The organism is Halalkalibaculum sp. DA384 (assembly GCF_043951955.1).
GTDB lineage: Bacteria > Bacteroidota > Rhodothermia > Balneolales > Balneolaceae > JAMQKA01.
In genome coordinates, this window is sequence record NZ_JBINJE010000003.1 from 1 (window position 1) to 57671 (window position 57671).

36 protein-coding genes (1 of these 36 running past the window's edge) are annotated in these 57671 nt (G+C 51.7%); 2 read left to right on the forward strand and 34 right to left on the reverse strand.

Annotated features, from left to right (window positions below):
- Positions 1-38 precede the first annotated feature (38 nt).
- From ACG2E4_RS02500 to ACG2E4_RS02620, 25 genes are all read right to left on the reverse strand, one after another.
- Positions 39-1433, reverse strand: a complete 1395-nt coding sequence (locus tag ACG2E4_RS02500) for a mandelate racemase/muconate lactonizing enzyme family protein (protein WP_395257054.1) — start codon at positions 1431-1433, stop codon at positions 39-41.
- Between the two features lie 106 nt (positions 1434-1539).
- On the reverse strand, positions 1540-2739 hold the full coding sequence (locus tag ACG2E4_RS02505; protein ID WP_395275605.1) for a mandelate racemase/muconate lactonizing enzyme family protein: 1200 nt from the start codon (positions 2737-2739) through the stop codon (positions 1540-1542).
- 244 nt (positions 2740-2983) lie between these two features.
- On the reverse strand, positions 2984-5080 hold the full coding sequence (locus ACG2E4_RS02510) for a PQQ-binding-like beta-propeller repeat protein (RefSeq protein ID WP_395275606.1): 2097 nt from the start codon (positions 5078-5080) through the stop codon (positions 2984-2986).
- A 95-nt stretch (positions 5081-5175) separates the two neighbouring features.
- Positions 5176-6369 carry a bile acid:sodium symporter family protein gene (locus ACG2E4_RS02515; RefSeq protein ID WP_395275607.1) on the reverse strand — a complete coding sequence of 398 codons (1194 nt, stop codon included), beginning with the start codon at positions 6367-6369 and terminating at the stop codon, positions 5176-5178.
- Positions 6370-6458: 89 nt separating this feature from the next.
- Positions 6459-8018, reverse strand: coding sequence for an aldehyde dehydrogenase (NADP(+)) (locus ACG2E4_RS02520; protein WP_395275608.1), 1560 nt, complete (start codon positions 8016-8018; stop codon positions 6459-6461).
- 4 nt (positions 8019-8022) lie between these two features.
- Positions 8023-8856, reverse strand: coding sequence for a fumarylacetoacetate hydrolase family protein (locus tag ACG2E4_RS02525; protein ID WP_395275609.1), 834 nt, complete (start codon positions 8854-8856; stop codon positions 8023-8025).
- A gap of 299 nt (positions 8857-9155) precedes the next feature.
- A complete protein-coding gene (locus ACG2E4_RS02530) occupies positions 9156-10457 on the reverse strand; it encodes a mandelate racemase/muconate lactonizing enzyme family protein (protein WP_395275610.1) in 1302 nt (433 codons plus the stop codon).
- Positions 10458-10503: 46 nt separating this feature from the next.
- Positions 10504-11418, reverse strand: coding sequence for an RraA family protein (locus ACG2E4_RS02535; protein ID WP_395257068.1), 915 nt, complete (start codon positions 11416-11418; stop codon positions 10504-10506).
- 274 nt (positions 11419-11692) lie between these two features.
- On the reverse strand, positions 11693-13270 hold the full coding sequence (locus ACG2E4_RS02540; protein WP_395275611.1) for a SusD/RagB family nutrient-binding outer membrane lipoprotein: 1578 nt from the start codon (positions 13268-13270) through the stop codon (positions 11693-11695).
- A gap of 49 nt (positions 13271-13319) precedes the next feature.
- Positions 13320-16820, reverse strand: a complete 3501-nt coding sequence (locus ACG2E4_RS02545; RefSeq protein ID WP_395257072.1) for a SusC/RagA family TonB-linked outer membrane protein — start codon at positions 16818-16820, stop codon at positions 13320-13322.
- Positions 16821-16998: 178 nt separating this feature from the next.
- Complete coding sequence (locus ACG2E4_RS02550) at positions 16999-17937, reverse strand: FecR family protein (protein ID WP_395275612.1); 939 nt, start codon at positions 17935-17937, stop codon at positions 16999-17001.
- Positions 17938-18192: 255 nt separating this feature from the next.
- Complete coding sequence (locus ACG2E4_RS02555) at positions 18193-18744, reverse strand: RNA polymerase sigma-70 factor (RefSeq protein WP_395257076.1); 552 nt, start codon at positions 18742-18744, stop codon at positions 18193-18195.
- A gap of 455 nt (positions 18745-19199) precedes the next feature.
- The gene (locus ACG2E4_RS02560; RefSeq protein ID WP_395275613.1) at positions 19200-20297 is read right to left on the reverse strand and encodes a carbohydrate-binding family 9-like protein; all 1098 of its coding nucleotides are present in this window, start codon (positions 20295-20297) and stop codon (positions 19200-19202) included.
- A 213-nt stretch (positions 20298-20510) separates the two neighbouring features.
- Positions 20511-22667, reverse strand: coding sequence for a PQQ-binding-like beta-propeller repeat protein (locus ACG2E4_RS02565; protein ID WP_395275614.1), 2157 nt, complete (start codon positions 22665-22667; stop codon positions 20511-20513).
- Between the two features lie 153 nt (positions 22668-22820).
- Positions 22821-24191 carry an AGE family epimerase/isomerase gene (locus tag ACG2E4_RS02570; RefSeq protein ID WP_395275615.1) on the reverse strand — a complete coding sequence of 457 codons (1371 nt, stop codon included), beginning with the start codon at positions 24189-24191 and terminating at the stop codon, positions 22821-22823.
- A gap of 281 nt (positions 24192-24472) precedes the next feature.
- On the reverse strand, positions 24473-25870 hold the full coding sequence (locus ACG2E4_RS02575; RefSeq protein ID WP_395275616.1) for a mandelate racemase/muconate lactonizing enzyme family protein: 1398 nt from the start codon (positions 25868-25870) through the stop codon (positions 24473-24475).
- 228 nt (positions 25871-26098) lie between these two features.
- Positions 26099-27256, reverse strand: coding sequence for a bile acid:sodium symporter family protein (locus tag ACG2E4_RS02580; RefSeq protein ID WP_395275617.1), 1158 nt, complete (start codon positions 27254-27256; stop codon positions 26099-26101).
- 166 nt (positions 27257-27422) lie between these two features.
- A complete protein-coding gene (locus tag ACG2E4_RS02585; protein WP_395275618.1) occupies positions 27423-28844 on the reverse strand; it encodes a mandelate racemase/muconate lactonizing enzyme family protein in 1422 nt (473 codons plus the stop codon).
- Positions 28845-28892: 48 nt separating this feature from the next.
- Positions 28893-29855, reverse strand: a complete 963-nt coding sequence (locus tag ACG2E4_RS02590) for an RraA family protein (protein ID WP_395275619.1) — start codon at positions 29853-29855, stop codon at positions 28893-28895.
- 113 nt (positions 29856-29968) lie between these two features.
- Positions 29969-33415, reverse strand: a complete 3447-nt coding sequence (locus ACG2E4_RS02595; RefSeq protein WP_395275620.1) for a SusC/RagA family TonB-linked outer membrane protein — start codon at positions 33413-33415, stop codon at positions 29969-29971.
- A gap of 321 nt (positions 33416-33736) precedes the next feature.
- Entirely contained in the window at positions 33737-34843 is a 1107-nt protein-coding gene (locus tag ACG2E4_RS02600; RefSeq protein WP_395275621.1) for a FecR family protein, read from the reverse strand.
- Between the two features lie 397 nt (positions 34844-35240).
- Positions 35241-38588, reverse strand: a complete 3348-nt coding sequence (locus ACG2E4_RS02605; RefSeq protein WP_395275622.1) for a VCBS repeat-containing protein — start codon at positions 38586-38588, stop codon at positions 35241-35243.
- Positions 38589-38733: 145 nt separating this feature from the next.
- Positions 38734-40248, reverse strand: coding sequence for a RagB/SusD family nutrient uptake outer membrane protein (locus tag ACG2E4_RS02610; RefSeq protein ID WP_395275623.1), 1515 nt, complete (start codon positions 40246-40248; stop codon positions 38734-38736).
- A gap of 51 nt (positions 40249-40299) precedes the next feature.
- Positions 40300-43437, reverse strand: a complete 3138-nt coding sequence (locus ACG2E4_RS02615; RefSeq protein WP_395275624.1) for a SusC/RagA family TonB-linked outer membrane protein — start codon at positions 43435-43437, stop codon at positions 40300-40302.
- A gap of 366 nt (positions 43438-43803) precedes the next feature.
- The gene (locus ACG2E4_RS02620) at positions 43804-44370 is read right to left on the reverse strand and encodes an RNA polymerase sigma-70 factor (protein WP_395257104.1); all 567 of its coding nucleotides are present in this window, start codon (positions 44368-44370) and stop codon (positions 43804-43806) included.
- A 563-nt stretch (positions 44371-44933) separates the two neighbouring features.
- Here ACG2E4_RS02620 and ACG2E4_RS02625 point away from each other — a divergent pair.
- Entirely contained in the window at positions 44934-46190 is a 1257-nt protein-coding gene (locus ACG2E4_RS02625; RefSeq protein WP_395257106.1) for a 4-hydroxy-3-methylbut-2-enyl diphosphate reductase, read from the forward strand.
- 526 nt (positions 46191-46716) lie between these two features.
- Here the strand turns inward: ACG2E4_RS02625 and ACG2E4_RS02630 are convergent.
- The 7 genes from ACG2E4_RS02630 to ACG2E4_RS02660 form a co-directional block, all read right to left on the reverse strand.
- The gene (locus tag ACG2E4_RS02630; RefSeq protein WP_395257108.1) at positions 46717-47724 is read right to left on the reverse strand and encodes a YbbR-like domain-containing protein; all 1008 of its coding nucleotides are present in this window, start codon (positions 47722-47724) and stop codon (positions 46717-46719) included.
- A gap of 43 nt (positions 47725-47767) precedes the next feature.
- Positions 47768-48070 (reverse strand): DUF721 domain-containing protein, encoded by a 303-nt coding sequence (locus ACG2E4_RS02635; RefSeq protein ID WP_395257110.1) that lies wholly within the window; start codon positions 48068-48070, stop codon positions 47768-47770.
- A gap of 195 nt (positions 48071-48265) precedes the next feature.
- Entirely contained in the window at positions 48266-49393 is a 1128-nt protein-coding gene (gene recF, locus ACG2E4_RS02640; RefSeq protein ID WP_395257112.1) for a DNA replication/repair protein RecF, read from the reverse strand.
- 156 nt (positions 49394-49549) lie between these two features.
- Positions 49550-50836 carry a phosphopyruvate hydratase gene (gene eno, locus ACG2E4_RS02645; RefSeq protein ID WP_395275625.1) on the reverse strand — a complete coding sequence of 429 codons (1287 nt, stop codon included), beginning with the start codon at positions 50834-50836 and terminating at the stop codon, positions 49550-49552.
- Between the two features lie 167 nt (positions 50837-51003).
- Complete coding sequence (locus ACG2E4_RS02650; protein WP_395275626.1) at positions 51004-51840, reverse strand: hypothetical protein; 837 nt, start codon at positions 51838-51840, stop codon at positions 51004-51006.
- 261 nt (positions 51841-52101) lie between these two features.
- Positions 52102-53361 carry an MFS transporter gene (locus ACG2E4_RS02655; RefSeq protein ID WP_395257118.1) on the reverse strand — a complete coding sequence of 420 codons (1260 nt, stop codon included), beginning with the start codon at positions 53359-53361 and terminating at the stop codon, positions 52102-52104.
- A 457-nt stretch (positions 53362-53818) separates the two neighbouring features.
- Positions 53819-54190, reverse strand: coding sequence for a hypothetical protein (locus ACG2E4_RS02660; RefSeq protein ID WP_395257120.1), 372 nt, complete (start codon positions 54188-54190; stop codon positions 53819-53821).
- 272 nt (positions 54191-54462) lie between these two features.
- On the opposite strand from ACG2E4_RS02660, the gene ACG2E4_RS02665 reads away from it, so the two are divergent.
- Entirely contained in the window at positions 54463-54927 is a 465-nt protein-coding gene (locus ACG2E4_RS02665) for a CHRD domain-containing protein (RefSeq protein ID WP_395257122.1), read from the forward strand.
- A gap of 55 nt (positions 54928-54982) precedes the next feature.
- Here the strand turns inward: ACG2E4_RS02665 and ACG2E4_RS02670 are convergent, their stop codons facing one another.
- Entirely contained in the window at positions 54983-55948 is a 966-nt protein-coding gene (locus tag ACG2E4_RS02670) for a methylenetetrahydrofolate reductase (protein ID WP_395275627.1), read from the reverse strand.
- A gap of 109 nt (positions 55949-56057) precedes the next feature.
- A protein-coding gene (locus ACG2E4_RS02675) for an ATP-binding protein (RefSeq protein WP_395275628.1) crosses the window boundary here: on the reverse strand, positions 56058-57671 show its 3' portion. It continues 576 nt past the right edge of the window; 1614 of the gene's 2190 nt are visible here — the last part of the coding sequence; the start codon falls outside the window, past its right edge — the gene reads right to left on this strand; it ends in the stop codon at positions 56058-56060.

Genomic DNA, 57671 nt, shown 5'->3' on the forward strand with positions numbered 1-57671 from the left:
AACCCTGCAAAGGGTTGCGTTGGTCCAACTATTCTATCTCAGCTCCAAAGCCGATCCCAGGAGCGCACCTCGTCCCACTCGGGGGTCGGGGCAAACAGCTCTTCTCCTTCAATGAGATATTTTTCCACTACCTCTTCATTGAGTTCCACTCCCAGTCCCGGGGTCTCAGGGACTTTAACAAAGCCCTCTTCAACAATCGGCTTTTCAATACCGGTTACCAGGTCCTCCCATTCCGGGTTGTCAACAGCGTGATGCTCCAGCCACATAAAATGCTCGGTGGCTGCAGCGCTGTGCACGCATCCAAGGAAGGATACCGGTGAGGCCGCATGGTGGTGCATAAATGCAACCCCATTTTGAGCGGCATAATCACCGATTTTTTTGGTTTCCAGAATCCCACCAGAAGTATTGGGATCAGGATGAACAATGCGCACCGCTTGTTTATCAATCAACTCCTTAAACCCTCCTTCCAACATGTAAATATCTTCACCGGTTTGTGTCGGTGTGGTCGTGGAGGTGGTAATTTCACGCCACTGATCGGTATAGAACCACGGAATAAGATCTTCCATGTATGCCAGATTATAGGGTTCGGCTGCACGGGCCAGTTTTATCGCCTCATTTACCCCAACATGACCCCAGTGGTCCGTTCCCATCGGTATTTCATAGCCGATCTTCGAGCGCATCACATCCAGATATTCCATCAAGTGGTCTATTCCCTTTTCCGTTATCTGCACACGCGTAAAGGGGTGTTCGGTTAAGTTATAACCGGTATACTCATGTTGCCAGGGTTGCAGGTCCCCGCCAGGGGCATTAACCAACGCACCCGGAATCCCCTCCAGCAGATTGATCCCGATGTCCATCTTCAGGGCTGTATATCCTTTGTCAACACGGTCCTGCATGCGCCGGGCATACTCCTGCGGATCCTCAGAAACGGTAGTATCACAATATACCCGAATTCGATCGCGATACTTACCGCCTAACAACTGGTACACAGGCACCCCATAGGCCTTCCCGGCCAGGTCCCACAGGGCCATCTCCACCCCGGAAACGCCGCCACCCTGGCGACCGTGGTGCCCAAATTGCTTGATGATCTTAAAAAGCCGTTCCACGTTGCAGGGATTCTCTCCCAACAGGCGACTTTTCAGCATCAGGGCATATTTCTTACTTGCCCCATCGCGTACATCCCCATGTCCTACAATTCCCTGGTTGGTGTAGATACGGATGATGGGCGTGCGAAACACCACGTCGCTGATTTCCGCTATACGCAGATCCGTAATTTCCAGATCAGAAGGATTGGAATTGCGGTTTACCTTTTGGGTAGCATGGGCCAACTGGTCTTCGATCGGGGCCAGGGTCATCCCGGCCAGGCTGAGTCCTCCAAGACCCATCTTCTTGATAAAATCCCGGCGACCATCCTTATTCTTTTTATTTTTCATAACTTGATTATTTCTTTGAGTATATGGTTATATCCCGATATATAATGTCCGGGATGGACTTTTTTTGAGAGGGGTATAGTATTCAGGAGCGGAAAATCACAAACACTTACCCCCACCACTCTTCCCCCTCCAGCATGTACTCTTTGAGCAGATCTTCATTCAGATCAAACCCAAAGCCGGGCCGGTCGCTCAGCTGGATATATCCGTCTTTAATCAACTCCTTGTCATAGCCAAGTATTCGCGGATCACCATTCATCGACCAGTTTTCTCCAAAGGGAAATATCTCATGTGCCAGAAACTCACGAACAGAGGCGGCCCAATTCGCTGAAGCAACTGTAGCTATTGGCCCTGCAACATTATGGGTTGCCACAGGGATATAATAAATTTCGGCCAAATCAGCTATTTTTTTGGCCTCCAGCAATCCTCCAGCCATTGCCACATCTATTTCAATCTTGTTAACACCCGCATTTACGATAAAGGGTCGAAAATCTTCACGCCTGTAAAGATTTTCTCCACATAGAATGGGTACAGGTGCCTGTTCCATCAGGCGAACCCACTGTTCATTAAATCCTATTGGCATTGGATCTTCTATCCACCAGGGACGTACGGGTTCAACGGCCTTGGCAAGTTGGAGTGCACTGTCAAAATTCAGCTCCCAATGGCAATGCACGGCGATATCAATATCCGGACCCAAAGCATCTCGAAGATTTTGGTATCCCCTGGCATTCATATCTATTTCCGCATTCGACATCTGCCTGTTTTCCAAAGAGCGCAGCCAGTGCTGGTCTCGCAGTATGTCCACTTTAACGGCCGTGTATCCCCCGCCCTTAACCATTTCGGCATATTTAGCACAAGAATCTTTGTCAAGCATATCCTCTGGTCGCGAAGAAAGATAGGCCCTCACCTCATCCACATGCGAACCGCCCCCAAGTATTTTGTAAACCGGTTGTCCCGTAACTTTTCCGATGATATCCCAAAGCGCCATTTCAACACCTGTCACGGCATGTGTTGCTATACCGTGATTTCCCCCGTAGAACGATGTATTCGTACTCATCTTAAACACCAGCTGCTCAAGATCAAAGGGATCTTCCCCTTCCAACAGGGGCTTAAATACGTTCAGAATTATATCTTTGGCACCATATCCCTGAGAGTCGTGATGACACTCCCCGATTCCCGAAATACCCGCATCCGTTTCAACTTTTACCAGGGGACTTACTCTGGCCCCAAGATTTGTCAGCATGCATTTGACATCGGTGATCTTTACCTGACCGGAGTCCGATTTGACTGCCGAATCAAAAAAAGACATACTAACGGCAGGTATCGTAAGGGCTAGGCTTTTTATAAAACTACTTCTGTCCATAATAACTCCTTTTATTGTACCTTTTTGTTTGAACTATTAAGCTATATCATTCAAATCAGTGCATATCCACCTATTCGCCCCTGGATACTATAAATCCCATCCCCGGCAGAAATAAAAAGTCTTGTATTTACTGTCTTCAATAATGGCATTCTCTTTAGTAGTCAGAATGCCATTATTCTACGATCTTATTTTAATTCGGTAGCGTAAATGCCACATAGTAATCACCCGGTTTGGCTCCCCGGCCGCCTCCGGCAGAAATCACTACATATTGCCTGCCATCTATCATATAGGTGGATGGGGTAGCAAAACCGGCTGTCGGCAGGGTTGTCTCCCACAGGATTTCTCCCGTATCTTTGCCGAACGCCCGAAACTTTCCATCCTCAGTTCCCCCAATAAAAATGAGTCCACCGGCCGTGAGGATCGGGCCTCCATATGTTTCGGAACCCGTCGGCGGGATTCCTCTTTCCAAAAGCTCCGGATATGTTCCAAGTGGAACTTTCCATTCAATCTCACCGGTATTCAGATTGACAGCATTTAGTGTGGCCCAGGGAGGTTTAATTGCTGGATACCCTTCCGGATCTTCAAAGTTTTGATAGGCCGTTACATTTAAATATTGTCCGCTTTCAGCTGTTTCCATCTCTTTACCACTTCCTTCGTACACAGCCTCTCGTTCGTTATACAGAAAAGCCAAAATCGCCTCTTTTTCCTCTTCCGAAAGATGTGTAAATGCCGGCATACGTCCCCCGCCGTCTTCCATAATAGAGAGCACCTCCTCTTTGTCCATCCGCTGAGATACATCATGCAAAGCGGGATAGTCCGGATCCCGGCCTTCCAAATTAGTTCCATGACAGGTCGCACATTGTTGGTCATAAAAAGCCTTTCCCTGTTCAAAAAATGATCCATCAGCAACAATATCGTGTACCACTTTTTTAACTGTGCTGTATTCGGGAATTTCATTGGCGTTGATATATAAAATACCCGTCTCCGGATCGTGAGCCGCACCACCCCAGTTAGCACCGCCACTCGAACTCGGAAAATAGACGCTCCCCCCGGGGTCCGGAGGGGTGAAGAATCCGTCGTTTCGAAGTTTCTCAAATTCAGCCAATACTGAATCGTGGGATTCCTGAGACAAATCCGTTATTTGATCCCGGGTAAAATTTTGCCGAACAAACGGTTCGGGAGCTGTTGGATGTGGCTGGGTAGGCCAGTCGTGTTCACTTTCGATATTGGACTGCGGAACCGGTCGTTCTTCAATGTCATATAACGGCTCCCCGGTCTCACGATCAAATACAAACGTAAAACCGGTTTTGGTTACCTGTGCTACGGCGTCAATCTTTTTCCCATTCCGTTCTACCGTTACCAGGTTCGGAGGAGCCGGCAGGTCGTAGTCCCAAATATCGTGATGAATTGTCTGATAGTGCCAAATACGCTCTCCGGTGGCCGCATCAAGAGCTACAAGGGCATTTCCAAAGAGATTTTTCCCCGGGCGATCCCCGCCATAAAAATCGTATGTGGGAGACCCCAGCGGTACATAAACGATACCCCGCTCTGAATCCAAGCTCATTCCGGCCCAGTTGTTGACTCCTCCTTTGGCAATTTCTTGTTCCCCTTCGACCTGTTCCCACGTTTCATAACCGAATTGTCCGGGCTGTGGAATTGTGTGGAAGATCCACTCCAGGCTACCGGTACGAACATCATAGGCCCGAATATGCCCGGGAGCTGACCCGTAGCTTTCGCCCGTTGCCGACCCCATAATAATCAGATCCTCATAAATGATTCCCGGAGAAGGAGATTTAACCTGGATACTGGCCGGGTCACGACCCAGATTTTCGTTTAAATTAATTTTCCCCTGCGCTCCAAAATCTTCAATCAATTCTCCATTATGGGCATTCAGTCCAAAAAGATATATACCTGCCGAAAAGAAGATGCGTTTGTCGCTGCCATCTTCCCAATATGTCACCGCACGCATATACCCCCGCGGCGGATCTTCGGGGAAAGGCCTGTACATCCACAGCTCTTCACCTGTCTGGGCTTCCAGTGCAAATACATTGAGATTTGGAGTTCCCCCATAGAGTACCCCGTCGACAACGATGGGATTCGTTTCGATCGTGGCATAGCGCCCTTCCTCGAGATCATCGGATTTATAAACCCAGGCCTCTTGCAGCCGGTCTACATTATTCTTATTGACCTGATCCAGTTCTGAGTAACTGCTGCTGTACGTGTCTGCCTTATATACTGGCCAGTCACTTGTTTCTGGGTCAGATTGGCAACCTGAGAAAAGCAACAAGAGTGATCCTGTTAATTTTATCAGGTTAGAGTACAGAAATACTATGGGGAAATTTCTATTCAACTTTACCTTCGGTTAAATCGTCGGGACATTATTCAATTATCTGAGTCTGTATCAACAACTTCAGAAGCTTTGGTTCCTTCCTTTGCAGACTCGGTCGCATCGCCCTGTTCAGTTTCTTCAACCAGAGCCTTTCGCCTCCACCAGTTGGCCAGGGCAGAGCCGGAGACGTTCATCCATGACCCAAAGATCACCGAGGGGACGCCAACCGTGGCGATTTTGCCCATCTCCACGGCGATGCCGGAGGCCATCCCCGCGTTCTGCATGCCCACCTCAAAGGCGATGGTGCGGCATGATTTTTCATCCAGCCCCGAAAGCCGGCAGCCCCAGTAGCCGAAAAAGTAGCCGGCCAGGTTGTGGATCACGCCGGCCACAATAATCAGGAAACCAAGTGTCAGGATAGAATCGCGTCCGCCTGCCGTCATGATCCCCAGTATTACCACAATGCCGGTCATCGAAATCGTGGGCATAATATCGTCCAGCCACTGGGCCTTCCCGTGTAGGTAGCGATTAAACAGCACGCCCAGTACCACCGGCAGAATAATCATATTGATGATACTCCACATCATCTCCAGGAAGTCAATCGGCACAAACTGGCCGGCCAGCAGCTGCATCAGAAACGGCGTGGCCAGCGGCGCCAGCAGGGTCCCGATTGCCGTCAGCGTGACCGACAGGGCCAGGTTGGCCCCGGCGATATAGGTCATCACATTGGAGGCGACCCCGCTGGGGGAAGAGCCCACCAGCACCACACCGGCGGCAATCTCAGCCGAAAACCCGAAGCTCAGTGCCAGGGTGATCCCCAGCACCGGCATGATGGTAAACTGGCAGATCAGTCCCACGATAACGCCCTTGGGCATCTTCACCACGCCCACGAAATCCTGGATACTCAGGGAGGTCCCCATCCCAAACATAATGATCTGGATCAGCGGAACGATGAAGACACTCAGTTCCACCCCGCCCAGCTCGGTAAAGGGAGCCGGGTAGAACATGGCGGCCGCCACCGAGGCAAACACCCAGATCGAGAAGGCAAAGTCACGAAGTACCGTGTCGGTGCCCCGCACCCCAATAGCCAATGAGATGAACATCGTGACGACGGCTGCGCCTATGACATCAGCATTAAATCCAAGGCCCAGTAATACAAAAATTGAGACAAAACTTAGTGCACTTAAATATTGCAATATCGTGTACAAAATATTACCCCGACTACCATTTTCGTTCTTTTCCATCATATCAATATTTATCTATTTGCAAATATTTTTTTCCTGTGTGTACCCTTCATATACCGACTGTTTCAGCTGAAATAACTTCTCCTTTCCTGCTATTTCGTACGCTCCCCGTTGACAAGCCGCCCGATGCCCAGCGGGTTGTCCGCTTTGAGCTCATCCGGCAGCTGCTCCTCCGGGAATCCCTGGAAGCAGACCGGGCGTACAAACCGCTCAATGGCCAGGGTTCCCACCGACGTGGCCCGGGCGTCGGTGGTGGCGGGAAACGGTCCCCCATGTACCATGGCGTGGTTCACCTGCACCCCGGTCGGAAAGCCGTTGAAGATCAGGCGACCAACTTTGCGCTGCAGTACCCTCACCAGTTCGGAGTACTCTTCAAGGTCCTGTTCCGTTCCGTACAGCGTGGCCGTCAGGTGGCCCTGCAGATTCTCCGCAATAGCCACCAGGTCCTGCTTGCCGCCGGCCGTTATCGTCAGTGTGGACGGGCCAAAGACCTCTTCTTCGAGGAACCGGTTGGCCAGGAAGTCCTTTGAACTTACATTAAGCAGGTGCGGTACCCCCGGGGTGGCCGAGCCGTTGTCTTTTCCATCTGCGACAAGCCGGACGCCTTCCTGCTGCAGCAGTTTTTCGAGTCCCTGCTTGTAAGCCGACTGGATACCGGCCGTCAGCATGGTCCCGGCGCTGGCTTTTTTGAAATGCTCGGAGACCTTTTGCTGGAACGCGCGGGCCTCATCAGAATCCTGGTAGGCCACCAGCCCGGGATTGGTACAAAACTGTCCCACCCCCAGGTTGACGGAGTTGACCAACCCTTCGGCGAGCTCTTCGCCCTGCTCTTTGAGGGCGCCCGGCAGCAGGAACATGGGATTGGTACTGCCCATCTCGGCATAGACCGGAATCGGCTCCGGGCGACGGGTGGCCGCATCGTAGAGCGCTTTCCCTCCCTTGAATGAGCCGGTAAACCCGATCGCCTTTGCCAGCGGGTGTTCGACCATCGCCTGACCCACCTCGTGGGAGGTTCCCTGTACCATCGAAAAGGTTCCGTCTGGCATTCCCGTCTCTTCCACTGCTTTCCGGATCGCGCCCCCGACCATCTCGCAGGTGCCCGGGTGGGCGGGATGTGCTTTCACCACGATGGTGCATCCCGCGGCCAGGGCCGATGCGGTGTCTCCGCCGGCCACTGAAAAGGCCAGAGGGAAGTTGCTGGCCCCAAAAATGCCGACCGGGCCGAGCGCCATCTTCATGCTTCTGATGTCAGGGCCCTCCTTGGAGGTGTCGATGCGGGCATCCACCCATGAGCCCTCCCGGATCACCTTCCCGAACAGCCGCAGCTGCCCGACGGTGCGACCCCGCTCACCGTTCAGGTGTCCTTCCGTCAGGCCGGTTTCCCTGCTGCAGCGCCGGATGAGCTGGTCGCCCAGGACCTCGATCTCGTCGGCGATCGCCTCCAGCAGTTCAGCCCGCCGGGTCCCGCTTTTCTGGCGATACACCTTAAAGGCTTCCTCGGCCTTCCGGAAGGCCTGGTCGACCTCATCGCCTGTGGCCTCCACGTAGCTTGGCTGAAGGTCTTCACCCGTCGCCGGGTTGACCGCCTGAAAGGTCACACTTCCATCTGCTGATCGCGTGTTTCCTATAAAATTTTGCCCTGTCAGCTCCATCTACCTATTTAACTTTGTTGACTAATGTCCCGATGTGGGAAATTGAAATTCTGATTTCATCTCCGTGATGCAGTGTAAATTCTTTGGTGGGAACGATACCAGTGCCCGTCATCAACAAACTTCCCTGTGGAAATGAGCACTCCCGGTATAGGTAAGATACAAGCTCACTGAATGAGCGTTTAATCTGGTTGATCTCTATATCTTCGGCAAACACAATGGCCCCGTCCCGTTCAATCTCCAATGCAATAGTTGTTTCCGGGGGAAGTGAGTCTTCGGTCACATACATACACGGGCCCAGCGCCGCCGAGCCGTCGTAGCATTTGGCCTGGGGCAGGTAGAGCGGGTTTTCGCCTTCAATACTGCGGGAGCTCATGTCGTTGCCGATGGTGTATCCCACGATTTTTCCGGCAGAGGTGATCATCAGCGTGAGCTCCGGTTCGGGCACGTCCCAGGTCGAATCTTCTCTTATTCTAACATATTCACCAGGTCCAACCGTACGGTTTCTAGTAGCTTTAAAAAAAAGTTCCGGCCGGTCTGCGCTGTACATGCGATCATAAAAATCACCGCCACCGGCCTCTTTTGACTCCTCCTGCCGGCCCAGTTTGCTCTTGTAGTAGGTCACCCCGCTGGCCCAGATCTCCTGGCGGCCAATCGGGGCCTCCAGTTCGTTTTCCACCAGCTCCTGTCCATTCGCCACTGGCTCCTGGGCTGACACGATGCGTTCGATTTTACCGGCCAGCCCGTCATCATTAATAAACGAGTCCCACTCCTGGTCCAACAGGTAAAATGCATCCCTGTGCTCGATTACTATTCCCGCCGTGGTCTTGTATACTTTCATGCAAATCTACCCGTTTGGTTTTGTATGCAGAGGGCTTTGCAAAATCCTCAATTCCTCGTTTAGGGGGAGTTGTACTCCCGTTAAAAGATCACCAAGGTCGGTAACAACTACTTCCCAACAAAATGGCAGGTTCTGCAAAGGTCCCTATGTGTATTCATGAACCTGATTGCAGGATTGGGTAACCGGTTGGCAGATACTATTTGATTATTTCCCAATCTTCTCTCAGGCTGCAGTTGCCTTCTAATAAATGACCGGACCCGTCCCTGCAAGCCCGGTCAGATTTGGGATTTAGAGAAAACTCATTCAAAAAACGGATAGCCCTCGGTGGCGTACTTGCGCATGCCCTCCTCGTTGATCTCCACCCCGATGCCGGGTTGGTCCGAGACCGGCAGGTAGCCATCCTCATCGACCATCTGGTCGCCGTCCCAGCTGACGATCTCCTTGAACATCGGGTCCTCGTGGAAGTATATCTGCCATTCCATAATCATAAAGTTGGGCACCGAGGCGCACACGTGGGCCGTGGCCATCGCCCCCAGGTAGGAGCTGACCATGTGCGGGGCAAACGGTATGTAGTACAGCTGGGCCAGATTGGCGATTCGCTGGCCTTCCCCCAGGCCACCCGCTTTCTGCAGGTCCGGCATAATCATATCCACGGCCCCGATCTCAAACAGCTCCCGGAAATCATGGGCCAGGTAGAGATTCTCCCCGGTACACAGCGGTGTGGTGGTCTCTTCCTGGATATACTTGTATGCCTCGGGGTTTTCAGCCGGAATCGGGTCCTCCAGCCACATCAGGTTGACCGGTTCCATCTTGCGGGCAATCTTTTTGGCACTCGGCAGGTCGTAGCGCCCGTGCATGTCTGCGCAGATATCCACATCCGGGCCGACCTGCTCGCGTGCGGCCATCATCTGGGCGTACATTCGCTCGATCTCCCCCTGGCTGGCCGTCCAGTTGTAACGGTCCCACCGGGCCGGGTCGTTGGCCTGATCCAGGTCAAACTTGACGGCCGTCATGTTGTAGTCAACTGCCTTCTGGGCACTTTGGGCAAACTCCTCGGGAGAGGGCTGGGAGGACTGGTACAGGGCCGTGTCCATATACACCCGCACCCGGTCACGGAACTTCCCGCCCAGCAGCTGGTAGACCGGCACTCCCAGGGCTTTCCCGGCCAGGTCCCACAAGGCGGTCTCCACGGCCGCCAGGGCCGCCAGGTACATCCCCGACTGCGCCCCGCCGAACACCCCGGAACGACGGATCTCATAAAAAAGGCGATGCACATCCAGCGGGTTGCGGCCCTGCAGGCGGCGCCCCCAGCCCAGCACCAGCTGATCGGTCCCGCGCACCGCATCGGCTCCCTCCCCGTGGCCGACGATATCCTGGTTGGTGTAGATCTTGACAAACAGGTGACTGCCCCCGCGGATATACCCCACCTTCAGATCCGTAATCTCAAGATCGGACGGACGGGAATATTTCTTCGTTTTGTTTACGGCCTGCTCAAGGCCCTTGCCCGCTCCGGTGAACGGGGCCGCCGCAAACGCACCGGCGCCCAGCGCACTCTTTGATAAAAATGATCGTCGCGAATACTTATTATTTGTACTGTCCATATTGTTTCCTCTTTCTAAATTCATCTTAGTGGTTTTCCGGCCGATATTACCAGGTGCGCTCATCCAGCAGCTCCTGGATCTGCTCTTTGGGCACCGGCAGCTCATCGATGTGATCCTCCAGCCAGCGGGAGAAATCCTTCTCGATCTGCTCCGACCAGCGTGCGTCGATCTGCCCGGCGCTGTATACGCCCTCGCGAATCCGCTGCTGGCCGAACATGTCGCGCAAGCGCACAATTTCCGAGGTGGTGGCCACCTGTTCTGCCAGGTGGGGCGGGATAAATATCACCCCGCCATCGCGCCCCAGCACGACATCCCCGGGCATGACCATCACCTCACCGATACGGGTGGGGTGGTTTATGCCCACCAGGGTGGTATTCAGCTCCCCATCGGGATTGTTCAAGTGGTGCGAGGGATGATAGCTGCGAAAAAAAGCCGTAAAACCATCGATCTCCTTCAGCCCGGCCACATCGCGCAACGCCCCGTTATAGACGATCCCGTTACCCGAATTGGTATAGATGGCGTTCCCCACATTGTCACCGATGGTGGGCCCGTCCTCGTGGGCACCAAACTGATCGGCCACATACACATCGCCCGGTTGCAGCATCTCTACAGGCCAGGAGTTTTGCGAGCCCGTGCGACCTACCTTTTCTCCCTGTTTCTCAAGCACACGCTGCACGTCGGGGCGGCCCGGCATAAACGTGGCTGTCAGCGCCCGGCCCACCAGCACGCTGTCGGGGTTCAGCACCTGCCAGTTTTCCGCATACTGATGCTCGTAGTTGTTGTTGCGCAGCACCGCCCACGCCTCTTCCAGGGTCACCTGCTTCATCCGTTCCAGCAGGCTTTCCGGGACCTTCGGGCGGCCGTCAGGGTATCGATCCCCCTCCCATTCCGGGGTCAGGGCTATCAGCTCCTGTTCGGAAAATTGCACTTCCTGTGCCTCCAACGGAAAATGGAAAATCATAAAAAGTACTAACAAACAAATCGTGTAAGTCCAGCTGCTTTTTATTGTCATACCTGCATAATTAAAATTAATATTATTGCGTATCTACTAAATAAAAGCTTTACTCATAAAAGATTAGATAAAAAGAAAAACTCCTGCCTTCAAAAAAACATCTCTATTCCCTAATCAGACCCTTTGCTGGCCTATTTACAAAAAAAGATCCCAACAAAACTTGGTTCATAACAAGTTAGCCGGGATCTTTCCAGAATATTTTACCATTCATCCGGCGTACGTATCAGTTTGGGTTATACGATTCCGTATCCCACCAGACACGGGCATCCAAATTATTACCACTCCATCCCTGTCGTTCGATTGCTGATCGAACATTATCGGCATTGACTGCAATCTCACGTTCGACATATTTCCTGCGTCTGATAAAGTCACCACTAATTTCCTGGTCGGGATATGGATTAGGATCTAATTGGGGATAACCGGTGCGTCTCCAATTTGAAAAAACCTCCCGAGGATTTATGATGAAACCAGCAACCCAATATTGATTATGTATATGTTCATAGGGGTTTTCTGCAAGATAGGCCTGCTCCTGTTCTGATACATAATCATCGATCTCGCTTTGGGGAATGGCCATATCCGGATGGTGTTGTTCCATCTGTTCGAGATGTGCCCGTACTCCTTCGGTAAAGAAATCTACAGCCGGCCCCGAAATCCAGTTTCTCTCCGCTGCCTCGGCTAAAAGAAGTTGCGTCTGGGCATAGGTAATCAGAAAGTCTGGGGCTGTCTGAGAAACCATCCGGTCTCTGTCCACCTGGGAATAGTCCCACATAGATTCCAGCCCATCTGATGCGGCCTGGTCATGAATGGTAGTCTGGTCATGGCCCAGAGGCATGCCAATCTGATCTGCGGGATCCGTGCTTCTGTTCAGACGTTCGTCCTGATCGCCGATACCGGTTGCCCCGACATATCTAACGGCAATAGAACGGAGTCGCGGATCATCATTTTCTTTCATATAATCAACAAATACCTCAGTCAGGTAAAAATTATGGCGCTCTCCTCCGTTAAAAGTTCCTGACAAAGAAAAGTTATAGTTATCATTGCGGACGATAATTGCATTGTCTTCATTTGACTGAAAAACTCCGCCATTGTATGCCGCCTGTACATACTGTTGAGCGGTACCAGGAGCTATTTCACTAAGCCGCATACCATACCTTAGCAGCAAGGAATAACCGAAACGTTTCCATTTGGTGATATCTCCGGCATATAAAATATCGTTCGTTTCAATCCGGGAATTGGGATCCAGGGCCTCGGTAGCTTGCTGTATTTCTTGCAGAGCACTTTCATAGATCGATTCCTGAGTATCATAAGAGGGATTCAGTACCCCCTCGTGATATCCCAGACCCGCCTCTGAATACGGGGCATCACCGATTGTATCGGTCGCCAGCAACCCTACAAAGGCTTTCCATATCCTGGCCTTCTGATGGGCGTTATGGTAGAAATCATCATCTCGGGTATTTTCGATCACATCTACAGCATGACTAATTATAGAATAGTCATCGTCAAAATAATCGATAACCCATGGAAACTGGTTATCCTGGTTGAAATTCCCCCCGGCCAACGTCTGACCGTAGGGGGCAATCATCTGTTGTACGATGGCTGCATCGTATAACAGGTGTCCGTATATACCCGAACTGGGCGTTAACTGGATCTGATCATTAAGAATTGTCATCGGCTCAAGTTCATTTACGGCTGTTTCATCAACATTCATTGAATCGAACCCTGCATCGCAACTCGTAAAGAAACTTAATAGTCCCATGACACTGCATACTATAACAACGGATCTGATATTTAACTTTTTCATCGTATTTATGGATTTAAATATTTATAATTTTTTTCTCACAGAATTGCGGTCAGAGTTCTATTTTCAGGTTAAATCCAAAATTCCTGGTCATCGGTAAAGCGGCTCCCGAAATTCCAATATTGTTATCGCCTGTAAAGCTTACCTGTTCAGGATCGTGCTGTTCAGTCCACTTTTTAAAAACAAGCAGATGTCTTCCAACCAAACTTAACACCATATTTTCTACAGGCAGGAAATCAGACACCAGACTGGTTAAATTATAATCCAGGGTGACCTGTCGGAGCTTCCAGTATCCGGCATTATAAATCAGGTGTTCGCGCAACGATCCATAAGAACCGTATAAAGAATATACGTTCGCTTCTACCGTATTTTCTGACCCATCCGGGGCCACGCCATCTACGACGATACGTCCGGTTTCTCGGCCGGGCAGTGTACGTGGATCCAGCCCGTGGCGATACAGATTATGTCCCAGACCAGACAGGAGTTTATGGCCCAGTTTAAAATCAATCAAAAACGAAAAGCCCAGGTTTCTGTACTGGAAGGAGTTGTTAATACCTCCCACCCATTTGGGAATCGCGGTACCGAAATTAATCGGTTCTGGCGTGTGCATTGGCAAGCCATTATTCTGATTAATTATTTTTCGGCCTTGATCATCCCGCAGATACCCCGTCACCCAAATCTCTGCCATCGGGTTGCCTTCCACATGACGAATGGTGCCTCCCGGGGTTTGCCAGTCTCCGTCACCTACCGGCAGTACATCAGTTTCTTCTCCCAGATCGATAACTTTCGATTTATTGTAGGAACCGTTTACACTAAAGTTCCAGACGAAATCACGGGCCTGAACCGGTGTAACGTCAACCAGCAGCTCAACTCCACTGTTTTCACTTTCGCCGACATTGACGGGTCGTTGAGAAAATCCCGTTGACGTAGAGATAGATTGATTTAATATCTGATCAAAGCTTCGCTTATTATAATAGGTCAGATCAATGTTAATCCTGTCTAACAACTGAAGGTCAAGACCTGCCTCATACTCTTTTACCCGCATCGGTTTCAAACCGGAAACAGGCAGTGTAGCACCATCTATACTACCTATAGAACGCATTCCACCATCCCGGCTTGGATAAGGGTTGGTAGCTGTGGCATAGGTTAACTGACCCGCTGCAAAACCAACGTCAGAGTCGCTTCCCACTTCTGAGTAGGCCGCCCGCAGGGTACCCTGTGTTAACCAGTCCGGCAGGTCATTAATCACGTCTGTAAAAACAAAACTACTGGAAACAGAAGGATACAGGATACTCCGTTGATCGGGGTCAAGGGTTGAGAACCAATCATTACGGGCGGTGAAATTCAAATACAGATAGTTCTTGTAGTCAAACTCAACTTCTCCAAACAATGAATTCACCTGGCGCTCTGTATAATTGTAAGAAGCAGCAATTTGGCGGGCATTTCCCAGTGTGTACAGATCCCGAACGATAAAATCATCGGCAGACTGGGTATTTGAGTCCGTCCGCTGATTCATTATGTTACCGCCAAAAGTTCCACTTAATGCTAATTGTTCATTAAGTTGCTGCTCAATTCCCAATAGAAAATCAAAATTTATTTCGCGAAAACTGTATAGATTCTCATCGTAACTGCCATTGTAGAATCCTTCGGGCGCCGGTCCGGCAAAAGCCAGTCCGGTTGGTGTATTTACCTCCGTATCCCGGTTGAAATAATCCTGGCCGATCCGTGCCTGAAGATAGAGCCAGTCAGCAGGATCATATCGCAATGCCACGTTCCCATATAAACGATCTCTGCGAGAATTGTTAATCCGCTTGTCAGGGTCCGTGGAAATAAATGGATTGGTTCTGTGAGCAAATCTGGAATAGAAAATTTCATTCCCATTCTCATCATATGTGTTTTCTCTTAGCAAGTCCAGGGGAAGGGTATTGGCCAACGTATAAATAACCGTAGGTACGTTAAGAACCTGGTTATTCATTGTGACCGGCATATTATTTTTTTCATAACTGTAATTAATGTTACCGGTCGCATTGAGATTGTCCATTATATCCTGTGTGAAGCCAAAGCTTATATTGTTCCGATTAAAATTTGAGTTTGGCACAATACTTTCCTGGCTAAGTTGAGATACTGACAGGTTAAGTCCACTCGAGGGGCCTCCTGTTGACAGGTTAAGAGAATTATTAACTGTTACGGCATTACGCATAAAATTTTCGACATGGCTGGGCTGCACTTCATACGGCACTTCTATACCATCGAACAATATTTGGGTCATGCCGGGCTCAATTTTCTCACCAAAGCTCCAGACTCCGCTACCGGGGAAAGATGAGGTAGGACGTTGCCCGCCCTCGCCCTGTCCATATTCTGTCTGTATATTCCGGTCATCATAAGGTGCAGCCACCTGAACATTGCTGTTAAATGTCACTCCTATTCCGCGATCTCCCGCATCCCGTTTAGTAGTAATAATTATCACGCCATCCTTTGCCCGGGAACCATACAAAGCAGCCGCAGCTCCGCCTTTTAACACCGTCATTGACTCAATAGCATCAGGACTTATACTATTTAACCCGTCCCCACCGTCTATTTCACCATCTGCACCAATAGCGGCGTGATGTCCCTGATTTGATATGGGAACCCCATCCACTACAATAAGCGGGGAATTATTACTCCCGAAACTGGACAATCCACGAATACGAACACGACTGGAGCTACCGGCTCCCGAAGCAACAGATTCTATATTCACCCCGGCAACCTGTCCCTGGAGCGAGTTCATAAAATTGCCCGAGCGATTTACGGAAAATTGATCTGGTTCTACCGTAGATGTCGAATATCCTATTGAACGGGTTTCCCTGGCAATTCCAAGAGCTGTAACCACCAATTCCTCTCCAGCTACCGCCTGGGGTACTAATTGAACATCAATTTGAGTACGCCCATTAATTGGTACTTCCTGTGTCTCATAACCTATAAATGAGAAAACCAGGGTATCCTGTAATGTTGGGACTGCCAGCTCATAACTACCATCGCTATTGGCAGAGGCTCCCGTTGTCGTTCCCTTTACAGAAACGTTTGCTCCCGGCATAGGGTCGCCCGTTTGCGCATCCGTTACCAAACCACTAACAGTTTCTACCACAACAGGCTGGTCAAACTGACCTTTTTTATTACTGATTAACAGGTACCCATTTTGCGAGAACATATAGTCAAGATGAGTATCTTTCAGGATCAGATCGAGTGCGTTACTGACCCCTATACCCTTTTTCTTGATTGTAATTCTATCATTGTTCATTATATCGCCACGATATGTCAACTTAAGCCCCGTTTTTCGGGCAACCTGCTTAAGCGCTTTTTCAACGGTTGAATTAACTATATTGAGATCAATCTTTTTATCGATCTCGACCTTGTAGAACATCTGTTGAATATCGGACGCTGTCACATTTTGGACCTTGGCAAACCTCTGTTCCTCCTGAGACTGCTGGGCCGCCAGGCTCTGTAACGGAAGCCCTACAATGACGACTAAAAAGACTGAAATCCATCTGGCATGACTGTGTAATCTTGTTCCCATGATTTTCCCTTTCTTAAGTTATGATCTGCAGGATTCCCTTCCTGCATTTCTATTTTAATTCTATCCCGAAAATCACGTTATCGCCACTCCAAAAGCTAAAGAGCCGACGTTCCCTGTGTGATTTTCATCCCAATGACCAGAAAACAAGGTTCCGATCAAATTTTCGTACAGTCCTTCTTTATTCTTTAAACTTTATCATAGAACCGTTTCGCTCATATGTCATATCCAGTGAAGCAGAGAGTACGTGTATGATTTCGTTGAGCTCTGCCTGGCGAAACGTGCTGGTATATGGTACATCCAAAATCCCTTTGTCGGGTACCTGAATCTGCACATCAAATTTTCGCTCCAGGTGCCGAAATACCTGTCTGAAAGGGACATTATCGAAATGTATTCCCCCCTGGGTCCACAGCAGGTGATTTTCAATTTTTACTCGTTGGACCGGGGCAAGACCTTTTGCTTCTTCCACCCTGGTATATTCTCCTTTAGTGAGAACGGCCTTCTCGGTTTTATCGGGATTCATCGATTTTACAGATACTTTCCCCTCGCTGACGGTTACGGCCGTGTTAGTGTCTTCCTCCCATCCCTGCACATTGAATTCCGTTCCCAACACTTCAATTTCAGCCTTATCCGTATGCACGACAAAAGGACTTTCCGGGTTGTGAGCCACCTTGAAGTAAGCCTCACCATCCAGGTAGACTTCCCGTTTTGCACCATCAAACCTTTTGGGAAACCGGAGAGTGCTGGCTGCATTAAGGATAACCCGGGTCCCGTCAGAAAAACTTACACTCGCCTTTTCCCCGCTCTCTGTTACAAGATCCTGCATCACATAAAACTCCTGGGGATCTTCGATATTTGAATTGGTCAAATAGTTTTGAGCGAAATAACCCGCAAGCAGAATAACCAGTATTACGGCTGCAGCGCGGAACACATATGGTAAAACAGAAGTATGCTGATGACTCCTGTAACCGATTGAAGGGGTTTTCGGAGCATCAATTTTTTCTTCCCGAAACTTCTTCCACGCATCTTCAACATTAGTTTCAAACTCCTCTTCAGGGGTTAACTCCCAGATTTCCTGGAGCTCTCTCACCAGCTCCCTGTTCTCAGGATCTTTGCCCATCCAACGCCATAGTTCTCGCCTTTCTTTGGGCGATGCATTTCCCGTAATGTATCGCTGTATTAAATTCCAGTTTTCCAACTTTACTGTGTTATTTTAGCATGGTTTTTATCACTTCTAATACTAAGACAACCTAGATAGAGTGCACCCCGTAATTTTTTTATTTTTTCTTGACAGATATCCACACCATCCCCCAAAAGGCCCCTATAATCTTTCAAGGGGGCTTTATGGAAGAAATAATTTTAAAAGTTATGACTGTTACACGATCAGAAAGGTCAGAAAAATGGGTAACAGGTAGGAAAGTCGTTCGCGTAGCGTCTTTAATGTGCGCGTCATTTGCGATTCCACGGTTTTAACTGAGATCTCCATCACTTCAGCAATTTCATGGTATGTCAACCCGTCGTGACGATGCAGTTTGTACGTCATCTTTGCACGTCTGGGGAGCTCATCAATAGCCTTTTTCACTGCCTCTCTTATCTGCTCTTCTCTCAGCTCATAGTCAAACTCTATCGTGGGATTCTCTTTTTGATCCGTCCACTTGCCAGCATACTTCTCCTCAATTTTCTGGTGCTTTAAATGATTGAGACTCTCATTCTTGACCGTTTTATACAGGTAGGAACGTATTGAATAATCAATCCTCCAATCCTCCCGGTTGTCCCATAAATCAGCAAACACATCTTGAACAATTTCTTCTGCAATTGCTTTTGATTTCACATATCGCCAGGCAAAGCGCGTCAGCGATAGGTAGTACTCTTTAAATAATTTCTCGAACGCCTGGTGATCCCCCCTTTGGATCTTTTCAATCCACACCAACTGATCACCGTTATTTGGGGGGCCTGTCCTCAATTGCTTCTGAAAAAATCTGGTACGTTAATTGTTAATGCCCTTTCTGTATAATATTACGAACTGAAAAATTATTATTCAGCCGTCTACATAATTCTTAATTCAGTAATCCAGTTTTGGAAATTAAAAATAACAGAAGTATACACGTGAGGTGTTTAAAGGTATTCATAGTGTTAAGTAGAAGTGAGTTACATTATAAGTGTGCCCTATCCCGTTTGAATCAGCAATATAGAAGAAATCGTAAGGATCCCCAATCACACCGGTATTAACGGCATGAAAGAGCCCGCACAAGGCACATTGTGCAGACCGACCACCGCTGGCCTGTTTGTGGATTTGCGTATTTTTTTTGTGCTTCAAATAGCTTCGACATGGAAAATCAGGTATCTCCGGTTATTCTACGCCAGGAATAACCGGAGCAGTCCCTACTCGCTCCATACCCTGCCGTCCTGCCGGATGTGCCAGGTTTGTTCGCCGTCTATCCCGGGTATTGAAACCTCAAACATCCTCGTTGTCACCTCTATATCAGGATTAAACTCCATGCCTTCAATGTCGATGTCCCGTATCCCCAACACTTCCGGATCATCTGTGTATGAACCGTAATTGAGTTTGTACTCCCGCATCTCGTAGTAAAGCTGCCGCAGTGCCCATCTCACCCGCTCGCCGGGTTCTTGCCTGAACTGCTCTTCCTCTTCCCCGGCAATTTTTCCGGAAAACTGGACTACCCCCCACATCTCGGGATAATGGATATTGTTTAATCCCTGGGGCGACCACACCGCGAACTCAGGGCCGCAGGGCTCGTTGGTGGCCGGATTTTCTTCGAGTTGATACGTGCCATCCTTAACCTCCAGGCGCCGTTGAGCTCTTGCAAAGTTGACCTTCCACCGGTCGCCCTGCCGAACCTCCCTGCTGCCGGGCGCCACCTCCAGCAGGGCCTCCATCGGGAGGGCTATCTCAACACTCCATTTGTTGTCATCGTCGTCGGGATTATTGATTGATCCCTCCAACGCCACTGCCGACTGGTGATCCAGCAGGTTCCAGTTGCTGAGCGCCTGGGCGCCGTCGCGGTACGGCTTTGTCAGGAAGAGGTCCCAAATGGTTCCGAGTGCGTTGATCTCAAACTCCAGGTAATTATGGGTGTCGGCGTTGGGATCCACGAAGATTTCGAACGCATTATCCAGGTACAGCGGGGCGTTCCGCTCGGTCATCGTTGCCCAGATATCGTCCTCTTCCAACTCCGCGGCCACGTACAGGTACTTTTCATCCCACAGCAGTTTGACCCGCGTCCGGTGCTCCGGCTTTGTTTCCGTAGTCCCATCGATCGGCACAAAATCGTCGCTCCAGCGGACCTCTTCCCAGCTCGCCTCCTCCAGAACACCATCCACGTTAATCGGCTCACCGGTTTTGTACACCACATAGGTTTTGGGATTAAATTCAATCTGCGGCCTGGCGAACTCTTCATATTCGCTGCTCCCCGGGCTATTGGACTCTTCAGCGCTGCAGCCCGGTAACGTTGAAAGCATAAGCAAAAAAACCAGAGAGATATATGGTAATTTCATTCTGGCTCCAAGGACGGGTATACTTAATTCATCTATAGTGCGGCTATCTGTATATATCATCATGCCTTGTTGACTCATGTTTATCATGGACTTTGTACGGCCGTTATATTGTTCTCTTGCTATTCGCGGGGGAGGGGAGCGGTCCCATGAACGGTTGCAGCAAGGAAAAATGCCCCTTTATTCCGGCAGGGCAAAGGCCACGTAATAATCGCCCGGGGCGATTCCCCGCCCGCCGCCGGCGGCAATGACGACATACTGCTTGCCGTCCACCATATAGCTTGCCGGGGTGGCAAACCCGCCCGCCGGCAGGGTGGTCTCCCAGAGCAGCTCCCCGGTCGCCTTGTCAAAGGCCCTGAACTTCTTATCTGGTGTTCCGCCGATAAACACCAGCCCGCCGGCCGTCACCATCGGACCGCCCCAGCTCTCCAGGCCCGTGGGAGAGATGTCGCGGTCGGCCAGGTCGGGATCGGTGCCCAGCGGAATACGCCACTCAATCCTGCCGGTATTCAGGTTAATCGCATTCAGCGTACCCCAGGGCGGCTTGATGGCCGGAAACCCATCGGGGGTTTCCAGCCGGCTGTAGGCGCTCATATTCATATATCGCCCGCTCCCTTCATTTTTCTGCTGTTCCATATCCCCATCAGACGGTTCTGTGGTCGCCTGGTTCTCGTTAAAGAGGAAGGCGATGATGGACTCAATTTCCTCATCTGTGATATTGGAAAACGCGGGCATCCGGGCTCCGCCCTCCTGGATGATCGAGCGCACCTGATCCCTGGAGAGGCGCTCCCCGACATTGGCAAGGGCCGGGTAAACAGGATGCTGACCGCTCAAGTCCGCACCATGGCAGGTTGCGCAGCTCTGCTCGTAGATCGCCTTGCCCTTCTCGGACAGGGTACCATCGGCCGGGGTTTGCCGCCCGACCCGCCGCAACCTCATCAGCTCAGGTGTTTCATTGGCGTTGATATAGAGCAGGCCGGTTTCAGGATCGTGGGCCGCCCCGCCCCAGTTGGCCCCGCCCCGCGTACTTGGAAACAGGAGCGTGCCCCTGGGGTCGGGCGGGGTAAATAATCCATCGGTCCGGTACCGGTCAACCATTGCGGATACCGAATCGCAGGCCTGTTTGGAAAACTCCGGGACCTCATCCCGCGTAAAATTCTGGCGGATGAAGGGCTCCGGTGCCACCGGGTGGGGCTGGGTGGGCCAGGCCTGTTCCCCCTCCACATTCGACTGCGGAACGGGCCGCTCTTCAATCTCGAACAGCGGCTTGCCGGTCTGCCGGTTAAAGACAAACGTAAATCCTGTTTTTGTGACTTGCGCCACCGCCGGGATCTGCTCGCCCTCCCGCTGCACCGTCAGCAGGTTGGGCGGGGCCGGCAGGTCGTAGTCCCACAGATCGTGATGCACCGTCTGGTAGTGCCATTTATACTGCCCCGTGGCCGCATCCAGGGCGAGCAGGGCGTTGCCAAACAGGTTTTGCCCCGGGCGGTCGCCCCCGTAAAAGTCGTAGGTGGGGGAACCGAGCGGCACGTACACGATCCCGCGGCGGCGGTCCAGGCTCATCCCCGCCCAGTTGTTGACGCCCCCTTTGGCAATCTCCTGGTCCCCTTCCACCTGCTGCCAGGTGTCGTAACCGAGATCGCCGGGCCGGGGGATTGTGTGAAATATCCACTCCTGCCGGCCGGTACGTACGTTATAGGCGCGAATATGGCCGGGGGCCGACGCATAGCCTTCCCCCGTGGCCGACCCCATGATGATCAGATCCTCATAGATCATACCGGGAGAGGGAGATTTAACGGAGATGGTGGCGGGATCCCGCCCCAGCCCCTCATTGAGATCTATGCGGCCATTATCGCCAAATTCGTCGACCGGCCGGCCGGTCTCCGCATCCAGGGCAAACAGGTACGTGCCGGCAGAAAATAAAATCTGCTTCTCAGCCCCGTCCTGCCAGTAGGTGACCCCGCGCATATATCCCCGCGGGGGATCCTCAAAGGGAGCGTAGCTCCAGTACTCCTGGCCGGTGGCCGCATCCACGGCAAACACGGTTAACCGGGGAGAGCCCCCATACAGTACCCCATCCACGATAATGGGATTGGTTTCCATCGTGGAGTATCCCCCTTCTTCCAGGTCGCCGGTGCGGTAGGTCCAGGCCACCTGCAGCTGATCCACATTCTGCCGGTTGATCTGGGCCAGCCCGGAGTAGCTGCTGCTGTGGGCATCCGACTTGTAGATCGGCCAATCATCGTCACGAGTCTCCGGCTGACAACCGTTTGCCAGCAAAATAACAAGAAAGCAGCAGCCAACTTTTCGAAGAAATCCAGATATATCTAGTGGCATCAAATACCCGCTCACCATTGATCTTATGTTACCCAAACTGATATTGCTGTTAACTTCAGGTTTGTTGTTTGCGGGCCCTGCAGATATCCTGCTTTTTTATAAAAGCCCTCTACTCATTAGTTGTTTGTTGCAATATTCCCCGTCGTTTTTCGACTATTGTCCCATATCCTGCAGCAATTGTTTGCATCGAAGCAGTGCCCGCATGGTGTGGTAGTTCCCTTTCCAGATGGTTGCTTTGGGGGCTTCTCTCATATCGGGGTCCTCATCAAGACCTCGCTCATACCATCCGCCGTGCCGGGGATCCAGCAGATAGTTCTTGATATACTCCCACTGCCTTGCAAACAGGTCAAAATAGTTGTACTCCGGATCATCGGGAAAATGGCGGGCCATGATGAGCAGTGAATGCAGTGCCTCTGCCTGGGCCCACCAGACTTTGGATGAATCGGTGATAGTTATCTCACTATCACCCTGGAAATAATAGCCGCGGTCGTAGAAACCACCCTCCTCCTCATCCCATGCCTTGTCGATTGTGTGATCGACCATCTTTTTCGCGTGCGTCAACACTGAATCTTCGCTGAAATCAAGGGCATGAGCGGCCTCAAGGATCAGAAAAGCGGTTTCTATATCATGCCCAAATGTGATGTGGTCGGTGGCCAGATTCTGTTCCTGGACTGCCCGTGAGGAATCCGTATACACGACGGGCGTCCAGTCTTCCCGGAAGTAGAGGTTCATATATCCCCTGTCGGTGGTAAAGGTATCGCGTACCACCCGGAACATGTCGTAAAGTCGGGCCCGAACTGTTTGGTCTGGCCACACCTGGTAGAGTTCTGCCAGAGCCTCCAGGATGTGAATGCCGCTGTTGTAATCCTTGGGATAGCCCTGCTCGTACGGCTCTCCCTCTCGCGTCAGGCTGTTAAAATAGCCGCCGTGTTCATGATCGTAGGAGCCTTTGTCCAGCCACTCGAACGCCTGCCGGGCAAGCACCAGGGCGGCCGAATCCCCCGAAGCCTGGTAATAGGAGGCCAGCCCGTAGATACCAAATGCATTCCCGTAGAGTCCTTTGCGGATGACCCCGTCATCGTCGGGAGTCACCTCTCCTTCGCGCGTTACGCTGGTATAGAAACCGCCATACTCCTCATCCCACATGTGATTCCGGAGAAAATCGAACCCGTGCTTTCCATATTTGACAAAATCTTTCCTGGATGGATCGCGATAGGCAACTTTTGACGCCGTCCAGGTATGGCGCGCCTGGGTAACGATCATTTTATCCTGGGGACCAATCGACTGCCAGTCATGGGAATACCGGCTCAAAAAACCGCCATACTTATTATCAACAGTTCGCGGGTACCACAAGTTGTACTGGTCAACCAGTACGCTGTCAATTTCGGAAGCTATTTCCTGCCGTTGCTGTACCGACTGGTTTTCAGTGGTCGAAGTCTGACAGCTGGTGATTAAACAACCTGCCAGGACGATAATCAGGTAACGAACTGTGTTTGCACTAAATCCCTCATTAAATTTCAACATACCTTTATCCCCTAACTTTTAATTTTACCGTTACACAACCGTCTCACAGATTCAACTATGAGAGTAACTGAAATCCATAACCCGAACTATTCACAATCATATTAAAAATAGATGTATAAGCCATTGATATTGTTTGATATATCGAAAATCATCTATAGCTCAAATTTGAGTGCCGTAGCAAATTTCTTAGTGAATAATCCGGGATAAGCGGCTTTTCTCATGAATCTATTTCCTGGTTAAATAGTCTATGTTCTGCATCGCGAAAATTTCCACCAGCCGGATTAACTCCACAGGCGATCCCAGGAGCGCTGCTCATCCCATTCCGGGGTCGGTTCGAAGAAGCCAAGCTCCTGATCCATATGTTCTTTTACAACCTCCTCATTCAGCTCCACCCCGAGACCCGGTTTTTCCGGGACCTTGACGTAGCCATTCTGGACAATCGGCTTCTCAATACCTGTAACCAGGTCATCATACCAGGGGGTATCCACAAAGTGATGCTCCAGCCACAGGAAATTTTCAGTGGCGGCCGCGGCGTGCACGCAACCCAGGAACGAGACCGGGGATGAAGCATGGTGCATCTGCATGGGGATGCCCTTCTGTTGAGCATAGTCGCCAATTTTTTTTGTTTCCAGGAGTCCGCCGGCGCCCACGGGATCGGGATGCACAATATTCACCGCCTGCTTGTCGATCAGCTCCTTGAAGCCCCCTTCCAGCATGTAGATATCTTCGCCCGTAAGGGTGGGCGTCGTGGAGGCTTCGGTGATCTCTCGCCACTGGTCCGTGTACTGCCAGGGAATAAGGTCCTCCATGTAGGCCAGGTTATACGGCTCGGCCGCCCGGGCCAGCTTGATCGCCTCGTTTACGCCAAAATGTCCCCAGTGGTCGGTACCCATCGGTATTTCGTACCCGATCTGCGAGCGCATCACGTCCAGGTACTCCATCAGCCGGTCGATTCCCTTTTCGGTTACCTGCACACGGGTGAACGGGTGTTCGGTGTTGGCATAACTGCCGGGAATCGAATTCCAGCCACTCAGCCCGCCCGGTTTGTTTTCCCAGTGTTCGGTGTTGACAAGCGCTCCTTCGACATCCTCCAGCAGGCTGATGCCGATATCCATTTTCAGGGCGGTATATCCCCGGTCTACCCGTTCCTGCATCCGCATCGCATACTCCTGGGGATCGCTCGACATCGTGGTATCGCAGTAGATGCGCACCTTTTCACGGTACTTCCCGCCCAGCATCTGGTAGACGGGCACGCCGTACGCTTTCCCGGCCAGGTCCCACAGGGCCGTTTCCACACCCGATACGCCACCGCCCTGCCGACCGTGATGGCCAAACTGCTTTATGATTTTAAATATTTTTTCGACGTTGCAGGGATTGAGTCCCAGGATGCGGCTCTTCAACATCAGGGCATAGCGATAATCCCCGATATCGCGGACATCTCCATGACCGACAATACCCTGGTTGGTGTAGATACGGATAATGGGCGTGCGAAGAACCCGCGTGACCCGCATGTCAGTAATTTCAAGTTCCGAAGGGTTCGAATTACGGTTGACGTGTTGAGAGGCGTAAGCCACCTGGTCCTCGATCGGGGCCAGTGTCAAACCAGCCATACTGAGCCCGCCCAGTCCGACCTTTTTAAGAAAATTTCTCCGACTGTTTTTACCTGTTTTATTTTCCATACATGCCATCCTTCATTTAATTTGTTGAATCCGTTGAACTCCCGGCCGATTATATCCGCAATCGATCGTGGCACAACTTCCGGATTTTTATATGAGGAACCTTTTCAGAACCTTCTACTTTGTTGGGAAGTGGTTGTACCACCGACCGTATTGCCCTTTTAAACGAGAGTGCAACTCCCTCAAAAGAAGGTGTTATAAAACAACCCTCTTTGGTATTTTTTGACCTGTTTACTCCGCGTCACTGACTTGCTGGGTACCGGCCTCAGCCCTGGCGGTCTCGGGTTCTTCGCCGGGGAGCTCTCCCTCCTCGGCCAGTGCCCGGCGGCGCCACCAGTTGGCCAGGGTGGAACCGGAGATGTTCATCCACGGGCCAAACACGGCGGGAGCCAGTCCCACGGTCGCCAGCTTGCCCATCTCCTGGGCCAGCCCGGAGGCCATCCCCCCGTTCTGCATGCCCACCTCAAAGGCGATGGTGCGGCACGACTTCTCGTCCATCCCGAACAGCCGGCAGCCCCAGTAGCCAAAAAAGTAGCCCAGCGCATTGTGAATGACGGCCGCCAGGATCAGCAGCAGCCCGATCGAGACCAGCGAGTCGCGGCCTGCCGCCGTGATCACCGCAATGATAAAGGCGATGCCCGCCATCGAAACCAGTGGCATGATATCGTCCAGCCACTTGACCTTTCCGTGCAGAAAATGGTTAAACAGCAGCCCCAGCACAATCGGGGCGATAATCATGTTCAGAATGCTCCACATCATCCCGATCGCATCGATCGGGACAAACTGGCCGGCCAGCAGCTGCATCAGAAACGGCGTTGCCAGCGGCGAGAGCATCGTGGAGACCGCCGTCAGGGTAATCGACAGGGCCAGGTCCGCCTTGCCGATGAAGGCCATCACATTGGAGGCCACCCCGCCCGGGCAGGAACCGATCAGCACCACACCGGCGGCAATTTCAGCGGGAAAGCCGAAGCTCAGCGCCAGGCTGATCCCCACCAGCGGCATAATAGAATACTGGCAAACCAGGCCCACCGCCACGCCTTTGGGTTTTTTCAGCACGCCGGCAAAATCCTGCAGGCTCAGCTGGGTGCCCATCCCAAACATGATGAGCTGGATCAGCGGGACAATCAGGTTACTCAGGTCATACCCGCCCCAGCTTGTCATATACTGCGGGTAAAACATGGCAAAAGAGACGGAGGCAAAGATCCACAAGGAGAAGGCGAACGACTTGAAGATCGTGTCGGTGCCCCGTACTCCGATCGCCAGGGCCACGAACATGGTGGTGATCAGCGGACCGAGCAGGCTCGCACCGTAGCCCAGGGCCAGGACCACCCCGGCCGCGAGAAAACAGAGCAGGCTCAGATACAATAATAGCTTGAACGATAACTTCATCTATACAACTTTTTGTGTTTAAATTAGTGTATTCAAAACATTTGAGCGTGTAGAGCAATACGAGATTGGAAGGGAAGCGGGGAAAACCCATTCATCGGCCTTTCCCGCCTGCCCGGTTGTCAATTTAATCCCCATTTTTCACGATAGTTTTGGCAAAAAAATGCGGCTAGCTCCAGAGCCGATCCCAGGATCGCTGTTCGTCCCATTCCGGAGTGGGCTCAAAGAACCCGGCACCGTCAATAAGCAGTTCCTTGACCGCCTCCATATTGAGATCGAAGCCCAGCCCCGGTTTCTCCGGTACCGGCACGTATCCCTCGTCAAATACCACCGTATCACCGGCAATCAGGCTGTACCAGGCATCGTTTTCTACTGAATGATGCTCCAGGGCCACAAAATTTTCGGTGGCTGCCGCTGCGTGTACAGAGGCAAAAAATCCGATGGGGGAACCCGCGTAGTGCAGGTACATCGCCAGGCCGCCCTGCTGGGCGTAATCCCCAATTCTCTTGGTCTCCAGGATCCCCCCTGTAGACCCAAGATCGGGATGCACCATATTCACCGCCTGCTTGTCTATCAGCTCCTTGAAGCCTCCCTCCAGGCCAAAGATATCTTCGCCGGTCATGGTGGGAGTGGTAGTAGAGCGGGTAATTTCTTTCCATTTGTCGATCCACTTCCATGCAACCATATCTTCCATATAGGCCAGCGTATAAGGTTCGAGCCTGTGAGCCAGCTTGATCGCTTCGTCGGTGTCAAAGTGACCGGTGTGATCGATGCCGAGCGGTATTTCGTATCCGATGGTATCGCGCATAACGCTTACATATTCCTCCAGTGCGTCCAGTCCTTTTTCCGTAATCTGGATACGGGTGAACGGGTGATCGATCTGCCCGTATTCCCCGTGCGTGCCGGAGTACTGGCTCTGCAGCTCCCGGCTGCCCTGCGGTGCGTGATGGTGCGTATTCACCAAGGCCCCTTCGATATCATCCAGCAGCCCGATGCCGATATCCATCTTCAGGGCGGTGTAGCCCTTGTCGACCCGGGTCTCTTTCATCCGCCTGGCAAACACGTGGGGATCGTCGGCCCCTGCAGTATCGGCGTAAAGCCGTACCTTGTCACGGTATTTCCCGCCCAGCAGCTGATAGACGGGCACCCCGTACGCTTTCCCGGTCAGATCCCAGAGGGCCGTTTCCACCCCGGACACGCCGCCGCCCTGCCGTCCGTGATCGCCAAACTGGCGGATAATTTTAAATATTTTTTCAACATTGCATGGATTGAGCCCCAGGATACGGCTCTTCAGCATCAACGCATAGCGGGGGTCGCCCCCGTCACGAACCTCCCCGAAGCCGGAAATTCCCTGGTTGGTATCGATCCGGATGATCGGTGTCCGGAAGGGAATACCGTCAATCTCGGCAATTCGCATATCGGTAATTTCGAGGTCGGACGGGGCGGAATTCCGGTTTACCCTTGAGGTGGCCTGCTCAAGCTGCTGTTCGTACGGGGCCATCAAGACAGCCCCCAAGCCCAGTCCTCCCATTCCCGCCTGCTTAATAAAATCTCTTCGATTCACACCCTTCTTGTTGGTTTCTTTACTCATAAGACTACATTTTTTGATTTTTTTATTCAGTGCTGCAAGAATTTCACCCTACTCTTCCAAGAGTTCGTCAATGGTTGCCTGGCCTACCCCGAACTTTTCCTGCAGCTCCTCGCTGTTGGACCGCAACCAGTTTTCAAAATCCTGCCGTATTTCGTCTGTCCACTCGGTATCCATCTGCCCGGCGGTGTAGGTACCGTCCTGCACGCGCTGGTGGGCAAAACCGTCTCGCAGACGGGTTCGCTCCGAATCGATCACGACTTCTTCTGCAAGATGAGCCGGGATGAAGATAACACCGGTCTGCTTGGCCAGTACCACGTCACCGGGCATCACGGTAGCTTCTCCAATCAGCGTCGGGGTATTCAGCCCGATCAGCATCATATGCTGAATAAAGGAGGGATCCCAGTCTCTGACAAAGGCGTTGAATCCCTCAATCTCGGAGAGGCCCTCTCGGTCACGGGAAGAACCTTCGAACACCACGCCGTTTCCGGAATTGGCATAAATGGTGTTGCCCAGCCGATCACCGATCAGCGTACCGTCTTTGATTTTGCCAAATCCATTGGCCACATACAGGTCGCCCTGGTTGAGCATATCTATCGGCCAGGTGTTGGTGGGACCGGTATGTCCGGCTTTCTCCTGTTGTTCCGAAATGTGCTTCTGCACGCCCGGTCGTGCAGGATAGTACGTCGCCGTTAACGCGCGGCCAACCATTACTTCCCCCGGTTTAAGTATTTTCCAGGGGCCTCCGGCAAACTGGTTGTGGTAGTCGTGCTGCCGCAGCGTTCCCCAGGCTTCTTCAATCGATACCTCTTCCATCCGCTCCAATACGTCGGCAGGCACCTTGGGACGGCCGTCCGGGTAGCGCTCCCCCTCCCACTCAGAGGTCATGGAAATCAAGGTTTGCCTGGGAATTTTTTGTGCGTTAAGGGGAACCTGCAGGCAAAGAATAAATGCGGCCACCAGCAGTATACCCTGTTTAAATCTTCTGGTAAAAAAATGCTCTAAAGGGTTCATTGTATCCATGGTTAATATGACTTTATATTTACATGTTATGTTTTACTTGATTTATTGACGATGTATCACTCTTATTCCTTTTACTTCACTGGAACTGTTCATCCCGGTTTCAGTCAGAATCCGACTTCCAGTCCAACCAAAAACTGTTTGGGCTGGGGATATACGAATCGGTCAATCCCGGCATCGCGGGCCGTTCCCGAGCTAAGCGAACCTATTTCCGGCTCCAGTCCGCTGTAACCGGTGAGTGTCAGCAAATTTTGAGCTGCCATGTATGCCCTGAGCTGACGAATGCCCGCCCGTTCGACCAGCTGCCGGTTAAAAGTATACCCGAGTGTGAGGTTTTTTATCCTCAGATATGAGCCGTTCTCCACATAGATATCGGAAAGGCGCGACATGTTGGAGTTCGGGTCCTGTGCGGCAACCCGGTGAATGTCGCTGTCGGAATTCTCGGGCGTCCACGCGTCCAGATATTCCGTTCCCTGGTTAAAATTCTGGCGAAAGTCCCGAAGCCATTTTATAGCCCCGTTAAGAATCTGGTTCCCGTAATTTCCCTGAATAAACAGGTTGAGGTCCACATTTTTATAGGTCAGGTCCGCAACAAACCCATAGGTAAAATCAGGAATCGGATTGCCTATGACGGTCTTGTCGTCGCTGTCGACCTGTCCATCCCCGTTCAAATCCCTGAAACGAATATCTCCCGGGGCGGTATAGCGGCTGGCGGTCGCTTGATCCCGCCCTCCATTGGGGTCCTGGTTCTGGCTGGCATGGCTGTACACTTCATCCCAGCTTCGAAAAAGTCCATCCGAGACATACCCGTAAAACTGGCCGATCGGTTCTCCCACCCGCGTGACCGATACGTCGGTGATATCATTGGCGATATCACCCTCAAAAATTTCCAACTGGTTGTTGGCTCCCAGGCTTTTTACCTCATTATCGATGGTAGTGAGATTTCCGGAAAGATCAAGGGTCAGCGCTCCCAGCGACTGCCGTAAAGAAACCGCGGCTTCGATCCCCTGGTTTTCAACCGTTCCTGCATTGATAAACGGGGGATTCAGCCCCACGGATTCAGGAATTGTGGCGGGCCAGATAAGGTCTTCCGTTCGGCGATTGTAGTAATCCAGATCCACTGCAAGCCAGCCATCGAACAAGCCCAGCTCAAATCCGATATCCGTCTGAACAGAGGTCTCCCAGGTGAGTTCATCATTGGCCAGTTCCTGTGGTCCAATGCCCTGCACCACCTGGTTACCGAGCACGTAATGGTAATCGGAACTGAGCCTGGCCGCCGTCGGGTAGTTGCCGAGCACCGACTGGTTTCCCAGCTGTCCCCACCCCGCGCGAAGTTTCAGGTGGCTGATGATATCGGAATTCTCAAGGAAGCGTTCTTCGCCCGCACGCCATCCGACTGATACCGAGGGAAAGATGCCCACCGGCTGGACGGCGTTAAACAGTTTGGAAGACTCATCGCGGCGGATATTGCCGGTAAACAGGTATTTGTTGTCATACGAATAGGTGATACGGCCAAAAATTGAACGCAGGGAGCTTTCCTGGATTTCGCTGTCAACTCCAAGCTGGGAAGAAGCCGCTCCGAGCGAGCGCACGTTGCGCGGCATCTGCTGCCCTGTGGCATTGACAACACTCGCGTTAAACGATTGGGCTGAAAATCCGGCCAAAATACCCAGTTGATTCTTTCCGAACGATCGATTGAAATTCAGGGTCTGCTCAATCAGGGGATTCAACTCCTGCGTCCTGGTTCTGTTCAGGAAAGAAAAGACCTCCAGCTTCCGGATCGATTCATAAAAATCGTTGTACACGCGGTCATCTGTATACCTGAAATCCATTCCCGCCTGCAGTTTATAGGTGAAGTGGCTCAAAAAATCCACCTCCCCGTAGAATGAGCTGATAACTGAATACCGGTCGCTGGTATTGTCAATCAGGTGAGCGTTGGCCACCGGGTTCTCGGCATCCTGTCCGTCTCCGGTCACCGGCCACCCAAATCCGCCGACGAAAGTGTCATCATACACCGGAACTGTGGGGGCCTGCTTTACGGCATGTTCAATAGTGCGGCGCCCCCCACTTGTGTCGTTCTGATCGATATCGCTTTTACTCAGCAGGACCGACCCCCCGAAAGTAACGTGATCACCCGCATCAAACCGGGCATTGGCACGAAGTGAATAGCGCTGGAAGCCAGATCCAACCATCGTACCCTGCTCATCGTAATATCCCAGTCCCAGGCTGTAGGTTGACCGGCTCCCCCCGCCGGAGATATCCAGGTTATAGTTTTTCAGCGGTGCGGCCCTGAACAGCTCATCCTGCCAGTCCGTGTTGTGCGGCGGGCGCTCTCCATTCTGAAAATTTGCCGGCAAACCCGAACTGTTCGGATCCGAATGGACGTCGCGGAGATAGGCGGCGTACTGCCGGGCATTCAGCACATCGTACCGCTTTGGCTGCACCTGGACGCCATACGATGACTCTGCGGAGACCTGCACCTGACCGTTTTTTGATCCACTTTTCGTGGTAACCAGTACCACGCCGCCCGAGGCGCGCGAACCATAAATGGCTGCGGCAGAGGCATCCTTGAGGATATCAATCGACTCGATATCACTGGGGCTAATCGTATTCAGGATCCCGTTCCCGGTCTGTCCCGTTGAGCTGCCCTGGATAGGCACGCCATCGATTACATACAGCGGCGACTCGGAGTTGATCGTCCCGATTCCGCGGATATTCACGTTTATTGAACCTCCGGGCTTTCCGCCCCCGGTCTGGACGACCTGCACTCCCGGGACCCTGCCCTGCAACGCTTGCTGGAGCGAGCGGTTCCCGGCACCGGCCGCTTCATCCATCTGTACGCTTCCGACCGAGCCGGTCAGCTGGCTTCGCAGCTGGGTACCATATCCCACAACCACCAGTTCTTCCATTGCCAGCGATACAGGCGTCAGCAAAAAGTTAACGACGGCAGTGTCTCCGCCGGTTACCGTTACCTGCTTACGCGCCGGGTTGTACCCCAGGTAGGAGGCTGAAAGGATATATTTGCCGCCCTCTATCCCGGAAATCGCGTACCGTCCCTCCCGATCCGTCGAGCTCCCCTGCTGCCGCTGGATCAGCCGTACACTGGCATTGGCAAGCCTGCGGCCCGTTTTGCGATCCATCACCTGGCCGCTGATGACCGCCCGGGCCCGGGTTTTCGCATTATTTTTTTTTCGTTCTTTCAGCACAACATATCCCCCTGGAAACGGTACAAATTGAATTTCCGAGTTGTTGAAAATAACCTGTAAAGCTTTTTCAAGAGTGTAGTTCTCAATGTGAACCGAGAATGTTCTCTTCTTTTCCATCACCCTGTTCCTGTACGAAAAACGGATATCGGCCTTGCGTTCCAGCTGCTCCAGAATTACCTGCAGCGGAGCCTCCGTAACATTCAAACTTACCTCCGTACGCATGAACCCTGAACCCTCCACATCTACCGCAGCCGTATCACGATCCGCGGAGTGCTGGGCAAACGTACTTTCATTTGTAAATGCCAGGCAACACACCGTCCATAATGAGACGTACGTACATGTTTTCAATCTATGTATGAAAAGTGCCATGCGCTATTCCGGCCTTAAACAAACCCCTTGAAAAAACCAGAGGGAGTGATCCACATCCATGATTCTCCAATCTCTGTATTTTCCCGACCTATTGTCAATTTTTTATGACACTTATTATCAAAAGAACTTTGCAAAACCCTCAATTCCTCGCTTTGGGAGTTGTACTCCCGTTTAAAAAGAGCACTAAGGTCGGTGCTACAACCACCTCCCAACAACATAGCAGGTTCTGCAAAGATCCTTTATCAAGAGGATCGTTTGCTGTTTTCATAACCACCCGGCGATTTGCCGGTGCCACTATCCCTATTCTTCCGGCTTCAGGATGATGTGCGTTCCCTGTTTTTCATACTCAATATCGAGTGAAAACATCAACACATCCAGAACGGTTGACAGAGACTCATTCCTGAATTCGGCGGTTACATTCCGCTTGTACAGACTTGAATCGGCTACCTCGAAAGTCAAATCGTAATGGTTGCCGAGTCGGTCGATCACCTCGGCAAGAGAGCTGTTTTCAAAGGTGAACACCCCGTCAACCCAGCTGATATATGAATTCAGGTTTACATTCTCCGGCCGACTCGGGATGCCGGTTGAGCCAACCCGGGTCAACTGACCGCGATTTAACCGCACGCTTTCTCTTATCGAGCCGCTGGTTCCCCTTTCGCTGTCCTGCAGTCCTTTTACGGCGACCTCCCCTTCAGCAACGACCACCTCGATGTTTTCGTTATGGGAATAGGAGTTGACATTAAACTTAGTCCCCAGCACCTCGATATCCGCGCGGGATGTGTGTACAACAAACGGCCTGTTTTTTTGTGTTATAACCTCGAAATAGGCCTCACCCTCTACAAGCTCGATCTCCCGGAGATCTCCATCGAACTTTTTCGGCAGCCGTATGGTACTGGCCGAATTGAGCCTGACCCGTGTACCATCGCTAAAGGTTACGCTGACCCGCTCGCCGGGCTGTGTGGCAATCTTTTCCATTACCGGGTTCGCCTGCTGGAGCATACCCGTCAAACGGGGAGAAAGCAGCAGGTATGAAACAAATCCCATTAATAGCAGAGCCGCTGCAAGTCCCACTCCCCATTTGACACGCCTGGATTTTTTACGCCTGCCGGAAGGTGAACGCTGCTGGCTTCCGGATTGGGATCCAAAGCTCGATTCTGTCTTGCCCGGAACATTCAGTTCGTAAATGGGTGTTTCTGCTTCTTCGTGCTCTTCAATCCGCTGTTCGACACTCCGCCAACTGTTTTCTTTGTTTCTCTCAAGCCGAAAATTCCGGGTTTCTTCCCATGTCCTCTTTAGTTCTTCATATTTCTCATTGATCTCCGGGTTGGTGCGTATCAACTCTTCAACCCCTTTTTTATCTTCCGTCGTACATTCCCCCCGGATGTAACGGATCAATATTTTTTCCAAATTTGATCTACCTTCCATCTTCACAAATCAAATAATATCAATATGTTTTTTCGCCTGTTATGAGACTTTTCCAGCCGCCGACAGCTTTGACAGCAACACCGAACCCCCCCCGTAAGGTGAATAATTTTTCTGACTATTTCAGTGTCAAAAACAATGATTTTTTGCCTCCGGGGGTATAAGTAGATAATAATACGTTCGTGGGAAACGATACCACGACAGTATTTTTCAAACAATCAGATTTCTTCAAAAAAATTTAGCCCCGCTTCCCGTTGCAGAGGGGTTTCTTTTATGTTTATTTGAACGAGAAACAACCCGATCAAGGAAATTACCATGCGTTAACCTATTAAATGACAGTAACGAATCACAGATCCCGCTACCAAAAAAATGGCGGTTTCCTCTATTTCCGCACGCGGAAAACCTGCAGCGAATCGTTGTTATTGCCCACCAACAGGGCTGTTCCCCCGGCAGTCCTGATCAACGCCAGGTCTTTTACATTACCGGGTGCTACAAACCCGCTCTGGAAGGGGGAAACCGGGGTAAAATCCCCACCGCCGTCTCCCAGCAACAGCAGTCCGTTGCCTCCATCGTTCGGCGCTGTCTGCGGAGCTGTTTCGTACAAATTCCCTGCAATAACAATGTCAAGATGGCCATCCCCGTTAAAGTCACCGGGAATAATATCATTTACCGTGGAAAACTGCGCCTCGTTCGGCAATTGACGCTGCCTGAAGGTACCTTCACCCCTGTTCTCAATATAGATACTGGCCAAATTTTCGGCCTGGTAGTGCAGCGCGTCATCCCTGTTTTCGCGTCCAATGATATCGCTGACGGTAGCATCGGCATAGCTGCTGAAACTCTGGTAGCGCCGCATCAACCTTGACATCTGGTCCTGCAGGGCACGCATTCCTGCCAGTGGATAGGAACCATTCTCTTTTCGGACAGCCAGGATCGCATCGTACGACTGGTTCCCGTCAAAATCACCGGCATAGACCTCCATGATCTCCTGCTGATACGTTTTGTAATTGCTGTTCAGTCCCAGATTTCCCGCTACCAGGTCCTTGTCGCCGTCCCCGTCAAAATCTCCTGATGCCAGGCTATACCACCAGCCGGTCGGGTGATCCATATCCAACGATTTGGTTACGTTTTTAAATGAACCGCCGGTATTCCTGAAAAACGTAACCGGCATCCAGACGCCCGTGGTTACCAGATCGAGGTCGCCGTCGCCGTCAAAATCGATCCATTCAGCATCTGTCAGGAGTCCCGATGCCGCCAACTCCGGGGCCACCTGACCGGTTACATCCGTAAAAGTTCCCTTTTCATTGTGCAGGATATAACTGTTGGCAGGACGCGGGTATTGACCCGGAACAAGGCGTCCCCCCACAAAGAGATCCATATCACCGTCGTTGTCATAGTCAGCGGGCTTAACAGTCGAGCCGCTCGTGAGCATCTCGGGCAGGGCGTCCTCCGACCGTAAAAATGTTCCATCCCCCGCATTGATATACAAGCGATCCTGCAGGAGTCCGGAAGCCGGCGAAAACTCGTTGCCCCCGCTCACCACGTATAGATCGGGGTGACCATCTCCGTTGGCATCAAAAAAGGTGGCGTCAACATCTTCATACTCCTGGTCATTACCCCAGGGTTGTTCTGCCGTAGACTCCCGAAAGGTTCCATCCGGCTGCTGCAGGAACAGGCTTCCCGGCGATCCTGCAGCCCCGCCAATATAAAAATCATCACTGCCATCGCCGTTCACATCGCCCACGGCGATCCCGGGTCCCAGCCTGGACAGCATGTGGGGCAGCAGCGGCTCTTTGTCAAAATCGTTATACTCATTTTCACGATGAACATACGCCGCGTTTATCGCACCAGGATCTATTTCAGAAAAATATTTTGGGGATTGATTCACTTCCCGTCTGGGAGAAGAGGATTGGGCCTCCCGGTAGTGAAGCGTGATTTTAGTTCCGGCCTCCAGGTTTGTCTTTAATTGATAGCGTCCGTCGGGCCAGGTCACCTCGAGGGAATCAACGGTGCCGGCCTTGCCGAGGCCGAAGTGGAGCACCGGCGGCAACGAGGACTGGTACCCACGGTAAGGCGACATATAGGCATACTGGGATCTGCCGCCGGCAGAGACCCGCACTTTTGCGCCGATTCCGTGGGTATTCAGGGAATCACCCCGCAGCTGGACTCTCAGATTGTGATGGTCTTTTTTCAATGTATCAGCCCGATTTTCATACACGAGGGCCGGTTCGTTGATATTGTTGATCACCAGGTCCAGGTCCCCGTCCCCGTCCAGGTCGGCATTCACCGCGCCGTAGGAGTATGAGGGGCTTTCAAACCCCCAGGCTTCCGACCGGTCTCGAAACGTCAAATCACCCTGGTTCCTGAACAGGTAATTCTCGACTTTAATGGAATCGAGTTGATTAATTTTCATGAATTTGGTTGTGTCGTGGGCTTCGTTATCCCCAAACATTACGGCCCGATTCAGATCTATGATGTAGTCAAAATCGTTCACTTTTTTGGGATATCCGTTGGTGATCATGACATCCTTGTGGCCATCGCTGTCGTAATCCCCAAACAGGGCGCTCCAGCTCCAGTCAGTATATCCCACACCTGCCAGCTTCGCAATTTCACTGAATATAACATTCCCCTCCCTGTCGCGGCCGTTGCTCATTTGCAGGGTATTCATCGGGAACTGGGGCATGTAGCCGCGTTCATACAGCTCCTTCACATGCTCATAATCTGAGGCGCCGGAGACCTTTTTCTGGCCCTCCAGGGAAGGCGGCATCATATCCACCTGCAGGATATCGGGCCAGCCATCGTTGTTAAGGTCGGCGGCATCCGTGCCCATACCGGCAAAACTGGTATGCTTGAGGGAGGTCTCCGCCCGGTCGGTGAAGGTGCCATCGCCATTGTTCATGTACAGAAGATCGTCGCTTTGGATATCGTTGGAAATATACAGGTCCGGCCAGCCGTCCCGGTTGAAATCGTGTACCGCGATACCGAGGCTGTATCCCTCTTTCCTTATGCCCGCCTCCGCCGATACGTCCGTAAATGTGCCATCCCCGTTATTTCTGTAGAGGGCGTCCGTACTGAGTGCAGTGCCGTCGTTGATCTCATCGCGCACGCCCACGCTGTTATCCCGGGAAAACGATCCCGGAAAATTGTTCATCAGGAAGGCGTCGAGATCTCCGTCGCGGTCATAATCCAGAAAAGCAGTATGCGTGGTATACCCGGTGTCGGCAAGTCCAAATTTTCGGGCCCGTTCGGTAAATGTGTTGTCACCATTATTGATGAACAGCTTGTTCCGCCGCTCTTCGGGTGTTGAGCCCTCCGGTCCGGACATCGAAACGTAAATATCGAGATCTCCGTCCCCGTTGATATCGACCATTGATGCCCCGTTCGCCCACCCGGTCGTTCCCGTGCCGGAAATACTGGTAATATCCCTGAATTCCATATTTCCCTCATTCAGGTACAAGCGGCTGGAAACCATATTCCCGGTCAGGTACAGATCGGGACGTCCATCTTTGTTGATATCTCCCACCGCCACTCCGCCGCCGTTGTATATGTAGGGAAAGGTTATGACGTTAAAATCGACATCGTAGGTAATATCGTTGCTGAAATCGATGCCGGTTCGGTCAGGCGGGAGCTCTTGGAAAAGCGGGTCGGTCTGCTTGTCACTTGTCAGGCTGCATGCCCCCACCATCAAAGCAGTGAATGCAACCCAGCCGGCGAACCCGCATCTTATATTCATTTTGTCTATCCCTGTTACTGAATATTTGGAAGGTTTTTCAACATCCTGTTGTGAAGCAGATAAAAATATAGAGAATGGAAACCGGAAAGCTAAGTTCCGATTCCACATTCTCTATAAAAAAGCAGAGTATACTATTTTCCGGGGCTTAGTATCCCGGGTTTTGATCCTCTTCGTCGGTCATTTCGGTGTTGGCGTTGATCTCTTCCTGCGGGATGGGGAACACCTCATGTTTTCCCGCCTGGAACGAGTCCCATTCATCCGCGGCCATGCCCCATCGCACCATATCAAAGAACCGGGTCTGCTCACCCGCCAGCTCCAGTCGCCGTTCGAGGACCAGCCAGTCGAATGCCTGGTCTTGTCCCGCATTGGTATCGCGATCGGCCAGGATGTTACCAGTGGGATCGGCTCGTCTCCGGATCTCATTGATCAGCTCAATACCCTCCGCAACCTTGGCACCGCCCTGCATGATTTTGGCCTCCGCCATCATCAGCAGAACATCGGCGTAGCGGATAACATCCATGTTGGCATCCGATTCGCTGTTTTCCGCCTCATCGGTTTTTTGATATTTCTTCCAGGCCCAGCCCTTTCCGGCAAAATCATACGGCTGCCCCCGGTAGGTGCTGTTCGGACCAAAATAGAACGCCTCCAGCCGCGGGTCATCACTGTCATAGGCGTTGATCAGGTCTTGGGCTGGGACAGCATTATAGAAGGCAAACCCGTCAACCCCGTATTCCTGGGGACGAATGGAGGTTTCGTTGCGGCCGGTGCCGTCGGTAGACCAGCCGAATCCGGTACCCGACTTAAACTGTACCTCGAAGACCGCTTCCTTGTTATTATTTTCATCCGGATGGTGATTCCACCGCATCGCCTGTATTGCGTTGTCGATGGTGTTGCCGCCGTAGTCACTTGCCCGCTCAAGGTCATATACGCCCTGGTCGATCACCTGCTGAAAGGCGGTTTCCGCGGCTGAATATTCCTCCTGGTAGAGATGAGCTTTACCCAGCAGGGCGTAGGCTGCTCCCGTGGTTGCCCGGCCTTCTTGTGCTGCAGGATATCCTCCTTTTTGAGGGAGTACGCCGGCAGCTGCACTCAGATCGGTTTCAACCTGGGTCCAGATCTCTTCTTCAGAAGCCCGCGGGGTGTGGAGCTCGTCGAGATTTTCGACCAGCCGGAGAGGGCCACCCCCATAGATGGCGTTGATATAAAAGTAGGCCAATCCCCTCAGGAAGGTTGCTTCCGCAACCACGCGGTCGCGTACCGCAGTATCTATATCCTCCATCTGGCCGACGTTCAAGATGGTGGAGTTGGCCTTGGAAATCATATCATACAGGTTGTCCCATGGAGTGGTAATATGAGTATTGCCAGAGGGACCGTAGTTATGGTTCAGCAGTTCAAGCGGAGGGCCCTGGGTGTTGCCGGTCGTTCCCACTTCCTGACCGGCAAAATCGAGCATAAAGAAGATGCTCCGCCCCCAGAGACCGTGCGCCTGTAGCATAGCGTATGCCGAGTTCACGGATGCAAGTGCCTGCGCTTCAGTCTGATAGAAGGTGTCGGAGTTGACGCTGTTGCTGTCAGACTTCTGCAGGAAGCTGTCCGTACAGCCCGCATAGAGGAGGGCCGTAACAACCAATGAGAGTGTTATTAAGGTTATTCTCTTCATAATTATCTGTTCTTTATTAATTGAATTTCGTTCGTCAAAGCCGGAGGCGAATTAAAACCCAAGCTGTATCCCAACAAGGAATTGCTTTGCCTGGGGATACACAAACCTGTCGATCCCGGCATCACGCGCCGTACCGGTGCCCAGCGATCCTATTTCGGGTTCAAGTCCGCTGTAGCCGGTCAGCGTCAGCAGGTTGCGTCCGGTGGCGTACACCCTGAGGCGATTTGCGCCGGCCTGACTTACCAGGTCGCTGTCAAATGTATACCCGATTGTCAGCGTCTTAACCCGCAGGTATGAGCCATCTTCAACATACAGGTCCGAAAGCCGAGACATGTTGGAATTTGGATCAAGTGCGGCCACGCGGTGGACATCGGTGTCCGTATTATTGGGAGTCCAGGCATCCAGGTACGCGGTTCCCTGGTTAAAGTTTTGACGAAAATCCTGCAGCCACTTGGTGGCGCCGTTCAGAATATCGTTGCCGTAATTCCCCTGGATAAACAAGTTGAAATCAATATTTTTATATGCCAGATCAGCCGTGAAGCCGTAGGTGAAATCAGGAATCGGGTTCCCGAGGATGGTTCGGTCGTCGGGACTGATCTGCCCGTCCCCGTTAAGATCGTTGAACCGTATATCTCCGGGAGCGGTGTGCTGGCTTGCTGTTGCCTCATCACGACCGCCATTGGGATCCTGGCTTTGCGTGGCGTGATTGTACACCTCGTCCCAGTCCTGGAACAGCCCGTCTGAGACATAGCCGTAAAACTGCCCGATCGGTTCTCCGACCCGTGTCACGGAGACCCCGGTTACATCATCGGCAATGTTGCCTTCAATGATTTCCACCTGGTCGTTGGCTCCCAGGCTTTTAACTTCGTTTGAGATGGTTGTAATATTGCCGGAAAGATTCAGGTTCAGATCCCCGATCGATTTCTGATAGGAAACGGCTGCTTCGATCCCCTGGTTTTCCACCGTCCCGGCGTTGATAAACGGGGGATTCAGCCCTACCGATTGCGGAACCTGGGCGGTCCAAAGCAGATCTTCGGTCGTCCGGTTGTAGTAGTCGAAATCCAGTGAAATCTGATCGTTGAGCAAGCCAAGCTCGAACCCGACATCGGTCTGAACCGAGGTCTCCCAGGTAATATCGCGGTTGGCCATGGTCTGCTGGCCGATTCCCTGGACCTCTGTATCGCCCAACACATAAAAGTAATTGGTGCTCAGGCTCACCGTGGTGGGATAATTGCCCAGTACCGACTGGTTGCCAAGCTCGCCCCAGCCCGCCCTGATCTTCAGGTTGCTGATCAGGTCCGAATCTTCCAGAAAATCCTCTTCACTGACTCTCCACCCCACCGACACCGAGGGAAATACCCCGACCGGTTCAGTTGCATTAAAGAGCTTGGAAGACTCGTCGCGCCGTATATTTCCCGTAAACAGGTACTTGTTGTCGTATGAATAACTTACACGCCCGAAAAGCGACCGCAGCGAACTCTCCTGGATCCCACTGTCTACCCCCAACTGCGAAGAAGCCGCTCCAAGAGAACGCACATTTCGCGGCATCTCCTGCCCGCTGGCATTTACGAAATCACTGTCAAACGACTGGGCAGAAAACCCGGCCAGCACGCTGACGTCGTGCGCACCGAAGGTTTGATCATATGTCAGTGTCTGTTCGATCAGCGGATTCAGGTTCTGGCTTCTCGTTCTGTTCAACGAAGAGAAGGCGTCAAGCCTTCGAGTAGTCTGGTAGTAGTCGTTGTAGGTGCCGGAATCCTGGTACCGAAAATCGATTCCCGCCTGCAGCTTGTAGGTAAAATGCTGAAGGAAGGTGACCTCCCCGTATACGGAACTGACAATAGAGTATCGATTGATGGTATCATCGATCAGGTGAGCAGTGGCAATCGGGTTGGAAGCATCCTGCCCGTCGGCCGTCACCGGCCACCCGAAACCACCGACAAAAGAGTCGTCATACACGGGAACCGTGGGCGCCTGCTTTACCGCGTGTTCAATAGAACGGCGTCCGCCGCTGCCGTCATTTTCCGAAATATCGCTTTTACTCAGCAATACTGAACCGCCAAAGTTAATATTATCGGACGCGTCGAACTGGGTGTTGGCCCTAAGGGAGTAGCGCTTGAAGCCTGAGCCGACCATTGTTCCCTCCTGGTCCATATATCCCAGTCCTATGCTGTAGGTTGAACTTTCTCCACCACCGGAAATATCCAGGTTGTAGTTTTGCAGCGGTGCGGCCCTGAACAGCTCATCCTGCCAGTCTGTGTTGTGCGGCGGGCGCTCTCCATTCTGAAAATTTGCCGGCAGTCCCGAGCTGTTGGGATCGGAGTGCACGTCGCGAAGATATGCGGCATACTGCTCGGCGTTTAGCACATCATACCGTTCCGTTTGCACCTGGGTTCCATACGAGGTTTCCACATTCACCTGGACCTGTCCGCCCCGGGTTCCTTTTTTCGTGGTGATCAGCACCACTCCGCCCGAGGCCCGCGAGCCGTAAATAGCGGCGGCCGAGGCGTCTTTTAGGATATCGATCGACTCGATATCGTTGGGATTGATGCTGTTGAGCACACCGGTGCCAGTCTGTCCGGAGGGACTGTCCTGGATCGGAACCCCGTCAATTACGTACAGGGGCGATTCAGAATTAATTGTGCCGATCCCCCGGATATTTACGTTGATCGCCCCGCCTGGCTTTCCACCGCCGGTCTGGACGACCTGCACCCCTGAAACGCGTCCCTGCAGCGACTGTTCCAGAGAACTTTCGCCGGCACTGACCGCTTCGTCCATCTCTACGCTCCCAACCGAGCCGGTAAGCTGTCCCCGTGTCTGCGAACCGTAGCCCACAACAACGAGCTCTTCCATGTCGACGGCCGACTGCACAAGTTCAAAGTTGACCTCGGTGGTCTCCCCGGAAACCACGGTAATCTCCTGGGTCGCCTGCTGATAGCCGATAAACGTTGCAACCAGCGTATAGCTTCCGGGATCCACATCCGAAATGGTATACTCCCCGTTGGCATCGGTGGAAGCACCGGTTTGGGTTCCCTGGATCGATACGTTGGCTCCCGGCAATGTCTCCCCTGAGTTGCCATCGATTACTGTTCCTGTGATTGTTCCCTGGCTATACCCACTTGCGGCAAGAAAAAACGTGAAACACGCAAGCAGAATAAAAACAATGTTGTACCTCAACTTTGTATTCATTCTGTTATCTCCATTTTGTAGAATTAACATCATTTTGAGCAGTAGCCCCCCCTGTAAAGCGGGAGCCCTCAGCATGATGACGAAGTTAATTGTATGAGAAGGAAAGCAGAGACTGGCAGCTCATTGTTACCACACAGTATATCTGCCGGTAACAATACATGTATATCCCATAACTTTTTCCCTAAGTTTCACTTCCCTTCTGCCCATAGTACGTACAGTTCAGATCATCCCATGACAGCGATGGTTGATTTTTTTGTATTGGACCCCATTCCCCACGGGTAACAGGTCAAACGCTTAAACAGTGAACCGGCTTTCATTACAAAAGGGCTTTGCAATAGTGGCGGGTTGATAAAATTGGTCGTTTATTCAGAGGGAGGCAAGTACTTCTCTCAGTGTATTCAGCGCTCTGACGATTTGGGTTTCGACAGTGTTTACGGATATATCCAGGGTCTCGGCAATCTCCTTGTAGGTCATCCTGTTGTATCGGCTCATAATAAAAATCAGCCGCCGTCTCTCCGGCAGTTCTTCAATTGCCGCCTGCACATGCTCCAGCTTCATCTTTTTATCGAGCTGGTCATCCAGGTAATCGGGATGTTCAGAAAATTTACGAAGCGCCTTTTTTTCATTTTCCCATTCCAGAACGGTTGAACGGTGCCGCAAAAAATCGATCGCCAGGTTCCGGGCGATCATATACAGCAGTGATTTTATTTTTCGGTTCGGATCCAGCTTGTGGCGCCCCTTCCACACTTTAACAAACACATCCTGGACCAGCTCTTCCGCGATATCCTCGCGCTTGATGTATCCCCAGACAAACCGGTGCAGATCGTCGTAATAGGTTTGAAAAAGCTTCTCAAACGCCTGTTTATTCCCATTGCGGATCGCTTCTATCCACTGGTCAGAATTTTCAACAGAATAGTTGAGTGCAGTCTCCACAATCAGATCAGTATCTTTAAATAAACTTCAACAACAGTTAAAAAAACCGGGAAAATAATCCCGGTAAATTTCGTTTAAGTATACTAGCGGCAGGGCTTTCGTGTCCAGTCAACCATACCCACTAGGGTTTACGGGATACTGGAACGCAGATGAGGCTGATACTGCGGTTGAACCCCAAGATGGTGTACAAACAGACCTTCACATGATATCCGTGTAGAATCAGCCTGACCGGTGGTATCCGCGTTCTGCCAGTTACGGCCGAACCAGGGTTTGACACGACACTGGTGCTATTACATCATCATCTTTTAATCCCCTGAGTGATTCTAAAGAATTATATTACTTCTATGATCCCGTGGTTTCTAAAATTAATTCGTATTCAAAATATAGAAATGGATCTTTCATGCAAAAATATTTCCATCCTCCTTCACCCCACTCCCGGATTGAAGAGCGCCACAGCCCCCTGACTCCTCCGAGTATCACTTTCCATGCTGTAAAAAGAAAGCGGGGAGATTGCGCTATTTTGTCTCTGATGTTCCCCTTTAAGCTCCGTATATTTAGCTGTTATGGCACGAAAAAAATTTGATATCCCCGACATCTATCGATCCCCGATCATCCGAAAAGTGAAGGAAGCGAACAAGGTGGTGGATCCGCGGAAAAAAGATGTAGAACCATCACTGTTGGACTTTGGGCCGGTCCGCTTCCATATTCCGCGCCATTTTGGCTTCTGTTACGGCGTGGAAAATGCTATTGACATCGCCTACAAAACGGTTGAGCAGTACCCGGACCGCGATATCTACCTGTTGAGCGAGATGATCCACAATCCCACTGTAAACGAAGACCTGCAGGCGCGCGGTGTTAAGTTTCTGTTCGAAACCGACGGTACGGAGCTGATCCCGCTTTCCTCGCTCGATGAGGAGGATATTGTCATCGTCCCCGCGTTTGGAACTACGCTCGAGATACAGCAGAAGCTGAAAGAGCAGGGGATCGATCCCTATGAATATAATACCACCTGCCCCTTTGTGGAGAAGGTATGGCGCCGGGGAGAGCAACTGGGTAACAAGGGATATTCCTTGGTGATCCACGGCAAACACCGCCATGAAGAGACCCGCGCCACCTTTTCGCACAGTGCCGAACATTCCCCCTGTGTGGTGGTGTTGAACCCCGAAGAGGCGACCATCCTGGCTGATATCATGACCGGGGAACGTCCCGTCGCTGATTTTGAAACCTATTTCGGACACAAAAGTACTGAGGGGTTCGATCCGCTGGAGGACCTGGAACGGTTTGGCGTTATCAACCAGACGACGATGCTTGCCACCGAAACGAAAGAGGTGATGGAGATCCTGAAACAGGCCGCGGCCCAGCGGCACGGCCAGTCGAACGTGCTGGAACATTTCGCCGACACATCCGATACGCTCTGTTATGCCACCAACGAAAATCAATCGGCAACCATAGCCCTTACCGAAACGGAATCTGACCTTGCGGTTGTGGTGGGCGGATACAACTCCTCCAACACCATGCACCTGGTTGAAATCCTGGAGCATCACTTCCCGACCTACCACGTTCGCGATGCCGAAGAGATTTCATCGCCCGACCTGATCCGCCATTTTGACCAGTGGGACAAAGAGGTAAAAACAACGGAAAGCTGGCTGCCAACCGACGCTGACAACCGGCCGGTCACTATTTCCCTGACTTCGGGCGCCTCCTGCCCCGATGTACTTGTGGATGAAGTACTGCTGAAAATTCTTTCTTATTTCGAGGATGCAAAAGAGGTGGAGGAGGTAATCAGGCCGTTTGAAAAGAAGCTGGATGAAGTGGCCTGAAGTTATTATTTGCAATCATCGGTTGTGAGTGCGGGAGCAGCGGTTTAGTCAGGGCATTCTCAAAAAGTCATCCTCTTTTCTTGTTCATTTTTTGAGTGATCAAAAAACGAACCTAAAAAAATCACCGTCCAGGGGATGGGAGTTGGGAATATAGATTGAAGAATTATGAATTTTGAAGGGGTGGCGGGATGGAGAATGCGGGTCCTTCCCCCTTGTGGCAGTTATGATTGAAAAGCTGGAAGTGATGTTCGAAGGGGGTGCAGGGAGATGAGTAATGAAAAATAACAACCAACGGCGTGTTATTTTGAGTACAGGAGCATCGGAGAAAAAATGCCGCCCTGGCTTCCCGGCCTTGAATGGGGCGCGGAAGCCAACGTAGGCGATTGTGGATGTTGCACCGGTGAAAACTATGATAGCGAGCAACCAGCGTTATGGACCATCAACATCCACGCCTGCACAGGCTGCAGCATTTGCCCCATTCGCAGCCTTTTCTGGTTCCTTTTGGATCAAGCCAAAAGGAACACCTCTACCCGCTGACGACTTCAAAATAGGAGACCTCCTTTGGCTTGTGCGATTCAATCTCAATATGGTATTGATCCGTGGGGACCTCTATGCGGGGAGTTACAAATCCGGTCGAATCGGCCCGCAGGGTGCTGTACGGAACAATGGCGGTAATCGGATTGCGATCCTGTACCTCGGAATACTCCTCTATAGGAACCGTGTACCGGACGGTTATATATGCCGGGCTGAACGTAATATTCTGTCCTGCGGGCAGGTTGCTCGCCCTGACAAACACCCGTGTTTCTCCTTCGGTATACTGGGCGACGCCGGCAGAATACTGGACCGCATCGGCAGAGATCGACAGGAGCTTGGAGGGTTTCTTCAGGCTGATGGGTCTAGAGATGTCAGAGCGGATCCCCTCCAGGTGTACCGAGTCGGTCTCCCACGCCTCAATTTCGTTCACAATGGAGGACGCCCCCGATATGGTGATACTGTCTGGCGACAGCCGCGGCTGTTCTATAAAGTCGTACTGCCGCTCAAATTGCACCGACACCCGCGGCCGAACCGGCACTTTTTTTGATGCCTTCTCCTCCAGGTTGAGACTTAAAACAAGCGGCTGCACCTTTTGCACGTCGATATCCGGTATCGCGTTCATCTGCTGCTGTACCTGGTCGTACAGGTTAACCTCCCCGGAAGTCACATCCACAAAAATCTGCGGTGGATTGTTATAAAGATTGAGCAGTTTCCAGCCCTCTCCCTGCACGCTGACAGTCGCAAAATCCGGCAGATCCTCGGCCAGGGCCCGGTCATCGGGAATATTACCGAGTTCAATCGGCAGATTTACATTCAGTACATAGGCCCGGCTCAGGTTTACCAGGAACCAGAGACAAAGTGCCAGGATCAGCGATATAATAAACACGACGATCTTCTCCCGCGAGTACTCTTCCGTGCCCTCATCATCCACCCGCTTCAACAGTTTATCCCAGAATGCCCAGAGGCGGTCGGTGATCGTGCTTAAATTTATGTTGCTCATAGTCTGTTCAATTAAATGAAAAACTGTTGACCGTCTTCAGCAATCAAGAACGAACGACAATCTCCTTTACTATTTTGTCGCCAACTTCCCGGTTCAGTTTTTTCTGAATCTGAAACCGCTGCATGTGGATCTCATGCCGCCAGGCCGGGTCTTTAACATGGATAATCAGCTTTCCGTCCTTGAAATAGATGTTATCGGTTTTTTCTGCGATCTTCTCCCCCACCGATTTCGACCAGATCGAAAGTATCATTCCCCGTTTCAATTTATTTTTATGGGGATAATCATCCAGAAAGTTCTTGAGCAGATCTTTCAGGGCTTTCGGTTTATTCCTGCTAAAACGTGCCATGGTTTAAGACTTTACAAATTTACAACTGTTCTATGACAAAATCTTGAACTGCAAGGTTGCCAAATACCGCATCACATGCCAATAAAACAGCGCATAGCTGAATGATTTTTTGCGTTTGCCAGGCGCTTGCCGATTCTTTGCATCAGCGGAAATTTGCAGCATCCTGTATGCTGAAGTTCCCGCGTTATCATCGGGTTAGACTTCGTGAACGGTTCCGTCCTTCACCCTGTATTTTCTGTTTTTTTGTCCGTCAAACGTTACATACCGGTCGAACGGAACCGGGTTTGCGGATGTGATAAACGTTTGCCCGGCGTGGTCCTCAAGCGCCTTGAGCAGTACTTCGGTACGCTGCTTGTCAAGATCGCCGAACACATCGTCCAGCAAAAATATGGGCAGATCGTCCAGCTCATCAGAAAAATAAAAAAGTTGAGCCAGCTTCAAAGCCAGGGCAAACAAGCGGTGCTGTCCCTGCGAGCCATACTTTCGAAGCTCAAAATCATCGAGATAAAACACGATTTCATCCCGGTGGGGGCCCACAACAGTAACTTCGCGCTCCATTTCGTGTTCCCGTTTTTCTTCGAGCGCCTGCTCATACCGTTCCCTGACCACTTCGGGAGACTCCGAGGGAATGCAAAACGTCTGGTACTCCAGGCCCGGGCGGTGCTCCATCCCTGAAATTAGCTCGTACTCCCTGGCCAGGTAGTCCTGGAACTGGTTCAACACCTCGGTACGCTTGGCCACAATGCGCGAACCGTGCTCAACCAGCTGCACATCCCACGGTTCAAGGTGGGCCGCCAGTACCCGCCGGCTGCCCCTGAACTCCTGCAACAGCTTGTTCCGCTGCTTGCGCACCTTGCGGTAATCCATCAGGTCTCTCAGGTATTTTGGGGAGATCTGGCTGATAAACGAATCGATGAAGGATCGGCGTTCCGTGGGACCTTCGCTGGTGAGCTTTTTATCTTCAGGCGCCAGTACCACCACCGGCACCATGCCGATCAGGTCGGAGAGGCGATCCAGCGGACTCTCATTCACAAATATTTTCTTCCCCTCTCCCCCCGAGTAGGAACAGCCCACATCAAAACTTGAACGGATATTGCCCTCAAAATGTCCCTTGATCATAAAAAAAGTGGAATCCTGGTTTACGACATACCGGTCGCTGCTGGCTACAAAACTTCGGCTCATACACAGATAATGTACCGCATCAATCAGATTGGTTTTGCCGGCCCCGTTCGGTCCCGTAATCACATTCAGGTGCGGCACCCACTCTACCTCGGTATCGGTGTGATTTCTGAAATTTTGTAATTTGAGCCTGGTGATCTCCATGATCAAACAATTCGAATAAAAGAGCTATAAACTAAAATAGCGAGGAAGCTAATTTCCTCGCTATTTAGCAAAAAGGCTTTGCAAAACCGGTTGTGCCAATTCCGCCATTTTCAGATTACAAACAGGCTGCCTTCAAGCCCATACCTGTTTGAGCCGTTAAATTCCAAATGCATCCATGCCGGGGAAAATCGCGTTGTCACCGAGCTGCTCCTCGATGCGCAACAGCTGATTGTATTTGGCCACGCGGTCGGTACGACTCATTGAGCCGGTCTTAATCTGGCCGGCGTTGGTGGCTACGGCCAGGTCGGCAATGGTGGTGTCTTCAGTTTCGCCGGAGCGGTGGGAGATCACGGCCGTGTAATCGTTCTTGTGAGCCATCTCGATGGCATCCAGCGTTTCAGTCAGCGTACCGATCTGATTTACCTTGATAAGGATGGAGTTGGCGATCCCCTCTCTGATGCCGCGGGCCAAGCGCTCGGTGTTAGTCACAAACAGGTCGTCACCCACCAGCTGTACCTTGTCGCCGACCGCATCCGTCAGCTGCTTCCAGGCCTCCCAGTCATCCTCGGCCATCGCATCTTCAATGGAGACGATGGGATATTGGTCGACCCAGCTGCTCCAGAATTCGACCATGTCGGCGGTATCGCGCTCACTGCCGTCGCTCCACCGGAATTCGTACACGCCCTTTTCCTCGTTATAGAACTCGGAGGTGGCCGGATCCAGTGCAATGACGACATCCTCTCCGGGCTGGTAGCCCGCTTTTTCGATCGCCTCGAGAATCACTTCCACCGCCTCCTCATTTGATTTGAGGTCAGGCGCGAATCCACCCTCATCACCGACAGCGGTACTGTATCCCTTGCTTCCCAATACTTTTTTCAGGTTGTGAAACACTTCGGCCCCCATTCGCACCGCCTCGGAAAAGGTGGGAGCACCGCCGGGCATAATCATAAATTCCTGCAGATCCACATTATTGTCGGCGTGCGAACCTCCATTAATAATATTCATCATCGGGAGCGGCAGTACTTTTGCATTAATCCCGCCGATGTAGCGCCAGAGTGGCAGATTCAACGCATTGGCCGCGGCCCGCGCAGTAGCGAGCGAGACCCCCAAAACAGCATTGGCCCCAAGCCTGGCCTTGTTACCGGTACCGTCAATTTCCAGCAATGTATTATCGATCTCCACCTGGTTGAATATTTCATAGCCAATCAGCTCATCCCTGATAATCGTATTTACATTTTCGACGGCATTGGTGACCCCTTTGCCCAGGTAGCGATCGGCGTTTTCATCCCGCAGCTCTACCGCTTCGAACTCTCCTGTTGAAGCCCCTGAAGGAACAGCGGCCCGACCGACAACTCCGGAATTCAGCAGCACCTCCACTTCCACTGTCGGATTTCCCCTGGAATCAAGTATTTGCCTGCCAATAATTTCGTCAATAAAACTCATGTTTCTACTGATTTTAGTTACCCGTGGTTTAATAATTACAGGTGGGAATGTACGAGGATTTTACCTGCGGATAAAGTTTAATAGTCTTGGGGCATGAGTCGTGGGTTTTGAGAAATTCTACTCAAGATCACTACCCAAGACCCATGACGCACGACTCACGACCATATCTACCACATGCCGCCGAAGGTGAGGGTAATTTGCGGCGTACCGTAGTATTTTTGGGCATCAAAGAAGGGTTCCCGCTCGAATGTTCCGTCGGGTCTCAGCACATACTGCCCCTGGTTGTTGATTACGGGGCGATAGGGTTCCATCATCTGGATCCCCTCGTCGAAATAATAAAAATAGTAGCCAAATTCGACCGTCGTCAGTTTGGAAAAGTTTTCACCGATATCCACACCCACTTTGAATTCTCCGGCAACGCCCCATTTCGTTTCACCATCTTTCCAGCCGGAGAAAAAATCGTTTACACTCTCCGAACGGCGTATGCCGTTCACCACGAAATTATCGCGAAATCCATTCCCGTTGGAATCATTAAAATAGGGATATACAAACGCCAGGACGGGTCCTCCTGATGCAGCTGCAAAAAACCGGAAGTTATCCGAAATTTTACGGGCAAAAAACCGTTTCTTGATCCCCGCCATAAACGGGAACGCCATCGCCCGGTTGTATTTATTGGGAATAATCTGCTGCCCAAAGAACGGATCTGTGTAGGTCTGCTCGCTGACGTCGCGAATTCCCGTAATGCCGGTCTCAAAAGTAAGCTCTGTAAACGGTCCCAGCACGCGGGAATAATGCCCCCCGATTCCAAATCCGAAGTTGTTGATCATCACCTCGAATCCCAGGGCGTTGTGCTTGCCCTCGCTGAGTGGGGTGCGCGGCTCCGGCAGCTGCATTACGTCCGGCTCCTGTGTCTGTGCAAACGAAAGCGCGGGTCCCGACAGCAACAAGGCCAGCCCCAGGAATAACGCCGTAGTACATAAGTATAAGCGGTTTGTAACAGCCATTGGTTTTGCGTGAATTAAATAAAAATCCATATACACATAATATAAAACTTACGGAACCCGAAAAAATTATATACGATCCCGTTTACAGCTAATATTTTAAGGTCGTCGACACTACCGGTCCCCCCCGTTTTCAACAGTTTACGTGACCGCGACGCCGGGCGGTTCGCCCATCACATGAATGCCGGCCTGTACCTCACGCCTGCGGATCCGGCCGCATCACCCGCACCGATTGCCCGGGAGTTTTCAAGGCCCACTAAGCACTTACGCCCTGAACTCCTCCGGGTCTACCTCGGCGTCTTCCTCGATTACACGGTCGTCAAACAAGAGGATAAACAGGATCAGAACCGCGGCGGCAAAGAGTGCGGGGATCCACCAAAACTGTTGCCATTGGTCAAGCGTCAGCGCGTCTGCACTTCCCAGGAAACTGTTGAACAGCTTGCCCGCCACCTGGGCGCCAATCAACATACCTACGCCATAGGTTATCAGTATAATCAACCCCTGGGCCTGCCCCCGGATATCGGGTGTCGACTTTTTGTCGATATAAATCTGTCCGGTTACGAAGAAAAAATCATAGCAAATGCCGTGCAGGGCGATACCCAGGATGATCATCCATGTTACGGGGGCGGGAGCCCCGAGGGCAAACAGGGCGTAGCGGACCACCCATGCCAGCATACCCACGCCAAGCATCCATTTAACGCCCAGGCGGATAAAGAAAAACGGCATCAGCAGCATAAACAGCACTTCCGACATCTGCCCGATTGTCTGGGTGGCGGCAATATTTTCGAAGCCGGTAGCTCCCAGGTACAACTGGGTAAAGTTATAGTAGGCCGCCAGCGGTATGGAGATGAGCAGGGAACTGGCCAGGAATACGTAAAAAGATCGGCTGCCCAGCTTTTTGAGTGCGTCAATACCGACGATACTGCGGAACGATACCTGCTCTCCCTTTGCCGGGGGAGGGGTATGGGGCAGGGTAAAACTGTAGAGGCCCAGCAGCAGGCTTGCCGCGGAGGTCAGGTAGAGGGGCAGGGCGGTTTCTTCCGGCTTTACATTATCAGCCACAAACGATCCCAAAAGGAAACTGATACCGAGTCCTGCGACAATCCAGCCGATTGTACCAAATACCCGGATGAGCGGAAACTGCTTTTCCTGGTCTTCGATGTTGTGGAAACAGACCGTATTGGCCAGGCTCATGGTGGGCATATAACACAGGTTGTACGCCAGTAACAGCAGGATAAAGAGAAGTGGCGACCCCGCCGCCTGGGGCGTCAACAGCATGAACAGGGCGCCCATGATATGGAGGGTGCCCAGCACTTTTTCCGTGGCGAAATAGCGATCGGCAATATATCCCACAAAAAAGGGAGCCACAATGGCGGCTATCGGATTAACTGTAAACGGCCAGTGGGTTAAGTCCTGCATTCCGTGCTCGCTCATAAACACCGCTACCGTTGTGTACCATGCTCCCCAGATAAAGAACTCGAGAAACATCATGGCACTTAGCTTTAGCTGAAGAAGCCGGTCCATAGTCCTGTTGTTAGTTACTGTTTACACTCTGTACATCCCGAAATCGTTGCAAAACCGGAAAGTAAGTTAGCATTTAGAACCGGAAAGTAAGTTAGCATTTAGAACCGGAAAGCAAAATTTGAAGTTTGGAAATGTGTGATGCGGGTATTGAGTATTTTTCGCGGCAGAAGTGGTTGGCGGCAGACGGCAGAGGTGAGAAGTGAGAGGTGAGACGGCAGACATGGGGTTTTAAATTTCCTTTACCTGATTTAAAAATATGACGGATGATGGATGATGGACAAACGGAAACTGCATTTCAATTTCTCTTAGGTGCTATTAAAAGCATCTGATCCGAACACGCAGGTGCAGCAGGTACAGCTTCAAACCCTGCTTCTTTTAGTTTAGATTGCATTCTTTGGGACATTATTTTATTAATTTCCTCATCTTCAAAATCTAAATGTTCCCTTGTTCCATCATCTCAATTCTTTCTCACTAACACAGGACTGGCTACTTTAAATCTATACTCATCTCCGAATTCAGGTATAGACTGTTCTTTAACAGATTTAACCTTCATTCCATATATAACTTCAGGAGCAGATAAAATTCCATCTTTTAGCTTTTCAGCGTACTCCTTCTCCCAAAAACTAATAAACCACCGTGCGCCCTGAGGAAAATTCAACCCATTGCTCGTCGAGTCCACCTTGCCCCGCAGCCAGGAAAATGAGTACAGCGATATCTTGTCGTGCAGGTCGTTCTGACCGAGCCACTTGTGGAGGACACCGGTAAGCTCGTGCTGGTAGTTGAAAGGTACCGGCTCAGTGTTCGGTGTCAATTTGAGATGCAATCTCATGGCCAACGTCTCCTGCTAATTCAAATGATTGTTACATTTCAGTATATATCCCGTATCCCGGTAACGAAGAGCAGATCACCATCACCCGGTCCGCCGGGCACTGCTACAAACGCTCTGTCTTGAAGATAACAGCGGCACTGCCGCCGTGTTGTCACCCCGATATGTACTCTCTTTAAAATATAGATGTTTTTAAAAAAGTAAATTTTTGTGAAGTTCCTGACGTTGTAGATCTGTAGCGCCGCAAAATTTCAACTCTAATAATCGTGAACATCATGAAAAAACCGATACTGCTCACACTACTTTCGGCCTGCCTTCTGGGGATGGGACTGACTGCCGTTACCAAGGCGCAGGCACAGTCAAAAGGAAATACTGAAACAGTTATACTAGCCGGGTACAAACTGAACCCCTCGGTACCGACCAGCGCAAGCGGTACCATAACCCTGCGACTAAAGGCGGATACCCTGACGGTGGAGGGCACCTTTTCGGATCTGATGGCGCCTTACGTCAGTGCCGCCATCTATTATGCCAAAAAAGACTTGGCGGTAAACCAGATATTCAGGCTGAAGTCCCAGATTAACGAAGAGCGGACCGGCGGTTCGTTCAGGGCTGAAGATAACCAGTTCAAGCTTTCCGAGGCGCATATGGAGCTTTTGAGAAATGGAGAACTTTCGATCAGGATTTCGAGCAACCAGCACAAACAGGGAGAGATCGGGGCCTGGCTGCCCACGGATTTATAGTACCGCTACCGGCTATTAGTTCAATAACCAGGAGATCCTCAAAAAGTCCTGACAGCTATTTTTTGATTGTGCTCCCCAGGGGCAGCTTTTCTATGACATCCAGGGCGGGAGTGGGATCGCCCATCACATAGAAATGGATCCCCGGAACACCTTTCTCCAGCAACTCAATACACTGCTGCGTGCCCCACTCAATGCCGATTTCCTGGGCCCGCTGCGGGTTGGCTGTCACCTCCTCTGAAAGTGATTCCGGAATATTCAGGTGAAAAAATTTGGGAAGAAAGTTCAGGTGCCGTTCTCTGGTGAGCACTTTGAGGCCGGGCACGATCGGTACGTCGATGCCGACCGCCCTGCATTTGTCCACAAAGCGGAAGTAGGCGTCATTATCAAAAAACATCTGCGTGACGATGTAGTCTCCCCCCGCATCCACCTTCTCCTTGAGGCGCGCAATATCCCAGTCCAGATTCGGGGCTTCAAAATGCTTTTCGGGGTACCCGGCCACGCCTACACAGAAATTTGTTTTGTGGGCATTCACGATATCCTCCAGGTAGTTCCCCCGGTTCATATCCTGGACCTGCCGGACCAGGTCGATGGCGTATTCGTTGTAGGTCCCGTTTTTGTACCGCGGCACGTTGTCGTCCGGGGCATCGCCCCGGATGGTCAGCACGTTGTCGATCCCCAGGTAGTTCAGTTCAATCAACGCGTCTTCGGTCTCTTCCTTGGTAAATCCTTCACAGATCAGGTGGGGGACCGGATCCACCCCGTACTTGTGCATGATGGCCGCACACAGCCCGATGGTGCCCGGGCGCTTTCGCTTGATGTGTCGCTTGATGGTGCCGTCCGGCAGCTCCTCGAAATACGATTCGGCCGCATGGTAGGTCACATCAATAAACGGCGGGTTATACTTCATGATCTTGTCCAGCACGTCAAACACTTCAGAAACCGATCCCCCGCGCTTGGGAGGAATGATTTCAAACGAAATGAGTGGCTCAGTGGCCTGTGCGTAATGTTCTGTTACTTTCATGCTTTATTCAACTCCTGGTGTAATATTCAAGCCTAGAAAAGGTAAGAACTTAATTCCAAATAAATAAATTAAATACCCGGCCTGGCCGCCGTCAGCAGACTGCGGCTCATTACCTGTTGTCGGCAGGCGACGGCAGCGTAAAATAGAACGTGGTGCCCCTGCCCTCCTCGCTCTCAAACCAGATGGTGCCGCCCTGCCTTTCGACAAACTCCCTGCAGAGCTTTAGTCCCATGCCGCTGCCGCGCTCCCGCCGGGTGCCTTTCCGGCTCTGGATCTCTTCGCCAAAGATATCGGGCTGCATGTTTTCGGGTATCCCGATGCCGGTATCCCGCACCTCAAAAAGGATCTCCCCGTCGCGGGCACGGGCGTCTATCGTCACTTTGTCACCTTCTTCCGAGAATTTGAGGCCGTTGGAGACCAGGTTGCGCAGCACCAGCTTCAGCATGTTGTAGTCGCCCCGCGCGACGAGCTCTCCCGGGATGTTATTTTGCAGCTCCACCTGCTTGTGCTCAGCATTAAACTTGTGAGCCTCCACAATATCATCGGCGAGCTCCCTCGCGTTGATCGATTCCAGCTCAAGGGAGAGCCCGGACATCTGCTGTTTTGCCCACACCAGCAGATTTTCCATGATATTTACATTTTGCTGCAGGGAGAGCTCCAGTTCCGCCACCAGCGACTCTATCTCCCGCTTTGAAAGCGTCTGGCTGCGGATCAGCTCCAGCATGCCGATCAGCGCACTCAGCGGGTTCCGCAGGTCGTGGGCCACCATGCCAAAGAGCTTGTTCTGCACCTTGTTGGTCTCTTCCAGCGCTCTCTTTTGAGATTCGAGCTCGCTATTTATCCTGTTCTTTTCCCTGTTCGCCCGGTACAACAGGAACGCGAAAATCCCGATTACTGCGATAACAAAAACCCCGATGCCCAGCAACCAGTATTGGAATCTCAATTGCGCCTGCTGCTCATATTTTTCGGCCTCCAGCACCCGGTTCCTCTGGTCTTTGCGCTGCACCTCCAGCCGCGTTTGGTATTCCGTCAGCATCTGCTCGCGCCGCTGGGTATGCAGGCTGTCGGTCAGCGACTTCAGGGTCTCCAGGTGTCCCAGCGCCTGCTGAAACTGCTGTCGCTTTTTTTGGACCTGGTACAGTTTTTCATGGGCTTCCCGCAAAAACGAGAGGTTGTCCAGGCGCTCGGCTACCTCCAGCGCCTGGGTGTGCCAGTCTACGGCCCCGGCCAAATCGCCCCGGCCCTCCGCCACATTTCCCAGTCCCGATATGTTGTAAAACATCCCCTGCGGCAACTTCATGGTGCGGCTGTTCTCCAGTGAAAGTTGAAAGTATTCTTCTGCCCGGTCGTACTGCTCCATCCGGTGGTAGAGCTCTCCCAGGTTATACCGAATCCGTACCGGCGGGGTGTTGGGCCGCACTTCGGCCGACAATTCCAGCGCTTCGTTGTAAAGCGACTCGGCCACCGCGAACTCCGACTGTCCGCTGCGCGTGATTCCGAGGTTTAGCAGCGCCCGCAGCTCTCCCAGTTTAGAATCCAGCGCGCGGCTTATCCGCAGTGCCCGCTGCAGGTAGTAGCTTGCCTCCCCAAACTGCTCTTCATTGTTATAGGCCAGCCCGACGTTATTCAGCGCGGTGGCCAGGTAGACCGAATCCTGTGCGGCTTCCGCGTAGGAGATCCCCTTGTCAAAATGCCTGAACGCCTCGGCCGTGTATCCCAGGTT

What these genes read in the sequence shown, in the direction of transcription:
- ACG2E4_RS02500 (WP_395257054.1), bottom strand. Translation starts at nt 1,433, where the DNA reads ATGAAAAATAAAAAGAATAAGGATGGTCGCCGGGATTTTATCAAGAAG.
- ACG2E4_RS02505 (WP_395275605.1), bottom strand. Translation starts at nt 2,739, where the DNA reads ATGTCTTTTTTTGATTCGGCAGTCAAATCGGACTCCGGTCAGGTAAAG.
- ACG2E4_RS02515 (WP_395275607.1), bottom strand. Translation starts at nt 6,369, where the DNA reads ATGATGGAAAAGAACGAAAATGGTAGTCGGGGTAATATTTTGTACACG.
- ACG2E4_RS02520 (WP_395275608.1), bottom strand. Translation starts at nt 8,018, where the DNA reads ATGGAGCTGACAGGGCAAAATTTTATAGGAAACACGCGATCAGCAGAT.
- ACG2E4_RS02525 (WP_395275609.1), bottom strand. Translation starts at nt 8,856, where the DNA reads ATGAAAGTATACAAGACCACGGCGGGAATAGTAATCGAGCACAGGGAT.
- ACG2E4_RS02530 (WP_395275610.1), bottom strand. Translation starts at nt 10,457, where the DNA reads ATGGACAGTACAAATAATAAGTATTCGCGACGATCATTTTTATCAAAG.
- ACG2E4_RS02535 (WP_395257068.1), bottom strand. Translation starts at nt 11,418, where the DNA reads ATGATTTTCCATTTTCCGTTGGAGGCACAGGAAGTGCAATTTTCCGAA.
- ACG2E4_RS02540 (WP_395275611.1), bottom strand. Translation starts at nt 13,270, where the DNA reads ATGAAAAAGTTAAATATCAGATCCGTTGTTATAGTATGCAGTGTCATG.
- ACG2E4_RS02545 (WP_395257072.1), bottom strand. Translation starts at nt 16,820, where the DNA reads ATGGGAACAAGATTACACAGTCATGCCAGATGGATTTCAGTCTTTTTA.
- ACG2E4_RS02550 (WP_395275612.1), bottom strand. Translation starts at nt 17,937, where the DNA reads ATGGGCAAAGATCCTGAGAACAGGGAGCTGGTGAGAGAGCTCCAGGAA.
- ACG2E4_RS02560 (WP_395275613.1), bottom strand. Translation starts at nt 20,297, where the DNA reads ATGCTTTCAACGTTACCGGGCTGCAGCGCTGAAGAGTCCAATAGCCCG.
- ACG2E4_RS02565 (WP_395275614.1), bottom strand. Translation starts at nt 22,667, where the DNA reads ATGCCACTAGATATATCTGGATTTCTTCGAAAAGTTGGCTGCTGCTTT.
- ACG2E4_RS02570 (WP_395275615.1), bottom strand. Translation starts at nt 24,191, where the DNA reads ATGTTGAAATTTAATGAGGGATTTAGTGCAAACACAGTTCGTTACCTG.
- ACG2E4_RS02575 (WP_395275616.1), bottom strand. Translation starts at nt 25,870, where the DNA reads ATGGAAAATAAAACAGGTAAAAACAGTCGGAGAAATTTTCTTAAAAAG.
- ACG2E4_RS02580 (WP_395275617.1), bottom strand. Translation starts at nt 27,256, where the DNA reads ATGAAGTTATCGTTCAAGCTATTATTGTATCTGAGCCTGCTCTGTTTT.
- ACG2E4_RS02585 (WP_395275618.1), bottom strand. Translation starts at nt 28,844, where the DNA reads ATGAGTAAAGAAACCAACAAGAAGGGTGTGAATCGAAGAGATTTTATT.
- ACG2E4_RS02590 (WP_395275619.1), bottom strand. Translation starts at nt 29,855, where the DNA reads ATGAACCCTTTAGAGCATTTTTTTACCAGAAGATTTAAACAGGGTATA.
- ACG2E4_RS02605 (WP_395275622.1), bottom strand. Translation starts at nt 38,588, where the DNA reads ATGAATATAAGATGCGGGTTCGCCGGCTGGGTTGCATTCACTGCTTTG.
- ACG2E4_RS02610 (WP_395275623.1), bottom strand. Translation starts at nt 40,248, where the DNA reads ATGAAGAGAATAACCTTAATAACACTCTCATTGGTTGTTACGGCCCTC.
- ACG2E4_RS02615 (WP_395275624.1), bottom strand. Translation starts at nt 43,437, where the DNA reads ATGAATACAAAGTTGAGGTACAACATTGTTTTTATTCTGCTTGCGTGT.
- ACG2E4_RS02625 (WP_395257106.1), top strand. Translation starts at nt 44,934, where the DNA reads ATGGCACGAAAAAAATTTGATATCCCCGACATCTATCGATCCCCGATC.
- ACG2E4_RS02630 (WP_395257108.1), bottom strand. Translation starts at nt 47,724, where the DNA reads ATGAGCAACATAAATTTAAGCACGATCACCGACCGCCTCTGGGCATTC.
- ACG2E4_RS02635 (WP_395257110.1), bottom strand. Translation starts at nt 48,070, where the DNA reads ATGGCACGTTTTAGCAGGAATAAACCGAAAGCCCTGAAAGATCTGCTC.
- recF (WP_395257112.1), bottom strand. Translation starts at nt 49,393, where the DNA reads ATGGAGATCACCAGGCTCAAATTACAAAATTTCAGAAATCACACCGAT.
- eno (WP_395275625.1), bottom strand. Translation starts at nt 50,836, where the DNA reads ATGAGTTTTATTGACGAAATTATTGGCAGGCAAATACTTGATTCCAGG.
- ACG2E4_RS02650 (WP_395275626.1), bottom strand. Translation starts at nt 51,840, where the DNA reads ATGGCTGTTACAAACCGCTTATACTTATGTACTACGGCGTTATTCCTG.
- ACG2E4_RS02655 (WP_395257118.1), bottom strand. Translation starts at nt 53,361, where the DNA reads ATGGACCGGCTTCTTCAGCTAAAGCTAAGTGCCATGATGTTTCTCGAG.
- ACG2E4_RS02660 (WP_395257120.1), bottom strand. Translation starts at nt 54,190, where the DNA reads ATGAGATTGCATCTCAAATTGACACCGAACACTGAGCCGGTACCTTTC.
- ACG2E4_RS02665 (WP_395257122.1), top strand. Translation starts at nt 54,463, where the DNA reads ATGAAAAAACCGATACTGCTCACACTACTTTCGGCCTGCCTTCTGGGG.
- ACG2E4_RS02670 (WP_395275627.1), bottom strand. Translation starts at nt 55,948, where the DNA reads ATGAAAGTAACAGAACATTACGCACAGGCCACTGAGCCACTCATTTCG.